This window comes from Butyrivibrio sp. XBB1001, from assembly GCF_000424505.1.
In the GTDB taxonomy this organism is placed as follows: Bacteria; Bacillota; Clostridia; order Lachnospirales; family Lachnospiraceae; genus Butyrivibrio.
The window spans coordinates 1-57,671 of the sequence record NZ_AUKA01000013.1; the positions used below are offsets into that span (position 1 = coordinate 1).

At 42.5% G+C, this 57,671-nt stretch carries 41 protein-coding genes and 1 pseudogene (1 of these 42 running past the window's edge); 5 read left to right on the forward strand and 37 right to left on the reverse strand.

Annotated features, from left to right (window positions below; translation table 11 throughout):
* A pseudogene (locus tag G631_RS21155) lies at nucleotides 1–282 on the forward strand (RNA-guided endonuclease InsQ/TnpB family protein); the annotation flags it as partial.
* A gap of 191 nt (nucleotides 283–473) precedes the next feature.
* Here G631_RS21155 and G631_RS0111435 read toward each other — a convergent pair.
* The 3 genes from G631_RS0111435 to G631_RS18985 all read right to left on the reverse strand — a co-directional run bounded on the left by G631_RS0111435 (nucleotide 474) and on the right by G631_RS18985 (nucleotide 2,472).
* Nucleotides 474–1,403, reverse strand: coding sequence for a hypothetical protein (locus G631_RS0111435; protein WP_026489562.1), 930 nt, complete (start codon nucleotides 1,401–1,403; stop codon nucleotides 474–476).
* Between the two features lie 114 nt (nucleotides 1,404–1,517).
* Complete coding sequence (locus tag G631_RS20290; protein WP_051197174.1) at nucleotides 1,518–2,045, reverse strand: TetR/AcrR family transcriptional regulator; 528 nt, start codon at nucleotides 2,043–2,045, stop codon at nucleotides 1,518–1,520.
* Nucleotides 2,046–2,157: 112 nt separating this feature from the next.
* Nucleotides 2,158–2,472: an HNH endonuclease gene (locus tag G631_RS18985; protein ID WP_035789753.1), complete on the reverse strand. Its 315-nt coding sequence runs from the start codon at nucleotides 2,470–2,472 to the stop codon at nucleotides 2,158–2,160.
* Nucleotides 2,473–2,769: 297 nt separating this feature from the next.
* On the opposite strand from G631_RS18985, the gene G631_RS0111450 reads away from it, so the two are divergent.
* Nucleotides 2,770–4,395 (forward strand): sensor domain-containing diguanylate cyclase, encoded by a 1,626-nt coding sequence (locus G631_RS0111450; protein WP_026489563.1) that lies wholly within the window; start codon nucleotides 2,770–2,772, stop codon nucleotides 4,393–4,395.
* Between the two features lie 541 nt (nucleotides 4,396–4,936).
* Here the strand turns inward: G631_RS0111450 and G631_RS0111460 are convergent.
* The 12 genes from G631_RS0111460 to G631_RS0111515 all read right to left on the reverse strand — a co-directional run bounded on the left by G631_RS0111460 (nucleotide 4,937) and on the right by G631_RS0111515 (nucleotide 25,303).
* Nucleotides 4,937–5,950 carry an HD-GYP domain-containing protein gene (locus G631_RS0111460; protein WP_026489565.1) on the reverse strand — a complete coding sequence of 338 codons (1,014 nt, stop codon included), beginning with the start codon at nucleotides 5,948–5,950 and terminating at the stop codon, nucleotides 4,937–4,939.
* A gap of 153 nt (nucleotides 5,951–6,103) precedes the next feature.
* Nucleotides 6,104–7,417: an ABC transporter substrate-binding protein gene (locus tag G631_RS0111465; protein WP_026489566.1), complete on the reverse strand. Its 1,314-nt coding sequence runs from the start codon at nucleotides 7,415–7,417 to the stop codon at nucleotides 6,104–6,106.
* 65 nt (nucleotides 7,418–7,482) lie between these two features.
* Nucleotides 7,483–10,296, reverse strand: coding sequence for an ATP-binding protein (locus G631_RS18990; protein ID WP_051197176.1), 2,814 nt, complete (start codon nucleotides 10,294–10,296; stop codon nucleotides 7,483–7,485).
* 126 nt (nucleotides 10,297–10,422) lie between these two features.
* Nucleotides 10,423–11,730 carry a GGDEF domain-containing protein gene (locus G631_RS0111475; RefSeq protein WP_026489567.1) on the reverse strand — a complete coding sequence of 436 codons (1,308 nt, stop codon included), beginning with the start codon at nucleotides 11,728–11,730 and terminating at the stop codon, nucleotides 10,423–10,425.
* A gap of 35 nt (nucleotides 11,731–11,765) precedes the next feature.
* Nucleotides 11,766–13,574, reverse strand: coding sequence for a hypothetical protein (locus G631_RS0111480; RefSeq protein ID WP_026489568.1), 1,809 nt, complete (start codon nucleotides 13,572–13,574; stop codon nucleotides 11,766–11,768).
* A gap of 98 nt (nucleotides 13,575–13,672) precedes the next feature.
* Complete coding sequence (locus tag G631_RS0111485) at nucleotides 13,673–15,043, reverse strand: sodium-dependent transporter (RefSeq protein ID WP_026489569.1); 1,371 nt, start codon at nucleotides 15,041–15,043, stop codon at nucleotides 13,673–13,675.
* A 152-nt stretch (nucleotides 15,044–15,195) separates the two neighbouring features.
* Nucleotides 15,196–16,593 (reverse strand): AmmeMemoRadiSam system protein A, encoded by a 1,398-nt coding sequence (amrA, locus tag G631_RS0111490; protein WP_026489570.1) that lies wholly within the window; start codon nucleotides 16,591–16,593, stop codon nucleotides 15,196–15,198.
* Between the two features lie 20 nt (nucleotides 16,594–16,613).
* Nucleotides 16,614–18,638, reverse strand: a complete 2,025-nt coding sequence (locus G631_RS18995; RefSeq protein WP_051197178.1) for a glycoside hydrolase family 3 protein — start codon at nucleotides 18,636–18,638, stop codon at nucleotides 16,614–16,616.
* A gap of 73 nt (nucleotides 18,639–18,711) precedes the next feature.
* Nucleotides 18,712–20,736, reverse strand: a complete 2,025-nt coding sequence (locus G631_RS0111500; protein ID WP_026489571.1) for a glycoside hydrolase family 31 protein — start codon at nucleotides 20,734–20,736, stop codon at nucleotides 18,712–18,714.
* Between the two features lie 212 nt (nucleotides 20,737–20,948).
* The gene (locus G631_RS19000; RefSeq protein ID WP_051197180.1) at nucleotides 20,949–21,911 is read right to left on the reverse strand and encodes a methyl-accepting chemotaxis protein; all 963 of its coding nucleotides are present in this window, start codon (nucleotides 21,909–21,911) and stop codon (nucleotides 20,949–20,951) included.
* A gap of 13 nt (nucleotides 21,912–21,924) precedes the next feature.
* Nucleotides 21,925–22,980, reverse strand: a complete 1,056-nt coding sequence (locus tag G631_RS0111510; protein WP_026489572.1) for an FIST signal transduction protein — start codon at nucleotides 22,978–22,980, stop codon at nucleotides 21,925–21,927.
* 259 nt (nucleotides 22,981–23,239) lie between these two features.
* Nucleotides 23,240–25,303, reverse strand: coding sequence for an oxidoreductase (locus G631_RS0111515; RefSeq protein WP_026489573.1), 2,064 nt, complete (start codon nucleotides 25,301–25,303; stop codon nucleotides 23,240–23,242).
* Between the two features lie 897 nt (nucleotides 25,304–26,200).
* On the opposite strand from G631_RS0111515, the gene G631_RS0111530 reads away from it, so the two are divergent.
* Nucleotides 26,201–27,028: a patatin-like phospholipase family protein gene (locus G631_RS0111530; RefSeq protein WP_026489576.1), complete on the forward strand. Its 828-nt coding sequence runs from the start codon at nucleotides 26,201–26,203 to the stop codon at nucleotides 27,026–27,028.
* On the opposite strand, the gene G631_RS0111535 is transcribed toward G631_RS0111530, so the two are convergent.
* Nucleotides 27,020–28,912 carry an EAL domain-containing protein gene (locus G631_RS0111535; protein ID WP_026489577.1) on the reverse strand — a complete coding sequence of 631 codons (1,893 nt, stop codon included), beginning with the start codon at nucleotides 28,910–28,912 and terminating at the stop codon, nucleotides 27,020–27,022. The two genes, G631_RS0111530 and G631_RS0111535, sit on opposite strands and share 9 nt — an antisense overlap.
* Nucleotides 28,913–29,204: 292 nt before the next feature.
* Between G631_RS0111535 and G631_RS0111540 the strand changes: the two genes are divergently transcribed.
* Nucleotides 29,205–30,494 carry an aminotransferase gene (locus G631_RS0111540; RefSeq protein WP_026489578.1) on the forward strand — a complete coding sequence of 430 codons (1,290 nt, stop codon included), beginning with the start codon at nucleotides 29,205–29,207 and terminating at the stop codon, nucleotides 30,492–30,494.
* A 93-nt stretch (nucleotides 30,495–30,587) separates the two neighbouring features.
* Here the strand turns inward: G631_RS0111540 and G631_RS0111545 are convergent, their stop codons facing one another.
* The 12 genes from G631_RS0111545 to recJ all read right to left on the reverse strand — a co-directional run bounded on the left by G631_RS0111545 (nucleotide 30,588) and on the right by recJ (nucleotide 46,051).
* Nucleotides 30,588–30,941: a response regulator gene (locus tag G631_RS0111545; RefSeq protein ID WP_026489579.1), complete on the reverse strand. Its 354-nt coding sequence runs from the start codon at nucleotides 30,939–30,941 to the stop codon at nucleotides 30,588–30,590.
* 121 nt (nucleotides 30,942–31,062) lie between these two features.
* Nucleotides 31,063–31,638: a histidine phosphatase family protein gene (locus G631_RS0111550; RefSeq protein ID WP_026489580.1), complete on the reverse strand. Its 576-nt coding sequence runs from the start codon at nucleotides 31,636–31,638 to the stop codon at nucleotides 31,063–31,065.
* A 4-nt stretch (nucleotides 31,639–31,642) separates the two neighbouring features.
* Nucleotides 31,643–32,620: a ribosome small subunit-dependent GTPase A gene (rsgA, locus tag G631_RS0111555; RefSeq protein WP_026489581.1), complete on the reverse strand. Its 978-nt coding sequence runs from the start codon at nucleotides 32,618–32,620 to the stop codon at nucleotides 31,643–31,645.
* A 6-nt stretch (nucleotides 32,621–32,626) separates the two neighbouring features.
* Nucleotides 32,627–34,684: a Stk1 family PASTA domain-containing Ser/Thr kinase gene (pknB, locus tag G631_RS0111560; protein WP_026489582.1), complete on the reverse strand. Its 2,058-nt coding sequence runs from the start codon at nucleotides 34,682–34,684 to the stop codon at nucleotides 32,627–32,629.
* On the reverse strand, nucleotides 34,677–35,441 hold the full coding sequence (locus G631_RS0111565; RefSeq protein WP_026489583.1) for a Stp1/IreP family PP2C-type Ser/Thr phosphatase: 765 nt from the start codon (nucleotides 35,439–35,441) through the stop codon (nucleotides 34,677–34,679). Before G631_RS0111565 ends, pknB begins: the two co-directional genes overlap by 8 nt.
* 65 nt (nucleotides 35,442–35,506) lie before the next feature.
* Complete coding sequence (gene rlmN / locus G631_RS0111570; RefSeq protein WP_026489584.1) at nucleotides 35,507–36,565, reverse strand: 23S rRNA (adenine(2503)-C(2))-methyltransferase RlmN; 1,059 nt, start codon at nucleotides 36,563–36,565, stop codon at nucleotides 35,507–35,509.
* A gap of 520 nt (nucleotides 36,566–37,085) precedes the next feature.
* Nucleotides 37,086–38,438: a 16S rRNA (cytosine(967)-C(5))-methyltransferase RsmB gene (gene rsmB, locus G631_RS0111575; protein WP_026489585.1), complete on the reverse strand. Its 1,353-nt coding sequence runs from the start codon at nucleotides 38,436–38,438 to the stop codon at nucleotides 37,086–37,088.
* 30 nt (nucleotides 38,439–38,468) lie between these two features.
* Entirely contained in the window at nucleotides 38,469–39,461 is a 993-nt protein-coding gene (gene fmt / locus G631_RS0111580; protein WP_026489586.1) for a methionyl-tRNA formyltransferase, read from the reverse strand.
* A 22-nt stretch (nucleotides 39,462–39,483) separates the two neighbouring features.
* Nucleotides 39,484–39,975: a peptide deformylase gene (gene def / locus G631_RS0111585; protein ID WP_026489587.1), complete on the reverse strand. Its 492-nt coding sequence runs from the start codon at nucleotides 39,973–39,975 to the stop codon at nucleotides 39,484–39,486.
* Nucleotides 39,976–40,094: 119 nt separating this feature from the next.
* Entirely contained in the window at nucleotides 40,095–42,353 is a 2,259-nt protein-coding gene (priA, locus tag G631_RS0111590; RefSeq protein WP_026489588.1) for a replication restart helicase PriA, read from the reverse strand.
* 78 nt (nucleotides 42,354–42,431) lie between these two features.
* A complete protein-coding gene (locus G631_RS0111595; RefSeq protein ID WP_026489589.1) occupies nucleotides 42,432–43,925 on the reverse strand; it encodes a UDP-N-acetylmuramoyl-L-alanyl-D-glutamate--2,6-diaminopimelate ligase in 1,494 nt (497 codons plus the stop codon).
* 245 nt (nucleotides 43,926–44,170) lie between these two features.
* Complete coding sequence (gene recJ / locus G631_RS0111600; protein WP_026489590.1) at nucleotides 44,171–46,051, reverse strand: single-stranded-DNA-specific exonuclease RecJ; 1,881 nt, start codon at nucleotides 46,049–46,051, stop codon at nucleotides 44,171–44,173.
* Nucleotides 46,052–46,296: 245 nt separating this feature from the next.
* On the opposite strand from recJ, the gene G631_RS0111605 reads away from it, so the two are divergent.
* Nucleotides 46,297–46,776, forward strand: coding sequence for a DUF2798 domain-containing protein (locus G631_RS0111605; protein ID WP_026489591.1), 480 nt, complete (start codon nucleotides 46,297–46,299; stop codon nucleotides 46,774–46,776).
* A 106-nt stretch (nucleotides 46,777–46,882) separates the two neighbouring features.
* Here the strand turns inward: G631_RS0111605 and G631_RS0111610 are convergent, their stop codons facing one another.
* From G631_RS0111610 to G631_RS0111650, 9 genes are all read right to left on the reverse strand, one after another.
* Nucleotides 46,883–49,147 (reverse strand): protein translocase subunit SecDF, encoded by a 2,265-nt coding sequence (locus G631_RS0111610; protein ID WP_026489592.1) that lies wholly within the window; start codon nucleotides 49,145–49,147, stop codon nucleotides 46,883–46,885.
* 15 nt (nucleotides 49,148–49,162) lie between these two features.
* Complete coding sequence (gene scfB, locus G631_RS0111615) at nucleotides 49,163–50,602, reverse strand: thioether cross-link-forming SCIFF peptide maturase (RefSeq protein WP_026489593.1); 1,440 nt, start codon at nucleotides 50,600–50,602, stop codon at nucleotides 49,163–49,165.
* Nucleotides 50,603–50,772: 170 nt separating this feature from the next.
* Nucleotides 50,773–50,919, reverse strand: a complete 147-nt coding sequence (scfA, locus tag G631_RS19005; RefSeq protein ID WP_013281386.1) for a six-cysteine ranthipeptide SCIFF — start codon at nucleotides 50,917–50,919, stop codon at nucleotides 50,773–50,775.
* A 92-nt stretch (nucleotides 50,920–51,011) separates the two neighbouring features.
* On the reverse strand, nucleotides 51,012–52,298 hold the full coding sequence (locus G631_RS0111625; RefSeq protein WP_026489594.1) for an HlyC/CorC family transporter: 1,287 nt from the start codon (nucleotides 52,296–52,298) through the stop codon (nucleotides 51,012–51,014).
* Nucleotides 52,295–52,960, reverse strand: a complete 666-nt coding sequence (locus G631_RS0111630) for an HAD family hydrolase (protein ID WP_026489595.1) — start codon at nucleotides 52,958–52,960, stop codon at nucleotides 52,295–52,297. Before G631_RS0111630 ends, G631_RS0111625 begins: the two co-directional genes overlap by 4 nt.
* Before the next feature lie 7 nt (nucleotides 52,961–52,967).
* The gene (gene rhaM / locus G631_RS0111635) at nucleotides 52,968–53,282 is read right to left on the reverse strand and encodes an L-rhamnose mutarotase (RefSeq protein WP_026489596.1); all 315 of its coding nucleotides are present in this window, start codon (nucleotides 53,280–53,282) and stop codon (nucleotides 52,968–52,970) included.
* Between the two features lie 92 nt (nucleotides 53,283–53,374).
* Entirely contained in the window at nucleotides 53,375–54,640 is a 1,266-nt protein-coding gene (gene hisS / locus G631_RS0111640; protein ID WP_026489597.1) for a histidine--tRNA ligase, read from the reverse strand.
* An 88-nt stretch (nucleotides 54,641–54,728) separates the two neighbouring features.
* On the reverse strand, nucleotides 54,729–56,684 hold the full coding sequence (locus tag G631_RS0111645; protein WP_026489598.1) for an EAL domain-containing protein: 1,956 nt from the start codon (nucleotides 56,682–56,684) through the stop codon (nucleotides 54,729–54,731).
* Nucleotides 56,685–56,689: 5 nt separating this feature from the next.
* On the reverse strand, nucleotides 56,690–57,671 hold the 3' portion of the coding sequence (locus tag G631_RS0111650; protein ID WP_026489599.1) for an EAL domain-containing protein. 971 nt of this gene lie beyond the right edge of the window; only the last 982 of its 1,953 coding nucleotides appear in the window; its start codon lies beyond the right edge, outside the window; its stop codon occupies nucleotides 56,690–56,692.

Sequence of the window (57,671 nt, forward strand, 5' to 3'; positions counted from 1 at the left end):
GAAGAAAGCTACACATCAAAGGCAGACTTTCTTGCAAAAGACTATATCCCTGTGTATGAAAAGAACAGTTCAGAAAACTACTTTTTCTCAGGCAAGAGGATACAGAGAGGACTTTACAGACACTACGATGGTACAATAACAAATGCAGACATAAATGGAGCTGCAAACATCTTAAGGAAAGTATTCCCAAAGGTAAGCCAATGGGATAGGGGCATAGTGGACATGCCCTGTTCTGCAGGGTGCGTAGAGCATCCTGCAGGTTCATGCCGCCATGCGGCATAACAGAAACCCTTTCCGACGTGGAGTCGGTGAGGGTAGTTCATCTGCGTAGTCGTTGTAGGCCTTGTCATTTCCATAGCGGGCCATCTGGCGCTTTTCAAGGCGCTGCGCCCAGATTGCCGTAAGCGCCTGCAAGTACAACCTTCATTGTTTTACCTCCTATTTTCTTGTTATTTATTTTCTTGTTTTTTCTTTTACTTTTTCTTCTTCTCTTGAGCGCGCTTGTCGTTAATGATCTTCATGTGCTCTTCTGTGACAAGCTCAACATTATTTTCCCTTGCCCACTCTACGCACCCTTTAAGTGCCGCAGGCAGGAATACTCTTGGCACTCCCAGAAGACATTTCAGAGCATCATCAGTGAACTTGATCTTGTCATCTGCTCTTTCTGCTGCATAGCGAACTGAAGCCAGGGAGGCCTCGCGAACCTGCAAAAGCTCCGCTCTCATACGTCTTTTCCTATGGAACCAGAAGTTCTTGGAGTCTCTGTAGCCGTAGTCAACAGGAAGAGGTGGGAAATCCCTTGCAGTCACGCCGTTTATGATGGCATCACGGTATTTCTTTTTCATGAGGATCTTGTCGATCCTAAGGATGAAGTGGGCGCCGAATTTGCTGGTGATTCCGTTGAAGTCGTGGTATGGGCCCTCGTAGCCCTCAAGCTGGCCTGGCGCATCGTTTGTGGCCCCGTCCAGGTCTCTCATCCAGGTGCACTCTATTACTTCGATGGCATCCGTCATGACCATAGGGCGCTTGTCTTCAGGGTTTTCTTCCTCAAGAAGGCTCTTTTCCAATTTGAAATTGCACTTTGGCATCTTCTCAGATGGCTTGTCTCCAGGCCATGAGAGCTTGACTGCCTCGTGGAAGTTTTTGGGATTGTCGTCGATAAAATTGATGGCACACTTGCCCGTGCGCAGAATGTTCTGGGCTGTGTTAGAAGAATTGCGGCAATTAAGGAGCATAGCGTAATAGTCCTTGCCCGCAACGTAGTATGGCTGGATCAGGGAATATGGTCCCAGGTTAGTTGTGCCATCCTCGCACAGTGTGCTGATCAGCACTGTCGGCATCGGAAAAAACAGCGATGTCTGATAAAAGTTGTCTACGATTCGTAGATTTTCAAAACTACTCATTTCATACCCTCCGCTTATGTAATGATTTATATATCAAAAGTTCATTTTGACACCTGTTGATATACTGATTTCGCCTATTTAATCCACATTTATCATTTCTTTTCTGGTTGTTATTTATTTTTTAGCCAAAAGAATTCTCAAAATTCCAGCCTGCTTCTCAAACGGAACATCCTCAAGCGCCCAGTAGAGCACTGATTCCGCAATATGTTCCGCCACAAATCTTGGATCATCATAGTTTCCGTCTACGCAAACTGGCATTATTATATCAGCAAGTACCCCAACAAGCTGCGTGTGCCTTTCAGAAAAGACCGTCAAATAGGCAGATGTAGCATCCTTATCCTTAAACAGAAAGCTGTACTTGTCTGCATAATCTTTGAGGCAGTCATGAATTCCTTCCAGAAATTTAAGTATGTCGGAAGTCTTAAGCTTCTTCATCCGCGCAATGCAGCCTTTCCAGTCATCCAGCATAAATGCTGAAATCAGCATCTCTTTTGACGGGAAATAATTGTAGATTGTCCCCACTCCTATCCCGCACGCCTTAGCAACTGAGCGGATCGTTGTCTTGGCATAGCCATTTTCAAAAAGCTGCCTCTTGGCCTCTTCTATTATCTGTTCCTTGATATTCTCTATAATTTTGGGCATTTATAAGTCCTCTTTATTTTTATGAACACGTTCACTTAAAGTGTAACAAGTACCCCCTTGAAATTCAAGGGGGATACAAATGGTCTTTTGGGGACGGAGTCATGCTGCTTTTCTATCGATAAACACTTTGACAGCTTCCACTAGATGTTTCCTTTTTATATTCGCTAGCCATAACGCAGTACTTATCTTCCAGATAGTGGTAGTACTCTTCGGCATTGACTAGCCTTGAGCCCTTATGCTTGTTACAATTCCTGCATAATGGGAAAAGATTTCTCTCATCATCTGTGCCTCCATGGTACTTTGGAACAAAATGATCTATTGTCACTTTCTGCCTTTCAAGTTGTTTCCCACATGCGGCACATACTCCGCCTGTCTTTGCCAAAATCCGATCTTTTAACTGCATCTTATGACTCTTGATTCCCCTCATAGCCTGATCCCCATGTGTTTGCTTGTTTCGATTATTTTCTTCACACTAAATTTTTCTGTATATGCCCCACCTGACTCCTCTTAACTTGTTTGGGGCATATTTCGGACTAAGATTCCAACTAGCCTCATCCAATTATATGCCTCCAGGCAACTTTTTTCTATCATTAGGGCATATTCGCCACATTTTCATGGTCCATTGACTCCGTCCCTAGGTTTCATGGTCCCATAACCCCGTCCCCCCAGGACCATTAAACATCTCAAGTTTTCATCCGATATAAATGATATAGAGGAGATTAGCATGCGATCATTAAAGACTAAACTTGCAATTACAATGCTTGTTATGATATTTACAGTTATCATGGTCATCACCTTGCTCAGCGTAGTCTTCATACGAAGGACTGCAAGCCGCAAGTCTGACCAGCTTCTTTTGATGCTGTGCGAAAATGGACAGTATAGCCTTAACTATTATTTTGATAGTGTTCAATATTCCGTAGACCATATCACTTCCTTTATTGAAGGCGACTTGCAGGGGCTTAGCGATACTCAGTTAAAAGAACATATGAAAAACGCCCAGGAATATTTTGATTTTATCATCTCGAAAACAAATGGTGTTCTGACATATTACTATCGCATTGACCCTTCCATCTCATCTACAGAAAAAGGCTTCTGGTACACAAATCTTGACGGCAATGGCTTTGTTCCCCATGAAGTAACTGATATCACGCTTTATGATGTAAACGACACCTCCAAGCTAGTATGGTTCACTGTTCCCAAATTTGAAGGAAAGTCCATCTGGCTTCCTCCCTATGTCACAGACAATCTTGATGTTAAGGTCATCTCCTACGATGCACCTATTTATTTTAAAGACAAGTTTATTGGTGTTGTGGGAATAGAAATTGATTATTCAGCTATGGCAAAAGAGGTTGATAGCATTAAATTCTACGATAACGGCTATGCCTTTTTAAGTGATGCCGACGGAACACTCTTTTACCATCCATATATAGATGTGGCAAATATGCCAGAAGGCATGACCAGGCAAATGCCCTACAGTAACAAGGCTGAAACTTCATCGATAAAGTATGTATACGACGGAGTTGCCAAGGAAGCTGTCTGGCTTCCTCTTAGTAATGGCATGTATCTGAACATCACAGTTCCTATAAGCGAAACCCAGGGCGAGTGGCGCGGGCTCTTTTGGAGCATCACAATAGGTGCAGTGGTAGTCCTGATCATATCAGGTGTATTACTGATCACTTTCCTGGGGTTCATAACCAAGCCTCTTGAACAGCTCACGGAAGCTGCTGAGCAAATTGATAATGGAAATTTTGACGTCTATCTAAACTATGATAACGACGATGAAATTGGAAGACTTACCAAGTCATTTAAGAAATTGTCAGGCAACATGAAAGCCCATATCAACGCACTGAACGAGCAGGCATTTATTGATTCTCTCACTCACGTAAAAAATAAAGGTGCCTTCTCACTGGCAGTTGAGGAGCTGCAGGAGCAGATCAACAACGGATCCATTGATCCCAATTTCGCCATGGGCGCCTTTGACTGCGACGGCCTAAAGCGCATCAACGATCAATACGGCCACGACAAAGGAGATCTCTACATCCAGAAAGCCTGCAATACCATAAGTGATGTTTTCAAGCGAAGCGCCGTTTACAGAGTTGGCGGCGATGAATTCATTATCATCTTAAAGCATGAAGATTTCCACAATATTGACTTTTTGCTGGAGCGCTTTGACAAGGTCGTTGAGGACATAAATGCCTCAGCCGATGAGCCTTGGGAAAAGGTATACGTATCCAAGGGCTTTGCCATCTATGATCCAGAAAAAGACAATATTGTTCAAAAGATAATGCAGCGTGCCGACATGTTAATGTACGAAAATAAACGCGAAAGAAAAATGGGGCGAGATAATTAATCTTGTTTATATGAAATTACGGCTTCGTACCACTTTCGTATAAGCCACATCAAAAACCTGTTTACATGCATTCCGCAAATCTTCCGTTTTCGTATAATCCACACAAAAAACTTGTTTATATGCATTTCCGCCTGCCCACCGTTTTCGTGTAAGAAACAAGTGTTGCGGCTTCTCAAACTTTTAAACTTGTTTATATGAAATTGTGGCTTCGTGCCACTTTCGTATAAGCCACCATATATACTTGCTTTACATGCATTCCGCAAATCTCCCGTTTTCGTATAATCTACGCCAAATACTTGTTTATATGCATTTCCGCCTGCCCACCGTTTTCGTGTAAGAGATAAGTGTTCCAGCTTCTCAAACTTTTAAACTTGTTTATATGCAATCTCGCCTTCCCACCACTTTCGTGTAAACCAGAGAAAAACGCCCCCACAAAACTGCCGGCTGCAGTGAGAGATAGCTCACTGCGGCCGGCACAAGCGCATCTAAATATATTCAAAATGGTCTGTTGACTCCGCCCCCAGGGCCCATCAAGAGCTCACTACTGCTCGTGGAGTTTGTAGTCCACGTCCTCTGCTATGATTTCAAGCATGATTGCGGCAAAGCGTGGGTCAAACTGGGTTCCGGAGCCCTTTTCAAATTCGCTCTTAACAACGTCCTGGGGGATGAGGCCGCGGTAGCTTCTGTTGCTGGTCATGGCGTCGTAGGCATCCGCTACGGCGATGATCCTGGCTTCCTCAGGTATTTCCTCGCCGGAAAGGCCGTCAGGATAGCCTCTTCCATCGTAGCGTTCGTGATGCCAGTGGGCACCAATGGCGAGCTGAGGCATTTCCTCGATATTCTGAAGTATCTTGGCGCCTCTTCCGGGGTGAGTCTTTATCTTCTCAAACTCTTCATCTGTAAGTCTCCCTGGTTTATTTATTACGGCGTCTGGGACGCCAATCTTGCCTACATCGTGGAGTAGTCCCATCATGTAGATTTCATCCTGCTTTTCTTCAGAGTAACCAAATCTCTTGGCTATTTCTCTGGAATACTCTGCGACACGTCCGGAATGGCCCTTGGTATAAGCATCCTTGGCATCAATTGCATCTGCAAGAGTGTGTACAACGTGAAGTGACAAGCCCTCTATTTCCTTAGTCTTGCGCTCCACCTCTGCATGAAGGTCACGCTGGAGCCTTATAAGATCTAAAAGGTGGCGGACACGAAGCGTCAGAACCTCTGCAACAAAGGGCTTTCTTATAAAGTCCATAGCTCCAAGGGAAAGACCTCTTGTTTCCGATGCGCAGTCATTATTGGCGGTAAAGAAAATAACCGGTATCTCTTTCCTTGAATTTTCCCGCTCCCACTCTCTAAGCTGCCGCAAAGTCTCAAAGCCATCAAGTTCTGGCATCTTGATGTCCAAAAGAAGCATATCTATTGTGTTCTGGGTCACATAGTCAAGTAAAAGCCTGCCGCTCTTAAGGCAGGTAACCTTAAAGCCCGCTTCCACAAGGACTGCATTTGCATTCTTTAAAATGATCACATCGTCATCCACAACAACTACATGCTCTTGCATCTTTATACCTCTCGTCAGTTTTCCCCTCAATCCACCTTGCTACTCAATCAGCAATTTTTGCTGTACTTCCACTCATTTGCCAGCTACCTCATCAACTATCTGCAATATTTGCCTTACTACTCCATCAGCAATTTACACAATCGCCAAACCGTCTTACTCCCACAAACTGCCATAGGCACTTACTGCCTCATCTATTGTCATCTCGCCGTTTGCCACCTTATATGCTGCTGCCCTGAACTCCTTGTTAGCGGCATCATTAAGTCCAGTTTCCTGATAACTAAAGGCCTTATCCTCAGGGAAACCATCCAGTGATGAATAAACCTCGTCTAAAGAAAAATCGTTTGTAGGAGTGATAAGTCTCTTGATCGCAGCCATATTTCCAAGTTCCTTTTCCCTTATGAGAAATCTCATAAATTCATTGGTCATGTCAAGATTGCTGCTATTTTTGTTCACGCTAAAGCACAGGTTCACAGAATCAAGGAAATATCCACCATCCTCCCCAATAGGAACCACATAGAATTTATACCTGAAAGGCTCAGCCAAAAAAGCTTCCGACTTACTCTCTCTTTTTTGTGTACCAGAAACCATATCGCCGCTGCCCAGCATTATCGGGACATCGCCCTCAAAAAAGCGCATGATAACGGCGTTATAATCATCCTCAATTTCCTCTGTACAGCGGACAGGATCAATATATCCAAGGTCCACAAATTCCTTTATCTTTTCAAGTGCTGGACGCATCGACTCTCCTGCCGACTGATCCAATGAATTAAGTTTCTCCACCAATTCCTTATTGTCCATAACATCATTACAAAAAAGTGGGAATGCAAAAGGATAATACAATCCGGCAACTGTAGTGCCGTTTGCTCCCATAATAGGCGTTTCATAGCCTGCAGCCTTTAATTTATCGCAAACTTCAACCAGTTCATTGTAATTTTTGGGAACCTGAAGGCTATTCTTTTCAAAAATGTCCATGTTTACCAGCATTCCATAGGATCTTGTAAAAATAGGAACCATGATATCATCGCCATTTTCCAAAGTCAGCCTTGCTCCTTTTCTGATGCAGTCCAGATTGATCTTTAAAGCCGGGTCAGACAAGATCTCCGCATTTTCAAAGACAGGCGTCATCTTTTCATCTTCCAGCATCCATGAAGCTGTAACGTAAATGTCCGGAGCCTCTTCACTGGCAAGGGCACTGGTGATGGTGTTGTTATAATCATCAAGACAAACGTAATTAAGACTTACATTGGGGTAGTATTCATAAAAGCGCTCAAATTCGCTCTCAAGAGATTCAAAATTTGAATAATTGCCTGCAACAGTAATAGAGCAAGTACTATCAGTAGATAGCCCTGGCTTAAATTCAGCGTCATTGCTGCTTTTGGACCCGCAGGAAGTCATTCCAGTCACCATCATAATACTCAAAGCTGATATCAGCATTTTTCTTGCTAATCCCATCTTCTTAATTATCATGTTGTCTCCTTTCATTACTGTAAATATTTCATGCAATCTTACGGCACAAGCGTGGCGCCATTTACTTAAGACGCCAATATCCCCGGTATCTGATCGTAATCGAAGTTATCTACCGCCTTCTTGATAGCCTTAAACCTCTCTGCCTCACTCTCAGGGAATCTGTAGCCTTCAAGCTCCTTAACTACATTTCCAACTCCGTCATAATTAAAGGCCTGGCAGAAGGCTTTTAGCTCTTCATAAGCCTTCTTCATATCCTGCTCTGAAATTTGCGGACGCTGGTCATAAGAACCCTCATCTTTATTATCGGCTAAAGGCTCAAGTTCTTTTACCAATTTCTTATATTCTGTTAAAAGAGCTCCCATCTGACTCTCAAGTGTCTTAATATCGCCTGCTTCTCCGGCCTTTTCAAGTCTAGCGGCAAATTCGCCAAGCTTATGGGCTCCGATAACATTGGAGGTGCTCTTTAGGGCATGGACCTTTATCGTGGTGTTATTCACATCCCTTTCGCCCCAGTACTTCTCTATTTCATCCGCATTCTTGCTGGCGGCATCATAATACATCTTAAGTGTAGCCATATAGGCTTCGCGACTTCCGCAATGGGCAAGGCCAGAATGAACATCAAGCTCATCAATATCCCAGACAAATTCCGGGATAAAACCTTCGTCCTCCTCATTCTCATCACTGGCGGGAGCAATCTTATCCTCTGGCAGGAACTGAAGAAGAAGAGCCTCAAGCCTGTCTGGATCGATAGGCTTGGTAATATAGTCGTTAAAGCCTGCATTTATGTATATTTCCCGCATACCGGAAATAGCATTGGCAGTCAGACATATAATAGGAGTATTGGTATTTGAGGTATCTTTTATGCCTTTCATCTCCTGCAGGGTCTCGATGCCGTCCTTATCTGGCATCATATGATCAAGGAATATCACATCATAATGCCTGTGCCTGAAAAGAGATATACCTTCATCACCGCTGGTTGCAGCATCTATCTGCACTCTGGTTCGCTTTAACAGATTCTGGAAAACAGTCAGATTTACCGGCGTATCATCAACCACCAAAAGCCTTGCGTGAGGCGCAGTAAACTTCTCACGGTACTTAACCCTCTCAGCAACAGATCTTTTGAAGGTCTCCTCGTAATTACCTATAGGCTTCCAGTCTTTTACACCCTGCACCAGCTTAAAAGAAAAGGTTGACCCCTTTCCGTATTCGCTCTCAACCTCGATATGGCTTCCCATCATATTAAGAAAGCTCTGGGCAATGCTCATTCCAAGGCCTGTTCCCTCGATATTTCTATTCTTATTTTCCTCGATTCGCTCAAAGGCCTTAAAAAGGCGCTTCATATCCTCTTGCTTTATTCCAACGCCCGTATCTGTAACGCTTATGATAAGCCTTATAGCTTCAGGCTTTTCTTCCAGTTTTTCAAAAGAAGCCTTGAAGGTGATAGAACCCTCTTTTGTATACTTGACTGCATTTGAGAGAATATTTGTGATGACCTGCTTTATACGGATCTCATCTCCGTTTAGTATCACAGGAATATTCCTGTCTACATCAAGATTAAAGGAAAGCCCCTTGTCCTGAGCCTTGACCTGAACCATATTCACCAGGTCATTAAGGAGCGAGGCAAAGCTATAGTCCACATTGATAATGTCCATCTTGCCGGCTTCTATCTTGGAGAAATCAAGAATGTCATTGATAAGCCCCAAAAGAGTTCTGCCCGCAGTCCTGATGCTCTCTGAATATGTCACGATCTCGTCCTCATGGCTATCCCTTAAGACCATTTCATTAAGTCCCAGGATAGCATTCATAGGAGTACGAATGTCATGAGACATAGTGGATAAAAAGTGTGACTTGGCCTCATTGGCCTGATTGGCAGCCTCCGCCGCCTCAGCCAGCTTTTTGTTATATAACATCAATATCAAATAGTTAAAAGTTAGCAGCATCAAAAGACCAAAGGTCACCATGCCAAGCAGCAGCCAATCCACTACTGTATTGGCTGTTTCCAGCTCAGCTGCCGGTATATAGGCCAAAAGAAACCACGTATTCATGGACTTTAAAGGGGTAAAAGATATTACGCACTCCTCATCCTTGGAGTTATAAATAGTCATGGTGCCGGTTTGCGACGTGACCTTGTCCATCATTTCCCTGTAATCTGCGATATCTACAGTGTTATAGGACTTATAAAATTCAAAAAAGTTGGAATTTTTCAGAGATTTACCGTGGACAAGATACTCTCCCTCCTTGTTGATAAGGGAGATCTCCACGTTTTCATATTCGCCCTTTAAAAAGACAAGCTTATCCTCAAGGACGCTAACGGGCACAACGCGCATTATAAGCGCTTCTTTGAGCTCGCCGCTTTCCTCATCAAGGATCGTAACGTAATTCATGAATGCGATAGACTGTACCCCATTCTGAGGATTAGTGTATGCTCTTGTAAGATTGACAACGCCATCTTCTCTGCCGATGGTATCAAGATTGTCAAACAGATTGATATTGCGATAAGAAACGGAATAATCATCTGGATTTTTAGAACCCGCATTGGTAGAAATGCCTTTTCCTACAGGCTCCTCAAGTGGTATCAAATGTCCATATATGCTGGACGAAATCTTTGCCTTTCTGATAAAAGAAATAGCTTCCTCTGCAGTCATGGGATTTCCAGCCTCTGCAGAACGATTGATATAATTTGCCCAAATATCGCACAGATGCTGCTCATCCTCAAGGTAATTGGTGATGATCTGCTCAGCAGTGACCGTCATCTTCTCGAAAGCCGCGATAACACTCTCGTTGCTCTCCTGCATTTTGGCATTGGCATATTGAATTATGAAGAAGAGTATCGACAGCATGATAGCCAGGTCGATAGCTATGATAAGCGATTTTTTCACGCTTGCACCTCCATAAAACGGTATTCCAATAATATTGTATCATAAAATTGTATTATGAGCCAAAATGATCCCTTGAGACGGAGTCACCGGTCCATCTCCGGTCCACCACCGAGTCACCGGTCCATCTCACAGAATAGTCACCTTATTCTTTCCAATCTTCTTGGAAGTGTACATAGCCTTGTCGATTCGATCAAAGATATCCTCCATGGAATCCTTGTCATTTAGCCTGCTGACGCCAATTGAGCAGGTAAGATGTCCTGCCTGTCCAAAGACATTCTCAGCCACAGTCTTTCTGATGTGCTCAGCCAGTGATAGCTCAGACTCTGAGGATGCTCCCTTTAGGATTATGACGAACTCCTCGCCACCCCAGCGCCCTACACAGGCTTTTTTATCATCTACAGAATCCTTCAAAAGTTCCGCCATGCTCTTTAAAGTAGCATCGCCCACAGAGTGGCCATAGGTGTCATTTATATTCTTGAAATCATCAAGATCCATCATCATAAGGGCCACAGGCTCTTTAGCATTGTCATAAGAATCTATTGTCTTCTGAATCTCTGACTGAATGCCGCCGTGGTTTAAAAGGCCAGTCAAAGGATCCAAGTGCGCAAGTCTCTCATACTTCTTGATGGTGTTCATACGCTCGATCACGTCCTCATGGATGTTCTCGACCATAAAGACATATCTGTAGTCATTTTCAGAAATAGGCTTGGCTCTACTGAATATGAGCTTAACCCAGATAAATACACCCTCAAGATTTTTCATCAGGCAGTCAAAAGAAATAGTGTTTCCGGGAGAGAGATTATTCTTTAAATTCTCAGGATCAGTAAATTCCAGAAACTGCTTCTGGCTGTCGGGATAGATCATATTTACAGTCATAAGCCTCCACTTGGAGTAGTCAAGGCTCGTCTTTACAGGCTCATCAGATATCTCAGTAACACTGATGCTGCTGGTAGTATCGGTCACAAGATTTACGAACATAGAAAAGAGATATGTATTCTGGATAGTCTTGACCTTTTTAGCAGTCAGGTATTCATCAACATATTCCTCGTCATCCAGCATATTTACGATAAATACATACTTGTCAATTTCAGGCAGAGGATAAACATTCATCTGTACAACGCTAGGCGTAGTCTTCCCTTCAGGGAAAACCTTTATCCTGCGGCTGTATTTGCCCTTAAACTCGCCATAGTAATCAATAAACGCCTTGTAATCATCACTGATTTCCTCTGTTGAATCAATTCTGTGAAACCATAGCTTCTGAATAAGGTCTACATAATCCCCCTCCTCATCCAGAACCTGCGTAAAAATGCCCTTTCTGGTAATAGATCTGTACTTCTCAGTCTTTCTGTCAACCACCACAATGGCATCTACATTTTCATTCAGGAAATTGTTAATATCCTCAGCAGTATACTTATCAAGTGACTTATTTTCCATAGCATTTATTCCCCCTACTTTTTTAAGCCGAAAAATCAATCCTCCAAAAGCTTTTTGATCACCAGGACATTATCTCTGTCCTTTTGCTTATAATCAACCTCTTTGCCGGTATAGAAACTCTCAATCCTTGAAATCTCATCAAGTTCCTCCCATGGAACAAGGCATGCATGTTGCTTTAAATCAGCATCCTTGGCCATTCTGATGGAGCCATCCTCTGAGAGCCTCTCCCCTCTTGCCTTAAAATCATCAAGACTCATTTTGGTATAGCCAGATGCGTAGTAGAAAGCGCACCACCTGCGGTGCTCAGACCTGGCCAGATTTTCAAGGGCTTCATCCGTAAGTTCCCTTCCCTTGTCAAATCCAAGCTTTGTCAAAAGAGCTGCCAGATAATCCGCAGAAGCTCTTGAACTCATTCTGTCAAAATAGTGGCAATCTGCCCAGTTTTTCTTGGCAGAAGCCCTATTGCCCATGTAGTGGTGATTGAGCCTCTTAGCAAGGTCATCCATTTCTCCGCCGTAGAGAATGTCCGCATCATCAAGGCTGTGGCTCTCCACCAGCTTGCCAAGCTCATACCTGGCAACGGAATTAGAAAGGCACTGATAAACAGGAAGCTTTATCCCCCTGCCTCTCATAAACTCCAGAATATTCATGGCAATCTCGCGTCCTGTCTTATCATCTCCCACCGCAATGGCTATATATCTTAATTTGTCTATGTTCTCATCCAGATACTGTGCCAGCTCCCGGCTTCTTCCGTCATGGTTTTCAAAAGAGATATCGAAGTTCTCAATAAGACTGGCAAATCTTGTTCTGAAAAAGCCGTCAGTACTGCGTCCGCTTGGGTCAAAAATCTTTATTCCAAACCTGCTGCCCTCAAACTGGCCGTTTATGATTATCTTTTCAACCAGTTCCTGTCCCTTTCTTCCAAATCCGATCAAAAGGACGTTGGTATCGCAGGTAGCTCTTCCGTTTTCATCAAAGTCTATGGCATCGCAGATAGGATACTTCTGCATAAGAAGTCTGGACAAAAGTTCAGCCTTATCAAAAACTCTCACAGTGCCATAGCCGTAGTTACCACCTATTGCCTGCAGCATCTCGCCATTATGCTCTTCGTGGCCCAAAAGCACAACCTCCGTCTGCTCCGGCCTTACACCTATGCTCTTTAGAGCTGCCAGCATCTTGACTGCGTAGGCAAGGTTTTCATCAATATTCTTGGACAGGGCACAGAGCCTGAACTTACCCTTGCCCCTCTTAACTGCAAGCCTCCTTAAAAAGGCACTATCTGGTGAAAGAGCCTGGCTATCAGTAAATAAAAGCCCTCCCATCTGGTTTATCTGGGCTTCTCTTCCCCCTGCGCTTGTACCCACAAACACTATGGAAGTTCTCTTGTTTCCAGCAATGTTCCTTCCAAAAGCAAGGGAATTATCTGTGATCCCGTATATAAGCTCAACATCGTTGATACGCAAAAACCAGGTTCTGATCCTCTTTAGCATACCCTTGGCAACCGCCATGATAATGGCACTTGCAAGAGAATAATAGGCAAGAAAATGTACAAACCAAAACAGGATCATCCACTTTGAATTGATGCCAACCATCTTTTCAAAAACAGCCACATCGTTGATCCCGGCAAACATTCTGCCCACATCAACTACAGTTTCAAATACAGCCGCCAATATACTTGTGGTCTCATGGGCATTGGCTGTTCCATAAAGGCAGATTCCTCCAGCAGAAGCAACTGCAAATGTAAAACCTATCCACTTTTCCCTATCGTCCTGGTTAAGGGCAAGATACAGTATAACTGCCGTAAACACTGCTCCTGCCATGAGCACAACTGCTAAATATGTCATAGAAAAAATCTCACCTGCCTTCTGATGCCTAATGATATACGTATCACACCAGACCATTGTTATAATCACAGTCTACAACATATTATAAATCAAATATTTCACTTAAAATAGCTCCAAAGCCCGAAAACAGCTAAAAATATCAATATAAGAGGTAATACTATCCTGAAATACCACTTAAAGAAGGGACTAAGCTTGATTCCGCTTCCTGCGTTGACTTCCTCCATATACTTATCAAAGCCCCAGCCATACCTTGTTGTACAGAAAAGGCAGCACACAAAAGCGCCAATAGGAAGAAGGAGGTTACTAACTATAAAGTCCTCAAGATCCATCACTGTATTGCCTGCCTTAAGTGGCTGAAATGCGCTCCAAACGTTGAATCCAAGAGCACAGGGAATAGAACCTACAGTTATGACAATTCCTGCTATAAGAGATGCCTTTTTTCTCTCATATCCAAAAAGATCTATAGAAAAGCTAACATCGTTTTCAAATACACCGATCATAGTTGAAAGAGCTGCAAAATACATGAACAGAAAGAAAAAGCTACCGATCAGTCTTCCGCCTCTCATAGATGCAAATACATTTGGAAGCGTAAGGAAAATAAGGCTAGGCCCCTTATCTGGAGCAACTCCATAGGCAAAGCAGGCAGGAATAGTGATAAGTCCTGCAACTATAGCAACAAAAGTATCAAGGCCAGCAACAATAAGGGCTTCGCCCACAAGGCTCTTTTCCTTCTTGATATAGCTTCCAAATATCTCCATGCTGCCGATACCAAGGCTAAGAGTAAAAAAGCTCTGATTCAAAGCCCCATATAACACATTTCCAAGGCCTACCTTGCGCACATTCTCAGCATTTGGCATAAGGTAGAACTTAACGCCCTCTCCGGCCCCCGGAAGGGTAAGTGATTTAATTCCAAGGCACACCATTATTATGATAAGAGCAACCATCATGACCTTGGTCACCCTCTCAACACCCTTTTCAAGGCCAAGGCTGGTAACACCAATAGTTATAACCATTGTAATAGCCATAAATCCCAGTAATATCCATGGACTACTCATCATCTCAGAATAAAGTCCTGATATAGTCTCAGGATCCTGTCCCTGAAAAGCCCCATTCACAGCCAGAATGAAATATCTAAGTATCCAACCTGAAACCACAGAATAGAACATCAAAAGAAGGTAGTTGCCAAAGATTGCAAAATATCCAAATACATGCCACTTGCTACCCTTGGGCTCAAGCTTTTTGTAAGCTGGAAGAATACTCTTTCTGCTGGCTCTTCCTATGGCATACTCCATAGTCATTATCGGAACGCCAAGAGCAAGCAAAAAAAGAACATAAACCAGTACAAACAGTCCTCCTCCATTTGCTCCAACCATATATGGAAAGCGCCACACATTTCCAATTCCTATAGCGCATCCTGCAGACAGCAAAATAAAGCCCATTCTGCTGCCAAGTGTTTCTCTTTCTTTCATTTCTCCTCCTAAAAAGATCGTTTATCCATAAGGTTTTATGATAGCATGCCACACATATTCTGTCACTTAAAAGTTTTACGCTTTAAACGGGCAAAGATATTATCGCAAGAAAACAGAGAGCCACCACAAAGTAGCTCCCTGCATATATGGCTTTATGTATGTCTTATAACTTCAAAGCGCTGCAATTTGATCTCGTCATCCTCTGTGATACCGCCCTTTTGCATAGCTATCGCAACCTGCTCTTCTACAGTATCAACTCCCTCAAGATCAGGAAGAAGAAGGCCTCTCTTGTGTCCGCTAGTTACTATAACTCCATAGCGCTTTACATCAAGTTCATCCAGTCCTGATATATCCTGAGGTCTTCCCAGAACGTCCACGTTTATCTCAAGGTCTTTGAGTTCATCCGGCCTTATAGGCGAAAACCTTGGATCCCTTGTTGAAGCACTGATACCGTTTTCTATTATCTCAAGTGCCACGTTATTCTGTGTTGGCCCTATAGTACCAATGCATCCCCGCAATGCCCCGTTTTTGTGTATGGACACAAAGGCTCCTGCCCTGATATTAAGCATTTCAGAAGGAAGGTTTCCAGGAAGAGCGAGCTTTTTGCCCTTTAAGATGTAACTCACAACGCTCTGATAGGCCAGTTTCACATAAGGGTCTGGTTTGTCACAGACCTTCTCAAGTTCTCTTTCCATTTCTTTTTCAAGGTCCTTATAATATGCCTTTAGCATGCACCTCTTACTATCCTTCTCAAGAGGCTCGAACGTGCATATTCCATAGCCTACCCCAGTCACGTCCTGGTGTGAGAGCTTTACAGCGCTTACTCTGTAGCCATCAAGAGCCCCTGCCATTATGACAAAAGACCTATGCCCGCACTCTGCTGCCTTCTCGCAAAAATCTTCATCGAAGTAAAAGAGTTCCTTGAAAGCCGCTCTGGAACACACATCCATGATCTTCTGGTCATAGACAGGCCCCTCCGGAGCGTAGCCATAAGGCCCGTAGCTCTGAAGCTTGTGTGACAAGTCCCCGCTTGCCACAAACACAACCTTCCTGCCGAGCTTATCAACTGCCTTCTGGATCATCTGCCCCAGCTTGTAGTGGTCAGTAAGAGGAAGGGACGACAGGCCTATCCTGACAATCTTGCCTCCCTTATACTTCTTTCTTATAAACCAGAGAGGAACCATGCACCCATGGTCAAGGTCCTTGTCCCTCTCTCCAAGAGTTCCTGCCGGGAAGTCCTGCTTGTCTGCCTGTTTGCAGATTTCTTTTACCAGGTCCATGTCATAGGCCTCAAGAAATCTTACGCCCCCTGCACCAAACTGGGCAAAAGAGCCCATGGCAGCATTCCCTGGAGAAATATGAAAATAATCAGAATACATGACAGTATGTGGGCTCGTGATAACGATAGTTTCAGGCTCAAGCTCTGCTATCCTCTCAGCCACCCTTTCATACGCCATAGTTGTTTCTTTTATCTGCTCTTCTCCGCCTCTTCCAACTTCAGGAACAATAAGCGGCGGATGTGGAACCATAAATGCACCTACAATTGCCATTTATCCCCCTCCACATAGTTTTATACCCTGCTTGTACTAACGTTTTCATAACCGTCGGCAAAAGAAATCCTGACTTTTGTCTTCTTGCCTCTGCCGAGGTTTATCTTTTCAAATCCTATAAGCTCACGAACGCCTTTCTTTATACTGTCTCCATATACAAAGACAACTTCTTTTCCTTCTCTGCGGCCCTTGTTGTGAAGGTTAACTGCCAGTTCTCTCTTCTCCATATCCACCGTCTCTCCTTCAAGGGCAAAGGTGGTATAGGAAAGGCCATAACCAAACGGGAACTGTACAGGGATGTTTTTGGCATCGGTGTACTTGTAGCCCACAAAATGTCCCTCCTTGTAGCTAGAAACCTTAGTATCTCCAAAGGTTCCAACGCTATGAGCTGAACAGTCCCTTATGTCCTTGTAAAAGGTTTCAGGAAGCTTGCCAGAAGGATTTACATTGCCAAGAAGGACGTCAGCAATAGCTCTTCCGCCTTCGCAGCCGTTGTAATAGGACCAGATGAGCGTATCCGCCTGATCTATCCATTCATTCATGGTGACACTGCTGCCGCCGATAAGAATGATCACAGCATCCTTTCTGATCTTCAGGATTTCCTTTATAGTTTCATCCTGGCCATAAGGAAGCTCAAGCCCCTGTCTGTCGCATCCCTCAACATCCTGATTATGAGTCAGACCACCCACAAAAATAACGCTGTCATAATCATTTTCTTCAAGGGCCTTCTTGACCTTCTCTATTTCTTCTTTTGTTTTCTCAAGAAGTATTCTCTTTTCCTCAAGTCTCTTATCTGAAATTATTCCCTGAGACTCAAGGCTCTTTTCCTGCCAGTTGTATTCTGTAGCATCCTTGGCAATCTCAGTGCAGTAGCCCTGAAGGTAATCAACTTTGGTATTTCCGCCAAGTCTTTCCTTGAGTCCAAGAAGAGGTACCACTTCATAAAGAGCCCTTATCTCAGCACTTCCTCCTCCAAGAGAATGAGCTCTTATGGCATTATCGCCCACAACCAGTACTCTCTTTAGCTTACTCTTATCAAGAGGAAGGATCTTTTCATTGTTTTTCAAAAGAACTACTGACTCTGCAGCTACACTATAAGCTGCCTTCTGGTGAGCAGTTGAGTTGTAGCTTCCGGCTTTTCTCCTGCCATCTAGCATGTGGAGCCTGTTCATGAGATTTAATATTCTCATGACCTTTGTATCAATGACAGCTTCCGGAACTTCGCCCGCAAGTACAGCCTTTTTAAGCGGCTCTGCGAATTTGTAATTATCGAAATCATCAGTAACTGACATATCAATATCACAGCCTGCAAGAGCAGCTTTTTTGCCATCCTTTATAGCACCCCAGTCAGAAATAACAAGGCCCTTATAGTTCCATTCATCTCTAAGGACTTTTGTCAAAAGAAATTCACTCTCACTGCAGTATTCACCATAAAGCTTATTGTAGGCACTCATTACTGTGTAGGCGCCGCCGTCCACAAGTACCTTTTTAAAATGTTCAAGATAAGTATCTCTTAAAACTTCTTCGTCAACCTCAGTGTCCACTTCAAGCCTTTGTGTTTCCTGATTGTTGACGGCAAAGTGTTTGACGCAGGCAGCTACGTCGTTTTTCTGTATTCCCCTCACAAAGGGAATAGCCAGCTCCGCTGTAAGGTATCCATCCTCACTGAAATACTCAAAGTTTCTGCCGCATAGAGGGCTTCTCTTTAAGTTGATGCCAGGAGCCAGTATCACATCCTTGCCACGTCCCCTTGCCTCTTCTCCAAGGACAAAACCTGCCACCTCGGCAAGTTTCCTGTTGAAGGTACAGGCAAGAGCACTGTTGCAGGGAAGATATGTCACATAATCATCGTTATGACCTAAAAATACCCACTTATTATCATAGAATTCGCCTCTGACACCCATTGGGCCATCAGAAGTCATAAGCTGCGGAATCCCAAGCCTTTTTACCTCACCTGTGTGGAAAAAGCCTGTTCCGTGTATCATCTGAATTTTCTCATCCAGCGTCATCTGTGAAAGGAGTTCCCTTATCTTTTTCTGTGTCATAAATCCTCCATTGCCTTAAAAGTTAATAGTTACTCCCCCGGAATCCCCGCCAGATACACATTATATGTTTTTCTTAAGCCCTCTCAAATAATGGCATATAGTCTATTGGTGCGCTTACCTTTACAGTCTGCTCGCCAGTATACTTGGTACCATCACTTGTAAGAGTCCACTCTCCCTTTGGAAGGTATACTTCCCTCTCAAACTCATTGAGGTGAAGAATAGGAGCTACAAGGTACTTGTCACCGAACATGTACTGATCCTTGATATCCCAGCACTTCTCATCCTCAGGGAACTCATAGAACATAGCACGCATAAGAGGTGAGCCGTTCTCATGAGCTTCGTCAAAGAGCTTCTTAAGATAATCCTTCATGCCAATTCTGATGTCGTAATACTTCTTCATGATCTTGAAGTTATCATCGCCATAGCTCCACATCTCGTTGTCCTGGCCTGTGTGAAGATATCCGCCGCCCCAGTCTCTGTCATCAAGAGCTGGAATATTGTAAGGACCACGATCTCCGTGAAGTCTCATAACTGCAGTAAATGTAGCAAACTGATACCATCTGATAAGGAGCTGTCTAAAGTCAGGATCCTCAACATCATCAGTCATGAAGCCGCCGATGTCTGTGTTCCACCATGGAATACCTGCAAGACCCATGTTAAGTCCGCACTGGATCTGATCCTGCAGAGCCTCAAAGGTACTAGGGATATCTCCTGACCATACTACGTTGCCATACTTCTGGCTTCCTGCCCATGCGCATCTAAGAAGGTTAACAACCTTGCCATCTCTAAGGTCCTTCATCTTATCATAGTAAGCTCTTGAATACATCTGAGGGTACATATTTGTAACTTCCAGAGCTGTTCCTTCACTGTAGCGGAAGTTTTCAAAGTCATATACGCCGTAATCAGGCTCTGAATTATCAAGCCAGAAGCCGTCAATTCCGAACTCATAGTAGTTCTTTTTGCAGATTTCCCATACATAATCCCTGGTCTCAGGATTGAAGGCGTCAATCTCTACGCAGTCTCCCTGATAGTCATAGGTCTGAAGAGCACCTCTCTCAGTCTTTATCAAAAGACCTTTCTCAAGCATTGGATAGAAGTTCTCACTCTTTCTATCAACTGAAGGCCATACTGACACAATGACCTTTATGCCCATTTCATGGAGCTCATCAACCATTGCCTTGGGATCTGGCCAGTACTTCTTGTCGAATTTCCAGTCGCCCTGATAAGTCCAGTGAAAGAAATCGATGATGATCTGGTCGATGTGGATTCCAAGTTCCTTGTACTTTCTGGCAATAGAAAGAACTTCTTCCTGTGTACGGTAACGAAGCTTGCACTGCCACAAGCCCATAAGCTCCTCAGGGAACTTATCTGCATGGCCTGATGCAAGTGTATAATTTGCAACGATATCCTTAGGAGTATCTGCAACTGTGATATAGTAGTCCATTTCCTTGGTGGATCTCATATCCCACAAGGTCATGTTATTACCAAATGTAACCTGGCCAACGCCTGGATTATTCCACAAAAGTCCATAGCCAAGATTTGATACAGCAAATGGAACTGAAGCCTGAGAGTTTCTCTGGGCAAGCTCTAAGGTACATCCCTTAAGGTCCATGTTCTGCTGCTGATACTGGCCCATACCAAAGATTTTCTCGCCGTCATTGCTCTCAAAGCGAACCTTAAGTGAGTAGTTATCACCGCCGTACAAGCCCTTCCACTCTCTGTTTACCAGCTTAAGGCAGCGGCTCTCCTTGGAAATAGTACCGCCGTAAGATCTGAAATACTCACGTAAAAAGAGCTTGTCATCTCTGTAAAAAGAAAGAACTCCAGCATAGTTTACTTCTGCTCTGATGCGGCCATTTGTGATGCTGGCCCACTCATTTTCTGCAATAGTCCCTTCGCCGGTCTTCTCTGGTACTATATAGGTCTTAACTAAAGCCTTTGTCTCTTTTATCTTCTCTGTAAGAGCCCAGTTTCTTCCAGTAAAATCTCTGTTCATAGTTGCGCGGACTCTAAGTGAATCTTCTCCCCACGCCTCAATTCTCAGTGTCTCACCCTGCCTGCGACAGATGAGCGAATTTTCATTGCATATAATTTTCATATCCCTCCAATCTGGGATTCTTACTAGGCTCGACAAAACCTCGCCAAGTATTCACCCATGGCTCGCACTAGCTTCGGCAATACCTCAGCAAGTGCTCTGCTCAAAAAAAAGAAACTATAGGTATTTTACCACCTATAGTTCCTTAATGTTAGTACCAATATTTCAGTTTTGTTACCTCAGATTCCGAATCGTTTCTGCCTTAAAAGCAGTTATCATTCCTTGACAATAGGTTCAATCTGGGAAACCAGATTGTCAATGTGCTCGAAAACGCTACTCTTGGTAGTTCCAAGGGAATTAACCTTATCAAGCTGATTAACAAGATCGTCATGTTCTCTATTGATATCATCAAACCTGCTGCCTATCTTTTTAAGTTCTCCTGCAGCTGAATCTGCAGTATCAGCGATTTCCTGCTGAACAGCGTTTGCTCCGTTTGCGCTTTCTATGATCTCATCAAAAGTAGCCTTGGTCTCGTCAACCTCCTGAAGGCTCTTGTCCATAGCCCCAATTGACTTCTCCATAAGTGCTGTCAGATTCTCACTCTCATTGCCGGCGTTGGCAATAGAAGCATTTACCTGATCGATCATGTTCTTGATCTCGTCAGCAAGCTCTCTTACCTCTGTAGCAACAACTGCAAAGCCCTTACCTGCTGCCCCTGCTCTTGCTGCTTCTATGCTGGCATTAAGAGCAAGAAGGTTTGTCTGGGATGCGATATTGATGATTTTCTTCATGTAATCAGAAATCTGGTCAACAGACTCCTTGAAGGTATCAAAGCCTTTAGCCATATCATCAAAGCTTGACCTTACTTCATTGGAGCTTTCCCTTAGTACGTCAACCTTATCCTGGGCGTTCTTAACGCTATTTAAGATATTTACCTTAACATCTTCGAACTTGGAAGCGCTTCTGTTGACTGCATCAAACATCTCATTGAAGTTATCCATGTCTTCACGAAGTCTTGCGTTACTCTCAATTACATTTCCTACGGCCTCATTCATGTCATGGATCTCTGTCAGAGAGTTCACCTCGTTTTCAACAAGTTTTTTCTGATAAGACTTGATGGAATCAGCAATGTAAACAAGGGAACGGCTTCTTTCCTCAAAGTCAGGTACAGCTGTCCCTGTAGCTACTGTGTTTGTGATCTGCTGATCATTTTTCTTGGCAAAGATATTTTCAAACATATTCTTCTCCTTATTATTCAAATACAACACAGGTCATGGTCTGGTTAACAAACTGGGTATTGTAGTGTTCTCCATAGCCAACCAGTCCGCAGCTGGAACCTAAAGTTCCAATTTTATCAAGATAAGCATTAAGCTCATTTCTCTGCTTTAATACCAGGTATCTGAAGATACAGTTAACGGAGAAAATAGCTGAAACATGATTAAAGTCGCTTCGGATTCTGTCAACAGTATGCTGAGCTATCTCCATTGGATCACGCATTTCAAGTAGTGTCAGGATATCCGAGTCATTGATCTGTCTGTAAAGAATAAGTCCGCTGCCAGAAACAGCCTTGATAGAAGCGATGCATACGTCATCACCCATCATCTTTCCAAATGGATTTTTGAAGGTCTGATCCACAATACCACTCTCGCTGCAGCCTGTAAGATCCATGTAGAACTGCTTGGCAGGTTTGCCGTTTAGTTCTCCAAGATAGTATTTACTCTTATCTGTCTTAGAGGCAATAAGCTGCTTTTTATCTATAGGCTCGTAGATATTCTCTTTATAGGTCTTAACCCTGCCGCCATCATTTTTAACAACAGCATAAGCCATTCCATCTTCATAAACCTGGCCGTTTACAGAAACCTTACCGGCATCGCCTGTGGCACCCATAACCTGAAGATTATACTTGGAAACAAGGGTACTAAGTGTCGTCAAAACAGCTGCGTCGTTGCCAGCGCAGAAGTCGATGATCGCAGTATTTTCTTTTCCCGGCTTTACAGCCTGAATGTTCTTTTCCAGTCTTGCAATATGCCTTGCAGGAGATACGGAAACCTTTTCAAGAACCCCTGTCTGTACTGTAACTCCGTCAACGAAACCAGTGATAGAAACGCCATTTTCTACAACTGTAGTATCATATCCCATTCCTACGCAGCCAATACTAGGCACTCCGGGAAACTGTTTCTCGATGGCCGCAACATTGGCTTCAAACCCATCTGCATTACTTACCATGATAATGAGTTTTGGATTGCCTAGTCCTCTTGTGGCCTCGGCGATATTTCCAGAAGTACTTTTACCATAAAAGATTTTCATATCATTCTCCTAACTTATGCTCTGGTTGACAATTCCTAACTTAGTGCTCCATGTTCTTACGACCGGCAAATGAATTAGTATGCAAGCATCCATTCGCTTGCCTGTCTTGTGCAACAAAAAGGACGATAAAATGTCACAAATAAATTGTAACATTTTATCGTCAAACAATGCTCTATATAAAGAATAAAGATTCTTAAATTTGCATTAAATTTTTGTCATTTGAGTCATAAGTCAAATGGCTGTGTATGTTAACTTTGCCTTATAGTCTCATAGCAACTTCGTAGGCTCTCCAGATAACGCTTCTAAGATTTCCTACAGCCTTGCAGTCACCTACATAGTCCATATTGCTCTCCCTGTCATTCTCTTTTACCAGAGGATTGGGAATGTAGCCTGCGCTTGATATAACGCTGTCGCACTCTATGGTGAACTCCTTGCCCTCCTTGTCTGTGCAGACAATACAGTCTTCCCAGACTTCCTTGAGAGTGGTTTCAAGATATACAGGCACCCTGTAGAGTTCGAACCATTCTCTTAAGTATGAGCTATTAGCCAGGCATACACCCTTTTGAGAAATAAGATCATCCTTCATCTCTACAATTACAGGCTTCTTGCCTTTAAGTGCCAGCTCATAGGCTATCTCACATCCTGTAAGGCCACCGCCTACTACTGCAACTTTTTCGCCAACCTCAGCTCCTCTTAAGAAGTCGCAGGCTTCTATCATAAGCTCATTTCCTGGGATCATCATAAGTCTCCTAGGAACAGCGCCTGTAGCTATTATAATATCTGATTTGCCAAATTGCCTTACATCAGTTATCTCAGTGTTCAAATGAACCTCAATCTCAAGAAGCTTCATCTGTCTGCGATACCAGGCAAGAAGATCTCTAAGTTTGCCCTTATAGGACTCAGCACTGGCAGCAATAAAGGTTCCGCCCAGTTCTCCACTCTTTTCATAGATAACAGGCTCATGTCCGCGCTTTTTAAGCACTCGTGCAGCCTCCATGCCACCTATACCGCCACCGATTATAATGATCTTCTTGGGGTGCTTGGTGGGCTTTATATAGTGCTTGTCCTTCTGCATGGTCTCTGCGTTTACAGCGCAGCGGGCAAGATGTAGTGAATCAGAAAGCTCCTGATCATTAGGAACACCTTTGTAATGGCACATGTTAAAGCAGCCGTTGTGACACAGGATACATGGCCTTATATCAGCCTCCTGGCCGTGCATCATCTTGGTAACCCACCTTGGGTCAGCCAAAAACTGCCTTGCAAAGCCTGCTCCGTCAATGTCTCCCTTTTCTATTGCCTCAGCAGCAACTCTTGGATCCATTCTGCCTGCACATACAACTGGAATGTCTACATATTTCCTAAGGGCCGCAACATCACTTAAATTGCAGTTTTCAGGCATGTAGATTGGTGGGTGAGCCCAATACCAGGCATCATAGGTTCCATTGTCGCAGTTTAGCATGTCGTAGCCAGCTTCCTGCAGGTACTTGGCAGCCTTCTTGGACTCCTCAAAATCACGTCCTACTTCATCATAATCTTCGCCAGGAAGTGCTCCCTGTCTAAAGCCTCTTGTCTTTGATATTACGCTGTATCTTAGAGAAACAGGGAAATCCAGGCCGCACTGCCTTTTTATCTCCTGTACGATCTCTACAGCAAATCGATATCTTCCAGCAAAAGATCCGCCGTATTCGTCAGTTCTTTTGTTTACGTATTTAAGAGTGAACTGATCAAGAAGGTATCCTTCGTGGACAGCGTGGATCTCAACGCCGTCAACTCCAGCCTCTTTGAGAAGTTTAGCAGTCTTACCAAAGGCTGTAATGTACTCTCTTATTTCTTCTACAGTAAGAGCTCTTGATGGAACTTTATCTGACCATCTGTTAGGTGCTTCACTTGCAGAAGCTGTTATCTTGTCGAGGTCCATAACCGGCTTGGAAAGGACTCTTAAGAATTTATTGGTATAAAGCTTCTCCATCATTGGAGAAATAGTAAAGGAGCGGCCAAATCCTGCAGTCAGCTGCACGAATAGCTTGGCTCCTGTCTTGTGAAATTCAGGCATCCACTTAGCCAGATCCTGATACATTTTCTTGTTGGAATAAAGCCATTGTCCAAACATTGGATTATAAATTGGCTGACATCCAGGAAGTACCAGTCCTGCATTATTTTTAGCAACCTCTAAAATAAAGTCAGCGCCTGCCTTGTCAAAGTGATTTCTCTCCATCCATCCAAAGAGATCTGTTCCTCCCATGGATGTAAGAACAATCCTGTTCTTGATCTGACATGTGGCAATTTTCCAAGGAGTAAAAAGAGGTTCTAGTTTTTTGTCCATATCTTGTCTATGCTCCATATTAAATTATTCCTTCTCGTGAACAACATCACGCACCAATATAACAATTTTAATCTACATTTCCCAATAAAGCTAGATGCGAAAGCCAAGTCATTTACAGTTTCCACGCCCCTCCCCGCCAGAGCAAGCAGCTACAGCGATGTCCATGAAAGTATTTTTTCGTCTGTGCAAGGAGGGAGTATTCATGAGCCTCCTGGAGGGGCATAAGAATTCTGCTTCGGTTCAACATGTCTGAGCACCAGAGGTCAGCTTTTTACTCACGCCAGTTTCCGTAGTGCTCGTCACTGACAAATGCAGATTTTCTCAGATGTTTCCGCAGTTTTTCTTTTAATGCGCATGCTGCAGCTGAAACTTGCAGGACGGTGAGTAGTATTACAATAGAAAATGCCATAGCCCGCGATGCGGGCGTAACAAGAAAAGCTACATCAACATCTTCAAGTTTACTTGAGAGATTGATGTAGCTTTTCTTTATGGCGCGGTGCGCCAAATGGCATTTTCTTTTTTTTAGATAACTAGCCCGTCCTGCTTCAGACAACGCTTCGCATGCGCGGGAAAAACTGCTGTGGAAACATTAGAAAATCGCATTTGCCAGAAGAGACTCGCATAGGAAACTGGACGACTCGCAAGCGCTGCCCTGGTGCGAGTTTTGAACCGTAGAATTCTTATGCCCTCTCCAGGAGGCCTTGAATACCCGAACTGGAGCCGACGAAAAAAACTTTTAGGACGAGCGAACAAATCTGCTTGCTTCTGGCTGGGAGGGATGGTGAAAGGTGTAAATGACATTTGTGTGAAGTGGTTGTAATTTGAGGTGGGGAGTGTAAAATATGAACTACGGTTATATTTGGTGCAATTTAATAATGTTTGTAGGAGGAAGTTTTTATGAAGAAGGGTATTGTGATGGAAGGCGGCGCTATGAGGGGCTTGTTTACCTGTGGCGTTTTGGATGTGCTTATGGAAAATGGGGTGACCTTTGACGGAGCTATTGGGGTGTCTGCAGGGGCAACCTTTGGCTGCAATTTAAAGTCTGGTCAGATAGGCCGTGCCTACAGATATAATAAAAAGTACTGCTCTGACCCAAGGTATCACAGCATCCGCTCCCTTATAACAACTGGAGATATCTACAATGTTCCCTTCTGCTATGATGAACTCCCCTACAAGCTTGATAAATGGGATATAGAAGCCTTCGAAAAAAGCCCCATGGAATTTTACTGCGTTGCAACTGATATAGAAACTGGCAAGCCTGTGTATCACAAGTGCGAAACCGGCAAAAAAGAAGACATCGTCTGGATCCAGGCATCTGCCTCAATGCCACTTGTTTCAAGGCCTGTGCATATTGATGGCGGCGTATATCTTGATGGCGGAATCTCTGACTCTATTCCCCTTAAATTCATGGAAGATCAGGGCTATGATGATATTCTTGTAATTGAAACCCAGCCCATAGACTACGTGAAAGAGCCTCAGAAATACATGCCACTTGTGCGCTTTAGCCTCCGCAAATATCCCAATATGATTAAGTGCATGCAAGAAAGATACCTCATGTACAACCAGGAAAAGAAGTACATAAGGCATCAGGAAGAGCTTGGCATGGTTCGTGTAATAAGGCCCAAGGAGCCACTTAATATAAGTGCCGTAGAAAAGGATCCAAATGAGATAACAAGGGTCTATGAGCTTGGCCGCGCAGCAGGATCAGAGTATCTGTCACGTTGAGTATTTTTTTACGAAATCACTTATAGAAAGAGGCTTCGAGAAGTGGTAGCCCTGAAGATATGTAACGCCAATATTTCTCATCTTCTCAGCCATCACCTCATCCTCTATGCCCTCTGCGGTTATGCTAAAGCCCACACCTCTAAAGGTCTTTACCATGTTTGGAAGGACGTCATCAGGATTGCTGCAGTAATCCCAGACAGTGCTCATGTCGAGTTTGACATTGATAAAAGGAATACTCTTTAGCCTTGTCATATTTGAGTAGCCTTTTCCATAGTCATCAAGAACGAAGTTAAAGCCACGTCCCCGGATGTAATTTGTCTGTTCCACCAAGAGATGCTCATCTATAAGGGCTTCCTCAGTTATCTCAAGGTGGATAAATTCTGGAGGAACACCATATCTTTTTGCCTCTGTTATCATTCTGTCGCCAACATCCTGTCTCATAAACTGAATTGGGGACAGATTTACATTTATAAAGGTTAGTCCCATGCTTTGAACGTCATAATCTCTGAAAAACTTGCAGGTCTTTATAAATACCTGCTCTCCGAGCCTGTCTATTCTTCCGTTGTGCTCTGCAATCGGAATAAATAACCCCGGAGGAATCAGCTGCCCACTGGAATCCCTTATTCTTGATAGAGCTTCTGCCCCCACCATTTTCCCTGTATTTGCATCCACGATAGGTTGTAAAAAGACTTCTACGCAGTCGTGATCTATAGCGTATTCAATAGATTTTTTTATCTCAGTTTCCTGACAGGCTTTATCACCATAGCTGCTGTCTATTATCACGGCCTCATTCTTGTCAGCTTTCTCCGCTTCGACAAAGGCTGTAGCCAAAAGCTGGATCATTGTACTATGATCGTACTTATTATTTCCTGTATCCAAAAGTGCACTGCCAATTTCCAAAAATAGCTCTGCATCATCAGCTCTCCAGGGCTTTCTAAATCTCTCCTGGAGTTTTCTATTAATTTCACTGCAGTCTTCGCCGTTTTCACACAAGATTGCAAATCTACCGCTCCTATGGTAAAAGACCTTTTGGCTGGAAAATTCCTTTCTGAGATAATCCGCTATAAGACGAATTCCTCGGTCCATTTGGTTTACACCATATATTTCGCGCACATCCCTGTAATTATGTATTGTAAATACAAAGATAGAGAAGGCTTTTTTTCCACTTATCTCTTCAATATAGGCAAGGAGTGATCTTCTGTTGAATATCCAGGTATGGCCCTCTAAATAGAATTCAGGATTCATGAAGGATAGGTAGATCATGATAATAGCAATGAGACAGAACACATCCATCAAAAGATATTTTGGGAACATGAGCCTTATTATGCTGCCCAAAAAGAGGATAACATTATACCAAAATACGCTTGTTAGTTCTCTTTTTCCTCGAAGATTATCCGTATGAGTAAATATGAAAAAAAAGCTAAGGAGAAGATAAAACCAGAACAGGGCGTAAAGAAGATTGTATAACTTACCGCTGTGGTAACCACTTTGATCCATGTAGTAGAACCATTTGTTAAATGGGGTAAAAATTACAATAAGTGAAACTGCGGCTATTGGCAAATTTAAAAGAGCATAGAAACTTCTGTCATTTATTGCATCTATTCTCAGAGCACTTACAGTAAACACAAAAAAGTAAAAGCCTCTTGCAAAAAAGGACAAAAAATAAACGCTGTTAAGAACATAGAGAATCCAAATAGGGAAAATCTCATGGTTCATATCAGCCCAGGTAGAAACAATATCAGAAAGCATAACAAGAGTTTCGGTCATAAGAAGTGTAACGAAAGTCCTGTTCATTCTGATAGGTATTCTAGGCAGTGTAAAATAATATAGCAAAAACACTGTCAAAACTAATATAGTTGGAATAACATAACTGAAATTCCACATAAAATAACCTTTCAAAAGAGTGGGCGGGTTTCATTGTTTTTTAGTGTAGCCCATCTAATTATCGCAATTCCATTTTCTTTTTCTATATAATTCCATGATACATTAGTTGAGTAACAAATAAATAGTTCACAATAAGATTTAATATATTTTATAAAAACTTCTCAATATTTTCAGTCCGGGCAATTTTATTGTTTTAACGTGATAAATTATCTTGCATTTTCCTGGGGTGACGTTGTAATATTGTCGTAGTGTTTTTACGAAAGAAATTCATATGTAAGTGAGGAGATCCGTTATGAAGAAGTACGCAGAAATGAACAAACAAGAGCTTGAGGAAGAGGTAGTTAAACTCAAGGCTCAGTACAAGAAGTTTCAGGAGATGAACCTTAATCTCAATATGGCAAGGGGTAAGCCTTGCAGAGAACAGTTAGATCTTTCCATGGGTCTTATGGATGCCCTTAATTCCGAGGCTGACCTTTCTTGTGAAGATGGCACAGATTGCCGTAACTACGGTGTTCTTACCGGTATTGATGAAGCAAAAGAGCTCATTGGTGCCATGATGGAAAACAAGCCTGAAAATATCATCATCTATGGCAACTCCTCTCTTAACGTAATGTATGATACAGTTTCAAGAGCGTATACTCACGGTATCATGGGTAACACTCCCTGGTGTAAGCTTGATAAGGTTAAATTTCTCTGCCCTGTTCCAGGCTATGACAGGCACTTTGCAATCACTGAGTACTTTGGAATTGAGATGATAAATGTGGATATGACTCCTACTGGTCCTGACATGGACCGCGTTGAGGAACTGGTTTCCTCAGATGAGTCAATAAAGGGTATCTGGTGTGTTCCCAAATATTCTAATCCTCAGGGCTACTCCTATTCAGATGATACAGTAAGACGTTTTGCAAGACTTAAGCCTGCTGCCAAGGATTTCAGAATCTTCTGGGATAATGCCTATGGAATCCACCACCTGTATGATAACAACCAGGATTACCTGATTGAGATCCTCGAAGAGTGCAAGAAGGCTGGTAATCCAGATATGGTTTACAAGTTTGCTTCTACTTCCAAGATTACATTCCCTGGAAGTGGTATCGCAGCCCTTGCTACTTCCCTTAATAACCTTGATGATATCAAGGCTCAGCTCACTAACCAGACAATTGGCCACGACAAGGTTAACCAGCTTCGTCATGTAAGATTCTTTGGTAACATCGATGGAATGGTAGCCCACATGAGAAAACATGCAGACATTATAAGACCTAAATTCGAGGCAGTACTAGAGATTCTGGACAGAGACCTTACTCCTTGCGGAATTGGGGACTGGACCAAGCCAAACGGCGGCTACTTCATAAGCTTTGATGCTCCAGATGGCTGCGCCAAGGCTATCGTAGACAGGGCCAAGAAGGCTGGCGTTACAATGACCAACGCTGGCGCTACTTATCCCTACAAGAAAGACCCACACGACAGCAATATCCGTATTGCTCCAACATATCCTTCTCTTTCAGATCTTCGCACAGCAATGGATATCTTCACAGTTTGCGTAAGACTAACAGCTGCCAAGAAGATGCTTGAGGAAATGGAATAAAAGATAATGATAAAAAGAAACAGCAAAATGACTTATTTCATTTTGCTGTTTTTTATTAATTTAATTCTACTGCGTTGCCATCAATTATCGATGCTAGCATTTTTGTAACGCTTCCAGGATTTCGTTGTCATCATAGGGCTTGGTGATATAAATCTCTGCGCCGGCATTAATGGCCTCGATTTTCCTTTGGTTATGTCCAGTGCCTGAGATTATGATAACCTTAGTGCTCTCCCTCTGTTTCTTGATTGCTCTAAGGCTCTCTATCCCATTAATTTCAGGCATAGTTATATCCATAAGGACAATGTCGGGATTCATTTTTTCAAAGAGTTCAAGTCCCTCTTTTCCATTTACTGCTTCTGCCACAACTTCGTATCCACTTAGTTCCAGCAGATTTCTGAGCATTTTACGGGAAACTCTCGAGTCATCAACAATTAGTATTCTCTTCATATGCAAGCCTCCTGAAAAATCCTTGTTCAGTTTATTATAACATCTGCATATGTAATACCGCACTATCATTTTTATGGTACAGATACATTAATTTGTTTGTAGCACTACTTCTTTTTATCGCTCAAATGATATCCTGAATAAGCTTATATCCTTCGCCACAGGATTCATATATCCTGATCTCACAGTTCTTGGGACGTGGTCTCCATATGTAGCCTCTTTTTGCGCCCTCAAGATAACCTCTTATAACGCGGATGATCCCGCCATGGCAGGCAATCAGAACTGTGCCGTAGTTCTTTTTCTCAAGATCTTCAAAAAAAGATCTAACTCTCTCTATCATCTCTTTTGTTGACTCAACAGTTTCTGGAGCTTTGAATACTTCCGGAAGCATCCAATAAAGGTTCATTGGAAGCCCCATTGTGGCATAGGGCCTTTGCTCATATTTGCCAAAGTCAGTTTCTATGATACGCTCATCGATTATTATCTGAGAGCGGCTAACTCCGCTTATGATCTCAGCTGTTTCAATTGCCCTATCAAGAGGACTTGAATAAACAGCATCAAATTTCACATCTGCAATTTTATCATGAGCAGCCCTGGCCTGAGATCTTCCCATCTCATTAAGGGGGATATCACTTCTCCCCTGCATGAGCTTTTTAGCATTTAGATCAGTCTGCCCGTGCCTTGTGAGGTATATTTTCATCTTGCTACCTTCTGGCCTTCTTGCTATAGTCCGGCCTCATATTCTTGAGCTCCTGATAAAGAAGCTTGTAATTGTCGTACCGTACTCTGGCAATCTTCCCCGCCTCCACAGCTCTCTTTACGCCGCAGTCAGGCTCAGCCATATGTGCACAGCCGCCAAATCTGCATTCTGGCTCGTAGGCTTCAAACTCAGGATAGTAGGTCATCAGCGTTTCAGGAGTGACATCCCTCATTTCAAGAGATGTAAAGCCAGGAGTGTCGATAACATAAGTTCCGCTTTCCGGGGTTCCAATTTCTGAGGCTATAGTTTCTGCATTTGCAGCATCATCTTCACTTGCAAGTGCAATCTCACTGTCATCCACAAAGAACAGTTCCGAGTGCCTTGTGGTGTTCTTGCCTCTCTCAATCTTTTTACTAAGTTCTCCAGTCTGCATCTGGGCATCAGGAACAAGCTTATTAAGAAGTGATGACTTGCCTACACCAGATGGGCCTGCCAGAGTTGTAGTCTTGCCCTTTAGAAGTTTCTTTAGTTCGTCAAGCCCCTTTTCCTCTCTGACACTGATAAAAAGAACCTTGTAGCCGCACTTTTCGTAGGCATCATAGAGTTCCTGCTGCTCCTCTTTGGTCGCTATATCCTGCTTGTTAAAACAGATTATTACAGGAAGATTCTGCTGACGCATCATGATAAGGAATCTGTCCAGCAAATTGTAGCTGGGATTTGGCTTAACGATGGCAAACAAAATAACCGCCTGATCCACATTGGCAACAGGCGGTCTAAGTAGCTGATTCTTTCTGGGAAGTATATCTGCGATATTTCCCAGTTTCTTTTCTTCGTCGATAATGTCAATTTCCACATCATCGCCCACCAGCGGTTTTAGTTTTTGATTTCTGAAAACGCCCTTTGCCTTACATTCGTATACCTTTTTCTCGAAGGTCTCTACATAGTAAAAGCCGGCGATTCCCTTAAGTATTCGTCCTTTCAAAGGTCCTTAATTCTCCTGTGTGAAAGTAACTGCTCTTGTTACTGTAACTTCCTTGGTTTCGCCACCAGTTGTCTCACCAGTTTCAGGATTGGTGGATGTTGGGGCTGTAGCTGTGTACACAAATGTAAGTGTTCCAGTAGGTGATGTGATTCCCTTGGAATTCATCTGAATTGGGAAATCTGATGTTGTTGTATTAAGAAGTGTTGTTCCATCTGATGTAACTAGTGTTACGTGTACTGAAACGCCACTCTGGTAATTCTCTCCCTCTGTAGGAGCAGAAATATCTGCTGTATAGCTGTAGGTAACACTAGCTGGTCCTGTTGAAAGTTCCATATTGATGGTAGTTCCCTCAGAAACAGATGTGCCATAGGCAATACTCTGGGCACAAATCTTGCCAGTAAGGTTAGGATCTTCATTACTGGTCTCTACGACGGTTCCAGCTGTAAGTCCTGCCTCTACAAGAGTGATCACTGCATCCTCAGAGCTCATTCCAATTACGTTTGGAACTGTAACCTGTCCATCTGCCTTGGCTACAGAAACCTCTGTTGCAGCCGCTGTAGCTGTACTAGAAGCATTAGCACCTGTGCTGACAAAAACGCTTACTGTTGCTCCGCTCTTAGCTCTGTTTCCAGCAGCAGGATTAGTGTAAGAAACAACGCCCTTAGCAAGAGTGCTATTAGCATCATCGCCCTTTTCTACCTTGAAGCCCTTGGCATTGAGTTCGGAAACAGCCTCTGCGTAGGTCTTGTTACTAACATCAGGAATAATGATTCCGTCTGCATTTTCAGTAGCATCGCCGCTTGCAACTGATGATGCCACGGAAGCTGCACTTGATCCCTCTGCACCAGCATCGGAATTGCCAAAGCCCAGCTTTCTGGCAACCAGTAATAGTCCCATAAATCCGATAAGCACAGCAAGTACGATTGCCATGACAATTGTAAGCTTCTCTATTCTGCCTGGTCCCTGAGGATCTTTATTTCTGTATCTGTTACGGTCATACTCAAGGAAGTCATCTTCCTCATCCTCATAGTCACGTTTTCTGCGTCTTCTGTCTCTATCGTAGTCTTCATCGGATTTATCTCTATAATCCCTGTCGTAATCTCTTTCTGCATCTTCCTTGAGTCTCATCTGCTCAGTATCAGAAAGTCTTCCGTTACCAGACTTGACAGAGTTTGTCTCATCCTGGGTAGCTACTCTTGTAGCGCCCTCTTCATCAGGATCTACCAGAGCTACAAAATCCTTGTCAGGTGTGATAAGAGATCTTTTAAGGTCTGCAATAAGCTCTGCGGCATTCTGATATCTTCTGTCGGGGCTCTTCTGGCAACACTTAAGTACGATCTTCTCAACGCTTATAGGAATATCATCATTATAATCAGCAGGGCTTGGAAGCTCCTCCTGAATATGCTTGATAGCAATAGCTACTGTAGTATCACCATTAAATGGCACGCGGCCTGTAAGCATCTCAAACAGGGTAATACCAAGTGAATAAATATCGCTCTTGGCATCGCTGTATCCGCCTCTTGCCTGCTCAGGTGATGTGTAGTGAACTGATCCCATTACGTTGGAAGTTATTGTGTTACTGGTGGCAGCCTTGGCTATACCAAAGTCTGTGACCTTAACCTTGCCTTCCTTGGAGATCATGATATTCTGAGGCTTGATATCTCTATGAATAATATTGTTGTTATGGGCAGCCTCAAGTCCCATAGCAACCTGTATTGCTATACTAACAGCCTCTTTAACAGAGAGCCTTGATTTCTTCTCAATATATTTTTTCAGAGTGATGCCATCAACAAGCTCCATAACTATGTAGTTGACGCCATCCTCATCACCAACGTCATAAACATTAACGATGTTAGGATGCATAAGTCCAGCTGTGGACTGGGCCTCTACACGAAACTTGGACACGAAGTTCTCATTTTCTGAGAATTCCTGTTTCAAGACCTTAACAGCCACAAGGCGGTTAAGCTTATGATCTTTTGCTTTATATACATCAGACATACCGCCAGTGCCAATCTTCTCAAGCACCTCATAGCGATCGCCGATCACCATTCCTATCTTAATCATTTAGTCCTCCGTCATGGGCCGTTTCCTCAGCAAACGGCTCTATAAGGATAACAGCTATATTATCCTTCCCCCCATTGTTATTGGCCGCGATAACAAGCTTCTGAGCTTTCTCGATAATGTCTCTCTGGCCACTTACTATCATGCGAATCTCTTCGTCCTCTAACATATTGGTAAGTCCGTCAGAGCACATGAGGACTATATCCCCTTTACTAAGTTCCACATTAAAAAAGTCAACGTCCACGGTTTCATCTGCACCTATGGCCCTTGTAATAATATTCTTGTCAAGAGAATTTCTGGCGGTTTCTCTATCAATTCCGCCCATTCTCACCATTTCCTCAACCAGGGAATGATCTCTTGTGATCTGAGTGATCTTGTCGCCTGCTATAACGTAACATCTGGAGTCCCCAACATTGGCAACCTGAAGATATCTTCCTAAAACTGTGCATGCTACCACTGTAGTTCCCATTCCGAAAAGCTTGGGATCCTCGGCAGCCTTGGTGCGGAGTTTGGAATTAGCTGTCTTGATAGCCTTCTCAAGGATCTTGACAGGGCTCTGTTCAAAAGACCTTTCTATCTCCTCTACCATAGTATCAACAGTAAATCTTGAAGCATAATCACCGGCGTTGTGTCCGCCCATTCCATCAGCAACAATAAATACATTTGAAAGATTACCTATCTTTCTATCTGAAGAAAAAACGTAATCCTGATTCAATTTTCGCTTTTTTCCAATATCCGTAACGGAAAAAGTTTTTAACAAGAGGTTCCCTCCAACCTTGTGTGCATCACACAACTTTTTTCATCAACACAAAATAAGCAGAAATACTAACTTTCCTCTAAACGGCGCCTTCGAAGCTGTCCACAGGCCCCGTCAATATCCCTGCCCATTTCTCTTCTAATAGTAACATTTATTCGACTTTTTTCAAGTTTATTTTTGAACGCCACCGCAGTGGTGCGGTCTGTAGGCCTAAAGTCTCTCTCTTTGATTGGATTGACAGGAATTAGATTTACAACACAGTTAAAACCTGATAATAATTCTGATAATTCCCTTGCATCCTCGTCAGTATCATTAACTCCAGCCACAAGAGAATACTCGAAGGTAAGCTGTCTTCCTGTCTTGTCAAAATAGGTTCTGCAGGCGTTAAGCACTTCTTTTATATTATATTTGTTGGCTATTGGCATAAGTGCCATTCTCTTGTCCTGATTGGAAGCATGAAGAGAAAGTGCCAGATTGATAGCAAGCTTCTCCTCTGCAAGTCTTAATATATTTGGAACGATTCCGCAAGTAGAAACTGTAAGATTTCTCTGTCCAAGGTTCATTCCGTCTTCATTGGATAAAAGCTCAATAAATCTAAGAAGATTGTCGTAATTATCAAGCGGCTCACCACTACCCATCACTACAACTCTTCCGACCTTTTCTCCAGTTATTCTTGATATTGCATATATCTGATCAAGCATCTCAGATGGTAAAAGATTTCTCACAACACCGTCAATTGTTGAAGCACAGAATTTGCATCCCATTCTGCATCCTACCTGAGACGATATGCATACGCTGACACCAAACTTGTATTTCATGAAAACGCTCTCGATCATATTTCCATCAGAGAGCACAAACAGAAATTTCTTGGTATCGTCAAGCTTGGACTCCTGTACCATTTCAGCTCGTAGAGAAACAAAATCAAAGTTCTCCCTGCATTTTTCCTTGAGAGCCTTGGAAATGTTGGTCATCTCATCATAATCCCTGGCCTTTTTGACATGCATCCACTCATAGAGCTGCTTGGCCCTAAAGGCTGGCTCTCCCATCTCCTTCATAGCCTGTGTCAGCTCAGAAAGAGTAAGGGATTTAATATCTGTTTTCCCTGATATTCCCTGAATTAATTCCATTAAATGCTTCCTTCTATTTTATGTGTATCCTGGTTCAATTCCAGTTTTTGGCATAGTACGCAATTCCTGGTTTTGCATGGTATGCAATTCCAGTTTTTGCTTGGTACATGCCGTAGTACATGCCATTCTCTTTGGGGCACGAATCCGCATGTATCATGGTTCATTCTAATTTTGCATTGTACATGCCATTCACTTTAGATTACAAATCCGCGTGTATCCTGGTTCATTCTAATTTTGCATCGTACATGCTATTCACTTTAGATTACAAATCCGCGTGTATCCTGATTCAATTCCCCTCAAGCATAGTACATGCCATTCACTTTAGGTTACAAATCCGCGTGTATCATGGTTCAATTCACATCAAGCATAGTACATGCCATTCACTTTAGATCACAAATCCGCGTGTATCCTGGTTCAATTCCCATCAAGCATTGTACATGCCATTCACTTTAGGTTACAAATCCGCGTGTATCTAGCCCGATTCCCATGTGCAAGCACATCAACATATGACTTTGAATCCCTATATACGTTTCATCTTTGCGATAAAGAATCCGTCTGTACCGAATTCACCAGGAATCAGCTGGATGTAACCATTTTTAGCACTTTTCTTAAGAGGTTCTGGCAGATTATCTGTGATATCAACCATCTGGAAAGGCAGCTCATCGCAGATTTTCTTAACCATTTCTTCATTCTCCTGGCTGTTAACAGTGCAAGTTGAATAAATAAGCGTTCCGCCAACCTTCACGTAATCCCAGGATGATTTGATGATTTCCCACTGAAGCTTTGACAGCTCCTCAAGGCTCTGCCTCTTTATATTGTGCTTAATGTCGTTCTTGCGCCCCAGAATTCCGAGTCCAGAACATGGCAGGTCCAAAAGAAGAACATCAGCCACGTTCTTAAGCTCTTCATCATGAAGTCTTGCATCGTGAACCTTTGTGTTAATATTGCTAAGGCCCAGTCTCTCGGCATTTTCCTCGATAAGTTCAATCTTACGTTCCGATACGTCCCTTGAAAACACCTTGCCATCCGGAAATACAAGTTCAGCGGCATGCATGCTCTTTCCGCCGGGAGCTGCGCACACATCCACAACAATCTGCCTGTTTAATGGCGCTGCAATCTCCATTACTAGCATTGAGCTTACATCCTGTATGATGTATTCTCCCTCTTTAAAGCCAGGCGCATAGCGGATATTATCAGTTTTTTCAAGTTCAAGAGCATAAGGCAAAAGAGAATTGACTTTAACACTAATTCCTGCATTAGTCAACTCTTTTACCACTTCCTCTACGTTCTTACTCTGAGGAAGCCCCTTGGTAACGCGGACTGTGGTGGGTCTTGGGTCCAAAAAGAACTTGAGCATTCCTTCTGTCTTATCAAAGCCGTATCGTGCAACCCACATCTCGCAGAGCCACTCTGGCATTGAATACATCACAGAAAGATATCTGATTCCGCCTTCCTCTGCCTTATCCGGATACTGGATCTTGTCCTTATTTCTGGAAATGTTTCGAAGGACTCCGTTTACAAAACCCTTAAGTCCAGTAAATTTGTGCTTGCCAGCAATCTTCACTGCTTCATTACAGGCAGCGCTGTCTGGCACTGAATCCATGAACATGATCTGATAACAGCTCATTCTCATAAGACTCCTTATAAGTGGCTGCATCTTGCTTGTTGGTGTCTTGGAAAAAGAATCAAGTATGTAGTCTATCTGTATGTTTCTCTCAAGGCAACCTTCTGTAACTCTTTTGATAAAAGACTTATCTCTGGTCTCAAGGTAGTCATACTTTTCCAGAGTGTCCTTTAAAAGGGATGGCTTTCTATTGCCATCCCTGTCATATTCTATAAGTATATTAAGAATTATCTCTCTTACATTAACCATTTAAATCCTTCTTCCCCCCGAAAGAAATTATTATCCCAACTTCTGTCCAACTTCAAGCTTGTATCCAAGAAGGAAGTCTTTTACTGCCATTCTCTTCTTACCCTCAAGCTGTACCTCTGATATCTGAAGGAAACCATCTCCAGTAAGAACAATAAATGAGTTCTTGAGAACTGCCACAACAGAGCCAACTTCATTTTTCTCTATGAGTGCTGTTCTAACATCATCTTTGGAATCAGATAGTTCTTTTACCAGCTCATCAAACTTAAGTTTCAAAAGAGCCTTCGCTTTCCAGATCTTAAAGGTCTTGCCGCCAAGCTTTGTAAAAGCAGAAGGCCATGGATCAAGGCCTCTTACAAGATTGCGGATAGTTTCAGCATCCTTGGAAAAGTCAATTTTGCCCATATCTTTGCTGAGTTTTCCACATTTTGTAGCCTTCTCTTCATCCTGAGGAACAGGTGTAAGCTCGCCTTTCTCAATCTTAGGAAGAGCATCAACAATAAGCTCTCCACCCAGAACTGCCAATTTATCAAATAAACCGCCGCCGGTCTCATCCTCTGATATCGGAATTGTTCTCTGAATCAGGATATCTCCAGTGTCCATTCCAGCAGCCATCTGCATGATTGTAACTCCGGTTTCCTTCTTGCCATCTATGATGGACTGCTGAATAGGAGCAGCCCCTCTGTACTCAGGAAGAAGGGAAGCATGAATATTGACACATCCAAGCCTTGGTATATCAAGGATTTCCTGTGAAAGAATCTGTCCAAATGCAGCTACCACGTAAATGTCTGCATCGTACTTTTTAAGTTCAGCCACATTCTCAGGAAGCTTTATCCTGACAGGCTGAAAAACAGGTATGTTGTGCTCAAGAGCGCAGGCCTTAACATCAGAAATCTGAAGTTCTCCGCTTCTGCCCTTGGGCTTATCTGGCTGAGTCACCACAAGGAGCACCTCATGTCCAGCTTCTATTATCTTTTCAAGAGCAGCCCTGGCAAAATCCGGGGTACCCATAAAAACTATCTTCATTTATATATTGCCTTTCAGATTATTATTCTTCCTCTTCTGCGTCAGCCATAAGCTCCTCGTTGTCCACAAGGTCGCCTTCAACCTTCTCAACATACATGTGGCCATTGAGGTGGTCATTCTCATGAAGGATTGCTCTCGCCATAAGTTCCTCGCCTTCAACGACAAACTCATTTCCATCAAGATCCATCGCCTTAGCCTTTACATAATTAGGTCTTGTTACAATTCCTGACTTGCCTGGAACTGAAAGACATCCCTCATAGCCAGTCTGTTCGCCGCTTGTTTCAAGTATCTCAGGATTGATGAATACCATTGGATCTTCGCCAGTGCAGTCAATTACAAATATTCTCTTTAAGATTCCAACCTGTGGTGCTGCAAGGCCTACGCCGTTTGCCTCATACATTGTCTCAAACATGTCTGCCACAAGTTCTCTTATTCTAGGTGTTATCTCTTTAACTTCCTTGCAGTTCTTGGCAAGGACATCATCACCATATTCTCTAATTGTTCTAAGTGCCATTTATTTCTTTCTCCTCATTATTTATTGCTATTGTTATTGTTTCTTTTTTGGTTTTATTCTGAACACACACTTATTTATTACATAGTATACCATGATGTAGGTATCAAAAGAAATTTTAATCAAAAACCATTAACGGGGTCAAAGTCAAACTGGACGGATATACCCTTCATCTGGCCAATGTCCTCAAGCCCCCGGATATATTTTTCCAACATATCTTTATAGGCAATAAGGCCCTGGTAGTCATCCATTTTAACATAAACTGCCATTCGGTAGACATCATTTATCTTGCTAATGGCTGCCGCGGCAGGCCCGATAAAGACTACGCCTTTTTGCCCTTGTTGCTCCATGATGGCGCGAAGTCTGGTGGCAAACTGCATGCCTCTGTCCTCGTCGCTGCTCATTATCTGCACTGACATCATGTGAGCTATTGGGGGATAGCGCAGCAAATCTCTATAAGCTATCTCTTCTTCATAAAAGCCCTCGTAGTCTTGTTTGGAAGCAGCAACAATCGCATAATGCTCCGGGTCATAAGTCTGGATTACCACGTTTCCTTCCTTTTCCCCGCGTCCTGCTCTTCCAGCAGCCTGAGTTATAAGCTGGAAGGTTCGCTCGCTGGCTCTGTAGTCGCTTGCATATAAAGACATGTCTGCAGCAAGAATTCCCACAAGAGTAACATCCGGGAAATCGTGACCTTTTACTATCATCTGGGTTCCCACAAGTACATCTGCCTCTTTAGATGCAAAGGCAGAAAGAATCTTGTCATAGCTTCCCTTTGTCCTTGTGGTATCAGCATCCATCCTAAGGACTCTGGCCTGGGGCCAGAATTTCTTTACCTCATCCTCTATCTGCTGGGTACCAGCTCTAAAGGATGAAACATATTTAGATCCGCACTTGGGACAGATCTTCCTCATAGGCTCCTCGTAGCCACAATAGTGACACACCAGCCTGCCACCTCTGTGCTCCGACAAAGAGACATCGCAGTGAGGACATTTAAACACGTGTCCGCAGGATCTACAGGATACAAAGCCAGCAAGGCCCCTTCTATTTATGAACAGCATTGCCTGCTCGCCCTTTGAGAGCCTGTCCTCCATAAGTTCCTGAAGTCTTCTGGAAAAAATAGATCTGTTTCCGGTTCTTAATTCTTCCCTAAGGTCCGCAATTTCAACTTCAGGAAGAGTTCCACCGGTAAGTCTTCTCTTTAACTCAAATAAATGATACTGCCCGTTCTTGGCTCTATAGTAGGACTCAAGAGATGGTGTAGCTGAGCCCAGAACAACACTTGCACCCTCTGGCACAAGTTTGGCAAGCTCAATAGCTGCCTCTCTTGCATGATATTTAGGCATGGACTCGCTCTTGTAGCTGGATTCATGCTCCTCATCTATGATGATGATCCCGGTGTTTGGAAATGGGGTAAAAAGAGCTGATCTGGGCCCAATAATAATGTCTATGTCGCCAGTTCTTGCTCTCTCCATCTGATCAAATTTTTCACCTGGGGAGAGGCTTGAATTCATAACAGATACTCTGTCTCCAAAGTGTCTGTAAAATCTCATAAGAGTCTGGTAAGTCAGCGCTATTTCAGGGATAAGAACTATAGCCTGCTTACCTCTTTTTACAACTTCATCTATAAGTGCGATATAAACCTCAGTCTTGCCGCTTCCAGTGATACCGTGGATAAGATAGGTATCTCTTTTACCCTGATCCATATCTGAGATTACGCAGTCAACAATGCCCTGCTGCTCAGTACTTAGGACCTTTTCTCCATATCTGGAGGAATCACCTGCGACAGGCTTTCTATAGTATTCCTCTTCCTCAATCTTAAGGATTCCCTTATCGGCAAGACTCTTTAAAGTAGCTGCCGTAACATGGAGCTTATTGGTTATAAGCTCATAGGGAATCTTATCCTCAGGCGTAGCAAGGATTTCAGCCATGATCCTCTCTCTGGCCTTCTGCTTTTTAGCTACGCATTCGTGATAATACTCAGTTGCTTCCCTTAGATTCATCCGAAGGGAAACGAACTTTCTCACCTTTTTATCCATCTTCTTGGTGGCAGGAATAACAGTCTTGAGGGCTGCGATCATGGTAGATCCATAGTATCTCTTCATCCAGGCTGCGAGCTTTATTGAAATATCCTCTGCTGAAAGGTTATCTTTAGGAATACTTACTATTTCCTTTATCTTGGCCGGATCCCAGTTTGCTTCATCAGTAAGTTCCAGAACATAGCCCTTTCTCAAAGTGTTTCCTCTTCCGAATGGCACGTCAACAGGAGAGCCTACTTCAATTCTATCTCGTAGCCTCTCCGGAATCCTGTACTGAAACAGTCTGTCGACCTTTTCATGGGATATGTCTATTATTATGTTTGCATACTCGCATGAAGTCATATTTCTGGTATCATCACACTCCTCAAACTCTTAATTAACCCACTGAAAAATCTTACCATATTAATGAAACGGACTAAATTATTTTTCATTGCGCTCTGCGAGGATTTCCTGGATGATGACACGCTCATCCATAGGGTATTTAACGCCCTTGATCTCCTGGTAGTCTTCGTGGCCCTTGCCGGCAAGAACAATGATGTCACCCTGCTCGCCATGATCTATGGCATATCTTATGGCCTCTTTTCTGTCTGTGATCTTGATGTACTTGCCATCAGTTTTCTTCATGCCTGTCTCAATATCATCCATGATTGCTTCTGGTTCTTCATATCTTGGGTTATCAGAAGTGATAATAGTGAAATCAGAATACTTGCCTGAAACTTCACCCATCTCAAATCTGCGGAGTTTACTTCTGTTACCGCCACATCCGAATAAACTTATCAGTCTGTTTGGATGGTAGTCTCTAAGAGTTGTAAGAAGACTCTTAAGGGCCATTGCATTATGTGCATAGTCGATCATAAGAGTGAACTCATCAGAAACCTTGACCATCTCAATTCTGCCCTTAACCTTGGCTTCCTTGAGAGCTGGAGCGATTTCCTCAGGTGTGCAGCCAAGCTGGTTTGCAACTGCAATTGCGCAAAGAGCATTATAAACACTGAACTTTCCAGGAGTCTTGATCTCTGCATGCATGTTGATAAGTCCCTCTGTGTCAAAGAAAACTCCCAGTTCTCCTGGCTTTCTGATATATGCAAGATTGATTGCCCTAAGGTCAAGGCCTTCACCAAATCCGTAAGTATAAGCCTTGCAGGTGTGTCCCTCCAGAATATCCTCTGTGTGGATATCATCTCCATTACAGATACCGATCCTGCACTGTTTGAACAAAAGACCTTTGCAGCGCATGTAATCTTCAAAGTCAGTATGCTCATTAGGTCCAATATGATCTGGTTCAATATTTGTAAAGATTCCGATGTCAAAGATAAAGCCCTGGGATCTATGAAGCATAAGTCCCTGGGATGAAACCTCCATAACTACGCAGTCACAGCCAGCTTCAACCATTTTTGCCATGTATTCCTGAAGTGTATATGACTCAGGTGTTGTATTCTCAGCATGGATATGCTCATCACCGATTATAACCTCGATAGTTCCGATAAGGCCGCACTTGTGACCTGCATTCTCAAGCATATTTCTGATAAGATATGTTGTTGTGGTCTTGCCCTTTGTGCCTGTGATACCGATTGTCTTGAGCTTGCTTGCTGGATTCCCAAAATATGCTGCTGAAATAAATGCCATTGCATACCTTGTATTCTCAACTCTTATGACTGGAAGATCGCATCCTTCTGGAAGAGTAACCTCTCCCTCTACTACTATAGCGCCAGCCTTTTTCTCAAAAGCCTCTGCTGCACAGGAGTGTCCATCAAAGTTTGCTCCCTTGATACAGATAAAAAGAGATCCCTCAGATATCTTTCTGTTATCATTAACAACATCCTTAATCTCAATATCTTCTGCACTTAATCTCTTGTCTGTGTTGCCTTCTGTAATAGTATAATTGAGCCTTTCTAATAATTTTGACAGTTTCATACCAGTACCTCCATGATAAAAAAACTAATTTTTAAGCTAGTTAAATGCAATTAATTTAAGCTAATTTTTAACTAATTTAGATTAATTCTAATTTTTATAATTTTTTCACATTTTATTCACAATTTTTTGTTAATATAATTTACATGAAGTGAGTGTAACAACTCACTATCTCCCCCTCATAAGAAACCGCAGACACACGCTTATGCGTGTGTTTTTGTGGCTTTAGGGGTTATTTTTTTGCTCATTTATAGGTAGTCATTCATAACAATCTGTAGACTATCTCTTCCCTGATAACTATTAATATCCGGATAATAAGCAATGCTAACCTTCATACTACCATCTGTATTTCCAAGATATAGATCATCTACAGCTTTCTGCCCATATTTTTCTCTAAGATAATCATGCCATTTATCCATGTCCCCAAAATACATCATATCATATATAAGGCCACCCTCGTCTGTTACGCGGTATTTCCCACAATTCTTGTTCTTACCTAGAATTCTGCCAGATAATAAAGCCACATCTCTCTGAGCAAAAATAGGTTTAGCATTGCCATTTCCGAAGGGTTCGAGCTTCTCAAATTCCCTGACAAGATCCAAGGATGCGTATTTAAGAGGCATTACCATATCCACATGAAGAACAGGTACAAAATCTCCCTGGGCAAGCCTGCAGTTCTCATTAAGTCTTCTCCTTAGTTCCTGAATATTTTCCTCAGGAAGAGAAAGACCTGCCGCCATTTTGTGTCCGCCAAATTTTGTGAAAAGTTCTTTGCACTTAGAAAGTTCCTCGTACATATCGAACTTTTCTATAGATCTGCCAGACCCCTTAACTCCGCTGTCAGCCGCCTTAGTCAGAACAATCGTGGGCCTGTAATATTTCTCTTTTACCTTGCCCGCAATTATTCCAGCGATAGACTCATGTACTTCAGGAAGGTAGATAACAAGAACCTTTGGTAGTTCACCACTTTCATCAATTTCCTTTTGGACATATTCACAGGCGCTATCTACACCTAGTTTAGTCATGTCCTTACGATTATCATTGAGCTGCTTTAAAATAGCTGCAGTGATGGCAGCCTTACCTTCATCATCAGAAAAGAATAGTTCCAAAGCTCTGGTTGCCAGGTCAAGCCTTCCTGTAGCATTAAGGCAAGGTCCTATCACAAAGCCGTAGTGATAACAGGAAATCTTGCTCTCATCAAGGCTATTCTGGTGGATGAGGGCTTTTAAGCCAAGGTTTCTGGTTTCGCCAATAAGTTCAAGAGATTTCTTGACTATAACCCTGTTCTCATCCTTAAGTTCCATAACGTCGCAGACAGTAGCAATTCCTGCAAAGATCAGCATCTCTTTAAAGTAATTTGCCAGATTCTGTCCTGCCTTATCCTTCTTGCAAGCTCTAGTTCCATACAAATCCTGAGCTGCATTATAACCCGTAGCAAGCTCAGCAAGAACCTGTATGAATTTGTAAGCCACAACTGCTCCACAGATTTCTTTAAAAGGATATTCTCCCTCCTGGCGTTTAGGATCTATAACTGCATCTGCAGGTGGAAGAATCTCTATCCTTGTCTCTAAATCTCCCTCATCACCTTCTGTTTCAAAAGGCACTTCATGATGATCAGTAACAACCACCGTCATACCTTTCTCTTTGGCATGTGCAATCTGCTGCGCAGCAGCAATACCATTGTCACAGGTAATTATGGTATCAACACCTGCTTCAAAGGCTTCGTCCACAAGTTTGATGCTAAGTCCATATCCATCTTTGACCCTGTCAGGAAGAACACAATCCACATCTCCCTTAAGAAGTCTGAGTCCAGATGTAAGAATGAAGGAAGAACATATCCCATCTACATCATAGTCTCCAATAACACGAATCTTGGCGCCAGCATTGATTCTATCAAGCATAACCTGTGCGCCTTTCTCCATGTCTGCCATTTTCCTGGGATCATGAAGCATCTCAAGTCCGCCCTCAAGATATGCTCTGACCGCCTCGTCATTGCAGTCAATTGTCTCTGTCTCTCTACTTCTAATAAGCCTGTTAGCAATAAGCCTAGCTGTAATGTCTCTAATACCAAACTCTTTGGATAATCTATCGAAATCGGCTTTTTTATTAGCCACCATCCATTTTGACATAAACTTCCTCATTTCTATATATTAAATAGTGCGCATCACTTTGCATGCACTGCTATATTATACCTTATTCTCACAGATTTTAAAAAATTACTATTACATCAAATTCCTTTTTCTGCTATAATCCCTACTTGTTGCAAATTTTATAGGAGAACAAAAGCTGGTAACATTGGAAACGCACACCACCTGGTGATAACGAACAACACGCTTATGATCTTCCCCACGGTATCATGAAAGGAGAAGAGAACATGTTACCACAGAACAAATTTCAAGAAGTTATTTTTACATTCGTTATGGCCTTTGTAATGGTCTACGCCATGATCTGCTATAACATTTCACTAAACGTTGGCGGAATGCAGAATTTCGTTTTTCTTGCAGCCTTTAAAGAGATGCTGATCATGTGGCCTGTTGCCATTGTATTAGAGCTTTTATTTGTAGGAAAGCTTGCCCAGATTCTGGCATTTAGATTTGTTACACCTGGCAAAGATCCTATGATCATGATGATCCTGGCCATTTCAGCTATGTCAGTATGCCTTATGTGCCCACTTATGAGTCTTGTTGCTACAATTCTTTTTAAAAACGCTGGTTCACAGTTTGTTGCTGTATGGCTTCAGACCACAGCTTTAAACTTCCCAATGGCTCTCTGCTGGCAGATTTTCTTTGCTGGACCTCTTGTAAGAAATGTATTTGGTTTCTTTGTAAAGACATTCTCTAAAAAGAACAAATAATAAAAAATCAAAATATAACTAATCGAAAAAAGCCGGAAACAGGTGATCTTAAATCTCCTGTTTCCGGCTTATATTTTTGTCTCTATTTCAAATCAGTTAGTTCTCATCAAGCCTTCTTAGCAAAGAATGTGCTGAACTTTGTCTTAAGATCATACCACATTGGTGATGCAATGAAGATAGATGAATATGTACCGCAGATAACACCAACCATAAGAGGAAGGGCAAATGCCTTGATATCAGCAACACCAAATACATAAAGTGCACATACTGTAAAGAATGTTGTAGCTGATGTAAACAAGCTTCGTGTTACTGTCTGGCCTACACTGCCATTAACAAGTTCTGCATATTCCTTCTTGCTGTTTGCATTAGCAAGGTTCTCACGGATACGGTCGAAAGTAACGATTGTATCGTTGATAGAGTAACCGATGATTGTAAGAACTACAGCGATGAAGGTATTACCAACAGCAAATCTTGTAAATGCATAGGATACGATAACAATAAGTGCATCATGTGCAAGAGCAATGATAGCAGCTGTACCGAACTTGATATCCTTGAATCTGATCCAGATGTAGATCAGCATGCATACAAGTGATACTAAAAGAGCGATGATAGCATCTACTCTCATCTCGCTACTGATAACTGAGCTGATTGTCTCAGCTGCAATGTTGTCAGCAGATACGCCGTAATTGTTAACAAGTACATCCTCAACAGCCTCTCTCTGAGCAACTGTAAGAGTTGATGTCTTGAAGATAACCTGATTTGTTCCAGTAACTGTCTGAATTGAGATCTGGTTGATGCCAGCAGCCTCTTTAATATCTGCTGCAACTGTCTTCTCAAGATCTGCAAGTTCCTTGGCTTCATCAAATGTAACTGTTGTTGATGTACCACCAACGAAATCAAGTGAGTAGTTGAAAGCACCCTTGCCCTGTGCGCTGTTAACGCCCATAGCTATAAGTCCAGCAACTACGATAGCGCATGATACTCCGTAGAATACCTTTCTCTTTCCAACAAAATCAAACTTAGGAGCTGCCTTAGCCTTGCCATAAAGAGCAGGATGTGTAAGGCCGATTCCATAGAAGATAGATGTGATCAATCTTGTAATAACAAGGGCTGTGAACATTGAAAGAACAATACCAAACATAAGAGTAATAGCAAATCCCTTGATTGAACCTGTTCCTAAAATGAAGAGCCAGAACGCAACAATAAATGTTGTAACGTTACCATCAATGATTGATGAAAGTGCCTTGTGATAACCAGCCTTTCTAGCCGCATCAACATCCTTGCCACCTGCAATCTCTTCCTTGATACGAGAGAACACAAGAACGTTAGCATCAACCGCCATACCGATTGAAAGGATGATACCTGCAATACCAGGAAGTGTAAGTGTCTGATCAAATGCTGACAGCATGAATACCATAAGTCCTGAGTAGAATGCAAGTGCAAGTGTTGCAGAAAGACCAAGTATTCTGAAGAAGACGATCATGAACAATGCGATAAGACCAAATCCAACAGCTGCTGCAATAAGCGATGTTCTGATAGCGTCTGTACCAAGCTGAGCACCAACTACGTTAGAACGAAGTTCGTTAAGCTGAAGCTTAAGTCCACCGATACGGATATTAGAAGCAAGCTGTGAAGCATCTTCATAATCTGACATTCCTGTGATTACAGCCTTGCCATCTGTGATAGCAGCCTGAACTGTAGGAACGCTGATGAATCTTCCATCATAGTAGATACCAATGCTCTCGTTGTTAGCAAATGCCTTGGTTGTAGCGTCTGCGAAAGCCTTGGCTCCATCTTCTGTAAATGTAAGAGATACTACAGGCTCATTTCCGCCATAGGAATCCTGCTGATATACAGCCTGTGCTGACTCAACATCAGAACCTGTAAGAACAATAGAGCCATCAGCCTGAAGCTCTTCAATTGTCTTATTAAGCTCGTATGTATAGAAAAGACCATATACTGAATCGAGCTTCATCTCATAGTTTGCGTTACCCTCAGAATCTGTCTGAGCAATAAAGTAAAGGTTACCAGGCTGGCCAAGCTCTTCCAATATAGCATTGGCATCTGATACACCAGGGATCTCAATGTTAATTCTGTTAGAGCCTTCCTGATATACAAGTGACTCTGTGCTGTACTGATCTACTCTCTGCTGAAGTTTGTAGATAGTATCTGCCATGTCTTCCTTATCAGGGTTCTCATCCCCAACAACTTCGTAAGTGATGCTGACACCACCAGCAAGATCAAGTCCAAGAGGAATACTCTCAAGTGAACCTGATTTGTCTTCGCCAAGTCCTACAACTGCTGAATACCCAAGACCCCCAAGGAGCGCCAGCATCAGGATCAGAGCGAATACTGATTTTAAGCGTTTCATACTAAAAATCCTCCGTTAACCTTCTTCTTCGGCTAAAGCCGCTTTTATCATAATGGCACATTCTATGCGCTTTCTCTGAAGCTCACAGCCGTGCTTATATGTCGTATTGATATCCCCATTAAAGTTGTATGCATTGGCTGCACAACCGCCACTACAATAATATCTGGCAAAGCACTTCTCACACTCAGGGCGAGAATATACATTGCTCTTCTTGAACATTTCTCTGATGTCATTGCGAGTAATTCCATCGTAAACATTACCCATAATGAAATCTTCATTACCAACAAACTGATGGCAAGGATAGAGGTCACCCCAAGGTGTTACTCCAAGATACTCACATCCTGAACCACATCCTGAAAGCCTCTTAGCTACACAAGGACCACCCTCAAGATCAATGTTGAAGTGGAAGAAATTAAAGCCTCTTCCCTCCTTGTGTCTCTCGATATAGAACTTGGCAAGCTTGTCATACTCTTCGCAAAGCTTTGGAATATCCTCATCCTTAAGAGCATACCAGTCTTCAGGCTTGGCTACAACTGGTTCTACAGAAATTTGCTTGAATCCAAGATCTGCAAGATGCTTGACATCCTCAGAGAAATCAAGGTTATTGTGAGTAAATGTGCCTCTTACAAAGTATCTGAGCTGGTGACGACTCTCTGCAACCTTTTTAAACTTAGGAACAATATCGTCGTAGCAGCCCTGTCCTCCCTTTCGAGGGCGCATGAAGTCGTTGACTTCCTTACGTCCATCTATAGAAAGAACTATATTGCCCATTTCCTTATTAACATACTCAAGGATCTCATCATTAAGAAGAGTTCCGTTTGTTGTAATTGTAAATCTGAAGTTCTTGCCGGCTTCCTTCTCAATGGATCTGCCGTATTCTACGATTTTCTTGACAACTTCCCAGTTCATAAGTGGTTCGCCGCCAAAGAAGTCTACCTCAAGATTACGTCTGTTTCCTGAATTCTTCACAAGGAAGTCAAGAGCAGCCTTACCAACCTCTTCTGTCATAAGTGCTCTTCTGCCGTGGTATTCACCCTCATCAGCAAAGCAGTACTTACATCTAAGATTACAATCGTGGGCGATATTAAGGCAAAGAGCCTTAACTACAGTGTCACGATTCTGAAATTCATCTACATAATTCTCATATACATCATCAGTATAAAGAACCTCTGATGCACGAAGCTCTAAAATCTCCTCTAAAGCTTCCTTAACTTCATCCTGAGAATATTTCTCATTGATATCTGAAACTGTCTTAACTTCATCAAGAAGCCAGTTAAGTTCTGCCTCATCAACTCCGTTATTATCCTCAGCAGCTGCAGCAGTGCCATATTTCTCCTGCAGTTTGTTCTCTACAACCTCTATAAGGTCGAAAACAACATCATCCACAACATGAACTGAACCACTGTTTACGTCCAGAACAATGTTATAGCCGTTGTTCTTATAAGCGTGAATCATAAAAACTCCTATTTCCTAAATTTAAAACTATTGTACATAGCCAGACTCGAAAATGTAAACAGTTACATAAAGTTAGGCAGCGACAAAGTCGCTGCCCGCCATGACTAAATCATGTGTCCGGGATAAACTATGATGCTCTTCCCGGAATATCTGTAACCGGTTACTGATAATTACTTGCTAAGCTGTTCGCAGCTCTGATTTCCTACAGTGCAGGAAGTCTTGCAAGCAGACTGGCATGATGTCTGGCACTCGCCGCATCCGCCCTTCTTCATTGATTCCTTAAGATTTCTTGTAACTAATGACTTAACATGTTTCATAATTGCCTCCTACTTGAAAATCTGGTAACAAACCATTTTTCGAGTTTTTCATCAACTTACTATAACATATTTCAATTAATTTATAAAGAGTTTTATTCTTTTGTTTCTGCATCTGTATCGGCTATTGCTTTGGGTGCGACAGACATAAGCACTTTAGTTATCCTGTTTCTCTTGATAGCCCTTGCAGTAAGGGTTATTCCGTTATCAAGATTAACAGTTTCTCCGTAACCTGGAAGCCTGTCAAGATTCTCGATCATAAGACCACCGATAGAATCGTAATCCTCAGAATCAAGTTCTGTTCCCAGGGCATCATTTATATCATCAAGCTTCATGTTGCCCTCAACAAGATACCTTCCTCCGCCAAGATCCTTGATAAGCTGAGCCTCATCTGAGTCATACTCATCTCTGATCTCACCAACAATTTCCTCTAAAAGGTCCTCTAAAGTGATCATACCTACGCAGGTTCCATATTCCGACAAAACAAAAGCTACATTTTGAGACTTTTCACGCATCTCCATCAGAAGATCTGCAGTCTTTTTGTATTCATAGGTATAATAAGCTTTTCTAAGATTATCTGTAACCTTGAAATTGTCCTTATCCTGCAAAAGAATCATATCCTTTACATTTATAAGGCCAATGATATTATCCTGTTCATTTCCCTCATACACAGGAATTCGGGTGTACATATCCTCCTTGAAGACCTTCATGACTTCGTTGTAGTCTGCTTCCGAACTTACGCAGCTCATGTCAATCCTTGGGATCATGATATCCTTGGCTACTGCATCAGAGAAATCAAAGACATTGTAAATGATTTCTTTTTCTCCAGTCTCAATAACACCGTCCTCGTGGCTTACATCAACATAGGTCTTAAGCTCATTTTCTGTCATGGCCTGCCTATTCTGTACGTCAATTCCAAGGATTTTCAGGATTCCTGAGGCTATTCCGTTTACAATAAAGCTTACAGGAGTGGTAATTGCAATGACAAAAAGAACTATCTTGCAATACCAAAGTGACATATTCTCAGCATAAGCTGTAGCCACAGTCTTGGGCAATATCTCTCCAACTATAAGAACAACCAGAGTAAGGACTCCTGTACCAATTCCTACAGCAAAGCTTCCCCAAAGATCCGTGACAAAAATAGTCATGAGAGCTGATGCGCTCAAATTAACAATATTGTTTCCAATTAGGATCGCTGATAGCATCTTCTGGGTATCATCGCAAATTTTCAGCACCTGTTTAGCTCTTTTACTGCCCTCATCTGCCAGAGCCTTTATCTTGACTCTGTTTACGGTCATAAAAGCCGTTTCTGCAGAAGAGAAAAAAGCTGAAAGAAGCACTAATACCACAAGCACTATCAGCCTTACTAAATGAACGTTCAAGTTTCTTCCTCCTGTAATACATCAAGTATCTGCATAGGATCAGTTACAAATATGTTCTTCTCAGCTCCCGCTGCTAAAAGTTCTTCCTTGGTCCTAAAGCCCCAGAGGCAGGATATGCATCTAAGCCCGCTATTTACAGCTGTCATGTGGTCTACTTCAGAGTCTCCTACATATATGCAGTCCTCTTTTTTGGTGCCAAGTTCCTTCATAGCTTCTATAACAGTGTCAGGAGCAGGTTTTTTGCGTATTCCTGCTGATTCACCAATTGCTACAGTAATGAATTTACTAAAGTAGAGGTCATTCAGCTCTTTTACCGCGTTCATATATTTGTTGGAAACTATAGCAAGCTTGTAGCCTCTGTCATGTAGCTCTTTTAAAAGGTCCATGATATGTGGATAAGGCCCTGTCTTGTCATTACAGTGAACAAGGTAATATTCCTTGAAACAGGAAAAGACTTCCCCAAATGCAGGATTCTCCTTGCCCCCAGGAACAGAAAGCTCCATGAGTCTCTCTACTCCATTTCCAACAAAATGTCGTATTTCTTCTAGTGTCCTCTCTGGCATTTCAAATTTGTCAAGAGCGTAATTAACGCTATCCATCAGGTCTTCCAGTGTGTTAAGAAGCGTGCCATCAAGGTCAAATATAACAGTATTGCATTTCATAAAATTATCAGTCTAAATGGAACACAGGGTGCAGATCTACTGCAACCGGGCTGTTGTCTGGATTAGTCTCCATGATATCAGCCATAAAATCCCACCACTTGCGATTTATAGCAGTGTCAGCACTCTTTGCCCAAAGCTCCTCGTCTTCTATTTCTATGTATCCATAAAGGACTAAAGTCTCAGGATCGAGATAAATACTATAGTTATGGCCACCGTGCTCGTGGATCATCTGCTGCATTTCAGGCCACAGCTCATTGTGTCTTTTCTCATACTCCTTTTCCATTCCTGGATACAATTTCATTTTGAAACCTTTTCTTATCATGTTGCTTACCCCCAATCTGGTTTTTCTTTTATAATCTCACAAAAGAAATCCCCACAGCAACGCAAAAACTCTCAAAATATTACTAATTTAGATTAGTTAAGAGGTTTGTCATAGAAATCTCTGATGTCATCATAGCCCTGTTCAGCTAGCTGCTGCTTCTGGAATTTCTTATTCTTGGCCATGCGGACTGTCAGAACCTTCTTACCAGCTGCACGCTCTTTCTGGGCCTCTTTGATGATCTCAGTAAGTCTCTCGCCCTTTATGCCCTTCTCAATAAGAAAAGCAACATTGTCACTGGCGCCAGGAATCTTGAAGCCTTCATCCATCATGATCATGATGATACGCTCAAATCCAATAGAGAAACCGCAGGCGGGTGTATCCTGTCCCAGGAACTTGCCAACCATCTTGTCATAACGTCCGCCACCGCCGCAGCTTCCGCCATACTGAGTCATGGCAATTTCAAAAATAGTTCCTGTGTAATAGCTCATTCCACGTACAAGAGTAGGATCAAACTCCATCTCAAACTGTGCATTCTTGGCAGAATCTACGCTGCTTATGATCTCATCAAGGTTATTTCTGGTATCTTCATCCAGGAAATCACCAATCTTGTCAGCAATCACTTTGATAGCTTCAAGGTTCTTTTTGCCCTCTGTTTCCTTGAAAAGTTCAAGATACTTATCAACATTCTCCTGAGGATAGCCCTGCTTAACAAGCTCTTGCGCTACACCATCAATTCCGATCTTGTCCATCTTATCAAGAGTTATGAACACATTGTCATACTCTTCCTCGGAAAATCCGCTGTAGGCTGCCATTGCCTTGAGCATTCTCCTGTCATTTATACGGATCTTGAAATCCTTAAAGCCAAGTCTTCCAAGAGTTGTAGTTGTAGCAAGAATAAGCTCAATCTCTGCAAGGTTAGAAGGCTCACCGAGGATATCAATATCGCACTGCATAAACTGACGATATCTACCCTTCTGTGGTCTATCAGCCCTAAATACACTTCCCATCTGAAGTGCCTTGAAAGGAGCCGGGAGCTCATTTGCGTGATTTGCATAGAAACGAACAAGTGGAACAGTCAGATCATAGCGAAGACCTGAATCTGTAAGATCGTTTTCCTCCTTGGCATTGGCAAGGTCAAGCTTCTCTCCTCTTTTCATTACTTTGAAGATAAGCTTCTCATTTTCTCCACCCTGCTTGCTGTTTAAGTTAGCCAAAGACTCAACTACAGGTGTTTCAATAGATGTAAAGCCAAATTCTGAATATGTCTTTTTGATAATCCCAATGCAGTAATCTCTAAGCTGCATTTCTGTGGGAAGAATGTCTCTCATTCCAGTAACGGGTTTCTTTATAAGTGCCATATACTACCTTCCTATAATTCTAATTTTCCTAGATTATAATACACTTCACCACAATTCTTTGCAATGCCTTGTTAAAGTGCCTGATACTCTAACCATTGTGGTCTCTAAGAAACTGAATGAACTGATCCTTAGGCATTGGTCTTGCATAAAAGAACCCCTGTATATGATCACAGCCTAGTTTTATAAGCTGTCTTGCCTGTTCGCCAGTCTCAACTCCCTCTGCCACTATTTCTTTTCCCAAAGATTTAATGATCTTGACCAGATTGATCATGACCATATATGAAGTTTCTGATTCAAAAGCAGACTGAATAATGCTCTTATCAAGTTTAAAGAGCTCAGCCGGCATCGCAGCTATTCTGGCGATGTTGGAATAGCCCGTTCCAAAATCGTCCATGGAAAAAGAGATACCTATATCCATGAGTTTTTCTATATTCTCATCCATGGAGGCTGAAATGCCCTGATCATAAGTCTCTGTTACTTCAAAGTTTATCTCGGAGGGCTTTACCTGATACTTACTGAGAGTGCTCTTTACATTATCCACCAGATTAGCCTGGATACAGTCAACTACTGAAAGATTGACCTCTGTATACTCAAGTCCATATTTTCTGGCATCTGAAGTTGAGAGCATCTCACATACTGCTGCCAAAACAAATCTGTCTATGGCAAGGATTGTACCGTTTCTCTCTGCAATAGGCATGAATATTGCAGGAGAAATAAAGCCAAGCTGAGGGTCTTTCAGACGAAGAAGAGCTTCGCAGGAAGAAAACTTGCCAGTACTTGGAGAATAAATAGGCTGATAGTAAACCTCTAAAATTCCCTCTTCAAGAGCATGCTTGACTATACTATCAATCTTTTTGTCATGTTCAACAACCTTGAGATTTAAGTCAGAAACCCTGATTATTTCCCTGCTCTGCTTGGATAATACTTTCCCAAGAACGCCTCTTACCTCGTTATATCTTTCTATAGAATCAGCTTCATCAGGAAAGGCTATAGCATACGGAGTTTCAAAGAATTTCATCTCCTCATTTCCAACTTTCCACACTTCCTTGAAGCGCTTTCGAAGCTGCTCCACAGTTCTTACAATAACTGTTTCATCCGGCATGGTGTTAGGAAAGATAATGCAAAAGTCCTCATTATCTGTAAAAAATACAGTTTTTTCAGGGCTAAATCCCTTTAGATAATCTGTAATCTGGGATAACAGCTCGTAAGCAAGTTCAGGAGACTTTTCTCCAATAACCACAGAAAATCTATCAATATGAATACCTAAAAGGGTAAACTCTCTCTTTTGCAAAAGATTTGTGTTGATTATGAAATTCAGAGCTGTCTTGGTTGCCGCTCCTGAAATCCTGTCAATAAATTCACTTGGATTTTGGAAAGTATAGACGCACAGGAGAAGTGACAAAGATACACTAAACTCAAAAATGCAGCTTGATTTAGTAATGATCCTTATAGGCACAGCCAAAAACATCAGAATATAGAAGATCCAAAGAGCAGACGACTTCTCCGTACTAAGAGATCTTGTATATTTTACCAAAAGATATGTGGCAAAGATAAAATACAGGTCCGTCGCAAGGTATACTGTAGCTCCCTGGGGATATATGTACTTGAGCTGTCCTTCCTGGGTAAAGTAAAAATAAAAGCCAGTATAAAATCCCACCATGAATACAATCATTGAATAAACTGTAGGCAGGATAAGCAGTGCTTTCTTTAGGATGTTATCCGTTTCAATCTGGAAGATACTCATAACATATCTGATAGCAAAAAACGGAATAAGATGCGCTGCTATCTTTTCAGTAAGAACAATATAACTATTGAGTTCAGTTCCAATCACAAGATGTGCATGATCATTATACAGATACAGTGTATGCAAAAATCCCATGAGATTAAGCAAGATTGCATCAACAACAAGAGCCCCAAAAAAGCGGCCCTGTGTATTGAATTGTTTTTCCTCAGATAAATGGATGCCAAAGGTAACAAACAAAAGCACCAGCGATGCTATGGAAAAACAAGGCTCATAAGTTTGAGGGTTAGTAAGTAGTTCCATAAAGTTTAACCTTCCTCAAAGTATGCATCAATAAACTTTACATAGGAACTGTCCTTCATAGGAGCTCCCATATAATCACCTATAAGATAGTCGCAGCCAATTTCTTCTGCCATTAGCTTATCATCTTCATTTTCAATACCTGATGCCCCTACAAATATGCTGACATCATGGAAAAGATTCACCATGCCCTCAGCCACCAGTCTCATCTTTTCTGATTCTCTGGCCATTCTGAGAACTTTTACATCAAGATTAACCTGAGAGACAGGAAGTGATAATATCCTATCCAGGTCGCCATATCCGCTTCCAAACTTGTCCACTATGATATTGCTGTTCAGATCACCCATGATCCTTAGATTGTGCTCTGCAACCTTATTCATGGTGGTAAGGGTCGTTTCTGTAAGCTTTAGATTGATCCAGGATGCTTCTGCCTTTTCTTCTCTCAGGATTTTCTTCATTCTCCTGACAAAGTCATTTTTAGATATTTCGCCCTGAGAAAGGCCTACTATAGCCCTGTACTTGCCCTTTTTATCTCCCGCATTCCAAAAAGCCAGAGCTCTGCAAGCTCTTCTATATACAAATTCGTCTGTATCCATGAGAGCCTGAGTTACTTTATAGTCCGTAATATACTGCCTGGCATCAATCTCATTGCCATTTTCATCAGTAAGAAAGCAGATAACATCTGCGCAGTAATTGATCCTGTAGACTTTGGACAGCATAGGCTGATATCTGATACTGGCTGTTTTTCCTTCAAGAGCGTTTCTGGCCATGGCGTCGAAATCCCTGGCTTTCTTGAGCTCTTTATATTCATTGCTGTCTATATCCACTATTATTTCCTTGCGGTCTGCAATGTCATCACATATAAGGTCAAGCTTACTCATAAGCTCTGAGTAAGACATATAATCCTCCGGGTAGCGCATCAAAAAGCAATGTCCCTCTATCCTGATAGCCATGCCGCCACTATTCCACGGCTCATCAAGCCTTTGGGCT

What these genes read in the sequence shown, in the direction of transcription:
- G631_RS0111645 (WP_026489598.1), bottom strand. Translation starts at nt 56,684, where the DNA reads ATGGAACTACTTACTAACCCTCAAACTTATGAGCCTTGTTTTTCCATA.
- G631_RS0111605 (WP_026489591.1), top strand. Translation starts at nt 46,297, where the DNA reads ATGTTACCACAGAACAAATTTCAAGAAGTTATTTTTACATTCGTTATG.
- G631_RS0111610 (WP_026489592.1), bottom strand. Translation starts at nt 49,147, where the DNA reads ATGAAACGCTTAAAATCAGTATTCGCTCTGATCCTGATGCTGGCGCTC.
- pknB (WP_026489582.1), bottom strand. Translation starts at nt 34,684, where the DNA reads ATGATTAAGATAGGAATGGTGATCGGCGATCGCTATGAGGTGCTTGAG.
- recJ (WP_026489590.1), bottom strand. Translation starts at nt 46,051, where the DNA reads ATGTCAAAATGGATGGTGGCTAATAAAAAAGCCGATTTCGATAGATTA.
- scfB (WP_026489593.1), bottom strand. Translation starts at nt 50,602, where the DNA reads ATGATTCACGCTTATAAGAACAACGGCTATAACATTGTTCTGGACGTA.
- rhaM (WP_026489596.1), bottom strand. Translation starts at nt 53,282, where the DNA reads ATGATAAGAAAAGGTTTCAAAATGAAATTGTATCCAGGAATGGAAAAG.
- G631_RS0111545 (WP_026489579.1), bottom strand. Translation starts at nt 30,941, where the DNA reads ATGAAGAGAATACTAATTGTTGATGACTCGAGAGTTTCCCGTAAAATG.
- G631_RS0111450 (WP_026489563.1), top strand. Translation starts at nt 2,770, where the DNA reads ATGCGATCATTAAAGACTAAACTTGCAATTACAATGCTTGTTATGATA.
- rsmB (WP_026489585.1), bottom strand. Translation starts at nt 38,438, where the DNA reads ATGGTTAATGTAAGAGAGATAATTCTTAATATACTTATAGAATATGAC.
- G631_RS20290 (WP_051197174.1), bottom strand. Translation starts at nt 2,045, where the DNA reads ATGCCCAAAATTATAGAGAATATCAAGGAACAGATAATAGAAGAGGCC.
- G631_RS0111515 (WP_026489573.1), bottom strand. Translation starts at nt 25,303, where the DNA reads ATGGACAAAAAACTAGAACCTCTTTTTACTCCTTGGAAAATTGCCACA.
- G631_RS0111500 (WP_026489571.1), bottom strand. Translation starts at nt 20,736, where the DNA reads ATGAAAATTATATGCAATGAAAATTCGCTCATCTGTCGCAGGCAGGGT.
- G631_RS0111460 (WP_026489565.1), bottom strand. Translation starts at nt 5,950, where the DNA reads ATGCAAGAGCATGTAGTTGTTGTGGATGACGATGTGATCATTTTAAAG.
- G631_RS0111480 (WP_026489568.1), bottom strand. Translation starts at nt 13,574, where the DNA reads ATGACATATTTAGCAGTTGTGCTCATGGCAGGAGCAGTGTTTACGGCA.
- G631_RS0111535 (WP_026489577.1), bottom strand. Translation starts at nt 28,912, where the DNA reads ATGTGGAATTTCAGTTATGTTATTCCAACTATATTAGTTTTGACAGTG.
- G631_RS0111465 (WP_026489566.1), bottom strand. Translation starts at nt 7,417, where the DNA reads ATGATAATTAAGAAGATGGGATTAGCAAGAAAAATGCTGATATCAGCT.
- priA (WP_026489588.1), bottom strand. Translation starts at nt 42,353, where the DNA reads ATGACTTCATGCGAGTATGCAAACATAATAATAGACATATCCCATGAA.
- def (WP_026489587.1), bottom strand. Translation starts at nt 39,975, where the DNA reads ATGGCACTTAGAACAATTAGAGAATATGGTGATGATGTCCTTGCCAAG.
- G631_RS0111540 (WP_026489578.1), top strand. Translation starts at nt 29,205, where the DNA reads ATGAAGAAGTACGCAGAAATGAACAAACAAGAGCTTGAGGAAGAGGTA.
- G631_RS0111475 (WP_026489567.1), bottom strand. Translation starts at nt 11,730, where the DNA reads ATGGAAAATAAGTCACTTGATAAGTATACTGCTGAGGATATTAACAAT.
- hisS (WP_026489597.1), bottom strand. Translation starts at nt 54,640, where the DNA reads ATGGCACTTATAAAGAAACCCGTTACTGGAATGAGAGACATTCTTCCC.
- G631_RS0111510 (WP_026489572.1), bottom strand. Translation starts at nt 22,980, where the DNA reads ATGAAAATCTTTTATGGTAAAAGTACTTCTGGAAATATCGCCGAGGCC.
- G631_RS19000 (WP_051197180.1), bottom strand. Translation starts at nt 21,911, where the DNA reads ATGTTTGAAAATATCTTTGCCAAGAAAAATGATCAGCAGATCACAAAC.
- G631_RS0111530 (WP_026489576.1), top strand. Translation starts at nt 26,201, where the DNA reads ATGAAGAAGGGTATTGTGATGGAAGGCGGCGCTATGAGGGGCTTGTTT.
- G631_RS18995 (WP_051197178.1), bottom strand. Translation starts at nt 18,638, where the DNA reads ATGACACAGAAAAAGATAAGGGAACTCCTTTCACAGATGACGCTGGAT.
- rlmN (WP_026489584.1), bottom strand. Translation starts at nt 36,565, where the DNA reads ATGGAATTAATTCAGGGAATATCAGGGAAAACAGATATTAAATCCCTT.
- G631_RS0111550 (WP_026489580.1), bottom strand. Translation starts at nt 31,638, where the DNA reads ATGAAAATATACCTCACAAGGCACGGGCAGACTGATCTAAATGCTAAA.
- G631_RS0111435 (WP_026489562.1), bottom strand. Translation starts at nt 1,403, where the DNA reads ATGAGTAGTTTTGAAAATCTACGAATCGTAGACAACTTTTATCAGACA.
- scfA (WP_013281386.1), bottom strand. Translation starts at nt 50,919, where the DNA reads ATGAAACATGTTAAGTCATTAGTTACAAGAAATCTTAAGGAATCAATG.
- amrA (WP_026489570.1), bottom strand. Translation starts at nt 16,593, where the DNA reads ATGGCAATTGTAGGTGCATTTATGGTTCCACATCCGCCGCTTATTGTT.
- G631_RS18985 (WP_035789753.1), bottom strand. Translation starts at nt 2,472, where the DNA reads ATGAGGGGAATCAAGAGTCATAAGATGCAGTTAAAAGATCGGATTTTG.
- fmt (WP_026489586.1), bottom strand. Translation starts at nt 39,461, where the DNA reads ATGAAGATAGTTTTTATGGGTACCCCGGATTTTGCCAGGGCTGCTCTT.
- G631_RS0111485 (WP_026489569.1), bottom strand. Translation starts at nt 15,043, where the DNA reads ATGAAAGAAAGAGAAACACTTGGCAGCAGAATGGGCTTTATTTTGCTG.
- G631_RS0111630 (WP_026489595.1), bottom strand. Translation starts at nt 52,960, where the DNA reads ATGAAATGCAATACTGTTATATTTGACCTTGATGGCACGCTTCTTAAC.
- G631_RS0111595 (WP_026489589.1), bottom strand. Translation starts at nt 43,925, where the DNA reads ATGAAACTGTCAAAATTATTAGAAAGGCTCAATTATACTATTACAGAA.